The sequence below is a fragment of the Citrobacter freundii complex sp. CFNIH4 genome (assembly GCF_002934505.1).
Classification (GTDB): domain Bacteria; phylum Pseudomonadota; class Gammaproteobacteria; order Enterobacterales; family Enterobacteriaceae; genus Citrobacter; species Citrobacter freundii.
Genome location: NZ_CP026231.1, coordinates 3,895,599 through 3,951,300, shown reverse-complemented (window position 1 = coordinate 3,951,300; position 55,702 = coordinate 3,895,599). Strand labels below are relative to the sequence as shown.

60 protein-coding genes, 3 tRNA genes and 4 rRNA genes (2 of these 67 only partly in view) are annotated in these 55,702 nt (G+C 50.0%); 44 read left to right on the top strand and 23 right to left on the bottom strand.

The genetic code is table 11. The annotated features are described in order from the left end of the window. The 7 genes from rpsK to arfA form a co-directional block, all read left to right on the top strand. Positions 1-224, top strand: the 3' portion of a protein-coding gene (gene rpsK, locus C2U41_RS20270; protein ID WP_003031137.1) for a 30S ribosomal protein S11. It extends 166 nt beyond the left edge of the window; the window shows 224 of its 390 coding nt (coding positions 167-390); its start codon lies beyond the left edge, outside the window; the stop codon is at positions 222-224. 33 nt (positions 225-257) lie between these two features. Next, the gene (gene rpsD / locus C2U41_RS20265; RefSeq protein WP_003031138.1) at positions 258-878 is read left to right on the top strand and encodes a 30S ribosomal protein S4; all 621 of its coding nucleotides are present in this window, start codon (positions 258-260) and stop codon (positions 876-878) included. 25 nt (positions 879-903) lie between these two features. Beyond that, on the top strand, positions 904-1,893 hold the full coding sequence (locus C2U41_RS20260; RefSeq protein ID WP_003031139.1) for a DNA-directed RNA polymerase subunit alpha: 990 nt from the start codon (positions 904-906) through the stop codon (positions 1,891-1,893). Between the two features lie 40 nt (positions 1,894-1,933). Further along, positions 1,934-2,317, top strand: coding sequence for a 50S ribosomal protein L17 (gene rplQ, locus C2U41_RS20255; protein ID WP_001216370.1), 384 nt, complete (start codon positions 1,934-1,936; stop codon positions 2,315-2,317). 107 nt (positions 2,318-2,424) lie between these two features. Continuing rightward, complete coding sequence (locus C2U41_RS20250) at positions 2,425-2,793, top strand: DUF1992 domain-containing protein (protein WP_003842100.1); 369 nt, start codon at positions 2,425-2,427, stop codon at positions 2,791-2,793. Positions 2,794-2,803: 10 nt separating this feature from the next. Beyond that, positions 2,804-3,229, top strand: a complete 426-nt coding sequence (zntR, locus tag C2U41_RS20245; RefSeq protein ID WP_003031145.1) for a Zn(2+)-responsive transcriptional regulator — start codon at positions 2,804-2,806, stop codon at positions 3,227-3,229. A gap of 57 nt (positions 3,230-3,286) precedes the next feature. After that, positions 3,287-3,505 carry an alternative ribosome-rescue factor ArfA gene (arfA, locus tag C2U41_RS20240; RefSeq protein ID WP_003828276.1) on the top strand — a complete coding sequence of 73 codons (219 nt, stop codon included), beginning with the start codon at positions 3,287-3,289 and terminating at the stop codon, positions 3,503-3,505. Here arfA and mscL read toward each other — a convergent pair. From mscL to def, 5 genes are all read right to left on the bottom strand, one after another. Beyond that, positions 3,502-3,915, bottom strand: coding sequence for a large-conductance mechanosensitive channel protein MscL (gene mscL, locus C2U41_RS20235; RefSeq protein WP_003031152.1), 414 nt, complete (start codon positions 3,913-3,915; stop codon positions 3,502-3,504). The two genes, arfA and mscL, sit on opposite strands and share 4 nt — an antisense overlap. A 141-nt stretch (positions 3,916-4,056) precedes the next feature. Continuing rightward, complete coding sequence (gene trkA, locus C2U41_RS20230) at positions 4,057-5,433, bottom strand: Trk system potassium transporter TrkA (protein WP_032938696.1); 1,377 nt, start codon at positions 5,431-5,433, stop codon at positions 4,057-4,059. A gap of 21 nt (positions 5,434-5,454) precedes the next feature. After that, positions 5,455-6,744: a 16S rRNA (cytosine(967)-C(5))-methyltransferase RsmB gene (gene rsmB, locus C2U41_RS20225; RefSeq protein WP_032938708.1), complete on the bottom strand. Its 1,290-nt coding sequence runs from the start codon at positions 6,742-6,744 to the stop codon at positions 5,455-5,457. A 51-nt stretch (positions 6,745-6,795) separates the two neighbouring features. Further along, positions 6,796-7,743, bottom strand: coding sequence for a methionyl-tRNA formyltransferase (fmt, locus tag C2U41_RS20220; RefSeq protein WP_003845229.1), 948 nt, complete (start codon positions 7,741-7,743; stop codon positions 6,796-6,798). A gap of 14 nt (positions 7,744-7,757) precedes the next feature. Then, positions 7,758-8,267, bottom strand: coding sequence for a peptide deformylase (def, locus tag C2U41_RS20215; RefSeq protein ID WP_003031159.1), 510 nt, complete (start codon positions 8,265-8,267; stop codon positions 7,758-7,760). Positions 8,268-8,396: 129 nt separating this feature from the next. Here def and dprA point away from each other — a divergent pair, with 129 nt between their 5' ends. Genes dprA through C2U41_RS20185 form a run of 6 tightly spaced genes read left to right on the top strand, consistent with a single transcriptional unit; the run spans position 8,397 to position 12,189 of the window. After that, positions 8,397-9,521, top strand: coding sequence for a DNA-protecting protein DprA (gene dprA / locus C2U41_RS20210; RefSeq protein WP_103849189.1), 1,125 nt, complete (start codon positions 8,397-8,399; stop codon positions 9,519-9,521). Beyond that, positions 9,493-9,966, top strand: coding sequence for a DUF494 family protein Smg (gene smg, locus C2U41_RS20205; RefSeq protein ID WP_003031162.1), 474 nt, complete (start codon positions 9,493-9,495; stop codon positions 9,964-9,966). Before dprA ends, smg begins: the two co-directional genes overlap by 29 nt. A gap of 26 nt (positions 9,967-9,992) precedes the next feature. Beyond that, positions 9,993-10,535 carry a DNA topoisomerase family protein gene (locus tag C2U41_RS20200; protein WP_003842156.1) on the top strand — a complete coding sequence of 181 codons (543 nt, stop codon included), beginning with the start codon at positions 9,993-9,995 and terminating at the stop codon, positions 10,533-10,535. Positions 10,536-10,539: 4 nt separating this feature from the next. Further along, positions 10,540-11,112 (top strand): L-threonylcarbamoyladenylate synthase type 1 TsaC, encoded by a 573-nt coding sequence (gene tsaC / locus C2U41_RS20195; protein WP_003031166.1) that lies wholly within the window; start codon positions 10,540-10,542, stop codon positions 11,110-11,112. A 1-nt stretch (position 11,113) separates the two neighbouring features. Next, complete coding sequence (gene aroE, locus C2U41_RS20190; RefSeq protein ID WP_032938694.1) at positions 11,114-11,935, top strand: shikimate dehydrogenase; 822 nt, start codon at positions 11,114-11,116, stop codon at positions 11,933-11,935. Continuing rightward, positions 11,932-12,189: a DUF1488 domain-containing protein gene (locus C2U41_RS20185; protein WP_003031169.1), complete on the top strand. Its 258-nt coding sequence runs from the start codon at positions 11,932-11,934 to the stop codon at positions 12,187-12,189. The genes aroE and C2U41_RS20185 overlap by 4 nt, the downstream gene beginning before the upstream one ends. Here the strand turns inward: C2U41_RS20185 and C2U41_RS20180 are convergent. After that, complete coding sequence (locus C2U41_RS20180) at positions 12,165-12,719, bottom strand: gamma carbonic anhydrase family protein (RefSeq protein WP_003031171.1); 555 nt, start codon at positions 12,717-12,719, stop codon at positions 12,165-12,167. The two genes, C2U41_RS20185 and C2U41_RS20180, sit on opposite strands and share 25 nt — an antisense overlap. Positions 12,720-13,190: 471 nt before the next feature. Between C2U41_RS20180 and C2U41_RS20165 the strand changes: the two genes are divergently transcribed. The 7 genes from C2U41_RS20165 to rrf (C2U41_RS20135) all read left to right on the top strand — a co-directional run bounded on the left by C2U41_RS20165 (position 13,191) and on the right by rrf (C2U41_RS20135) (position 18,625). After that, positions 13,191-14,732, top strand: a 16S ribosomal RNA gene (locus C2U41_RS20165). A 72-nt stretch (positions 14,733-14,804) separates the two neighbouring features. Further along, positions 14,805-14,881: transfer RNA gene (locus C2U41_RS20160), tRNA-Ile, on the top strand. 105 nt (positions 14,882-14,986) lie between these two features. Beyond that, positions 14,987-15,062, top strand: a tRNA-Ala gene (locus C2U41_RS20155). Between the two features lie 206 nt (positions 15,063-15,268). Beyond that, a 23S ribosomal RNA gene (locus C2U41_RS20150) occupies positions 15,269-18,174 on the top strand. 91 nt (positions 18,175-18,265) lie between these two features. After that, positions 18,266-18,381 (top strand): 5S ribosomal RNA (gene rrf / locus C2U41_RS20145). 14 nt (positions 18,382-18,395) lie between these two features. After that, positions 18,396-18,471 (top strand) — tRNA-Thr (locus C2U41_RS20140). Between the two features lie 38 nt (positions 18,472-18,509). Beyond that, positions 18,510-18,625 (top strand): 5S ribosomal RNA (gene rrf, locus C2U41_RS20135). The 16S, 23S and 5S rRNA genes sit together here with 3 tRNA genes alongside, the layout of an rRNA operon. 88 nt (positions 18,626-18,713) lie before the next feature. Here rrf (C2U41_RS20135) and C2U41_RS20130 read toward each other — a convergent pair. The 7 genes from C2U41_RS20130 to C2U41_RS20100 form a co-directional block, all read right to left on the bottom strand. Beyond that, positions 18,714-19,472, bottom strand: a complete 759-nt coding sequence (locus C2U41_RS20130; RefSeq protein WP_003025300.1) for an amino acid ABC transporter ATP-binding protein — start codon at positions 19,470-19,472, stop codon at positions 18,714-18,716. 7 nt (positions 19,473-19,479) lie between these two features. Further along, on the bottom strand, positions 19,480-20,583 hold the full coding sequence (locus C2U41_RS20125; RefSeq protein ID WP_086529795.1) for an amino acid ABC transporter permease: 1,104 nt from the start codon (positions 20,581-20,583) through the stop codon (positions 19,480-19,482). Positions 20,584-20,592: 9 nt separating this feature from the next. Beyond that, on the bottom strand, positions 20,593-21,774 hold the full coding sequence (locus C2U41_RS20120) for an amino acid ABC transporter permease (protein WP_087879254.1): 1,182 nt from the start codon (positions 21,772-21,774) through the stop codon (positions 20,593-20,595). 69 nt (positions 21,775-21,843) lie between these two features. Beyond that, positions 21,844-22,869, bottom strand: a complete 1,026-nt coding sequence (locus tag C2U41_RS20115) for an amino acid ABC transporter substrate-binding protein (protein ID WP_003025295.1) — start codon at positions 22,867-22,869, stop codon at positions 21,844-21,846. Between the two features lie 460 nt (positions 22,870-23,329). Further along, positions 23,330-23,551 (bottom strand): lipoprotein, encoded by a 222-nt coding sequence (locus tag C2U41_RS20110; RefSeq protein WP_003025292.1) that lies wholly within the window; start codon positions 23,549-23,551, stop codon positions 23,330-23,332. Positions 23,552-23,821: 270 nt separating this feature from the next. Beyond that, the gene (locus C2U41_RS20105) at positions 23,822-26,935 is read right to left on the bottom strand and encodes an efflux RND transporter permease subunit (RefSeq protein ID WP_103848556.1); all 3,114 of its coding nucleotides are present in this window, start codon (positions 26,933-26,935) and stop codon (positions 23,822-23,824) included. A gap of 11 nt (positions 26,936-26,946) precedes the next feature. Further along, on the bottom strand, positions 26,947-28,107 hold the full coding sequence (locus tag C2U41_RS20100; protein ID WP_032938256.1) for an efflux RND transporter periplasmic adaptor subunit: 1,161 nt from the start codon (positions 28,105-28,107) through the stop codon (positions 26,947-26,949). A gap of 419 nt (positions 28,108-28,526) precedes the next feature. Here C2U41_RS20100 and envR point away from each other — a divergent pair, with 419 nt between their 5' ends. After that, a complete protein-coding gene (envR, locus tag C2U41_RS20095; protein ID WP_003025283.1) occupies positions 28,527-29,183 on the top strand; it encodes an acrEF/envCD operon transcriptional regulator in 657 nt (218 codons plus the stop codon). A 45-nt stretch (positions 29,184-29,228) separates the two neighbouring features. On the opposite strand, the gene C2U41_RS20090 is transcribed toward envR, so the two are convergent. Further along, a complete protein-coding gene (locus tag C2U41_RS20090; protein ID WP_003025279.1) occupies positions 29,229-29,393 on the bottom strand; it encodes a DUF2556 family protein in 165 nt (54 codons plus the stop codon). Between the two features lie 82 nt (positions 29,394-29,475). Then, entirely contained in the window at positions 29,476-30,360 is an 885-nt protein-coding gene (gene yhdJ / locus C2U41_RS20085) for an adenine-specific DNA-methyltransferase (protein WP_003839873.1), read from the bottom strand. A 273-nt stretch (positions 30,361-30,633) separates the two neighbouring features. Between yhdJ and C2U41_RS20080 the strand changes: the two genes are divergently transcribed. The 4 genes from C2U41_RS20080 to C2U41_RS20065 all read left to right on the top strand — a co-directional run bounded on the left by C2U41_RS20080 (position 30,634) and on the right by C2U41_RS20065 (position 34,325). Further along, positions 30,634-31,854 (top strand): tyrosine-type recombinase/integrase, encoded by a 1,221-nt coding sequence (locus C2U41_RS20080; protein WP_103848555.1) that lies wholly within the window; start codon positions 30,634-30,636, stop codon positions 31,852-31,854. Further along, a complete protein-coding gene (locus tag C2U41_RS20075) occupies positions 31,854-32,504 on the top strand; it encodes a hypothetical protein (protein WP_103848558.1) in 651 nt (216 codons plus the stop codon). Before C2U41_RS20080 ends, C2U41_RS20075 begins: the two co-directional genes overlap by 1 nt. 560 nt (positions 32,505-33,064) lie before the next feature. Then, positions 33,065-33,349, top strand: a complete 285-nt coding sequence (locus C2U41_RS20070) for a helix-turn-helix transcriptional regulator (RefSeq protein ID WP_103848554.1) — start codon at positions 33,065-33,067, stop codon at positions 33,347-33,349. A 139-nt stretch (positions 33,350-33,488) separates the two neighbouring features. Beyond that, complete coding sequence (locus C2U41_RS20065) at positions 33,489-34,325, top strand: antA/AntB antirepressor family protein (RefSeq protein WP_103848553.1); 837 nt, start codon at positions 33,489-33,491, stop codon at positions 34,323-34,325. 583 nt (positions 34,326-34,908) lie between these two features. Here C2U41_RS20065 and C2U41_RS20055 read toward each other — a convergent pair. After that, entirely contained in the window at positions 34,909-35,100 is a 192-nt protein-coding gene (locus tag C2U41_RS20055) for a toxin-antitoxin system HicB family antitoxin (protein ID WP_032661928.1), read from the bottom strand. A 139-nt stretch (positions 35,101-35,239) separates the two neighbouring features. On the opposite strand from C2U41_RS20055, the gene C2U41_RS20050 reads away from it, so the two are divergent. The 8 genes from C2U41_RS20050 to C2U41_RS20015 all read left to right on the top strand — a co-directional run bounded on the left by C2U41_RS20050 (position 35,240) and on the right by C2U41_RS20015 (position 41,186). Continuing rightward, entirely contained in the window at positions 35,240-35,431 is a 192-nt protein-coding gene (locus tag C2U41_RS20050) for a host cell division inhibitor Icd-like protein (protein WP_101360992.1), read from the top strand. Further along, positions 35,424-35,618 (top strand): hypothetical protein, encoded by a 195-nt coding sequence (locus C2U41_RS20045; protein WP_101360987.1) that lies wholly within the window; start codon positions 35,424-35,426, stop codon positions 35,616-35,618. The genes C2U41_RS20050 and C2U41_RS20045 overlap by 8 nt, the downstream gene beginning before the upstream one ends. Next, the gene (locus C2U41_RS20040; protein WP_019077819.1) at positions 35,615-35,821 is read left to right on the top strand and encodes a hypothetical protein; all 207 of its coding nucleotides are present in this window, start codon (positions 35,615-35,617) and stop codon (positions 35,819-35,821) included. The genes C2U41_RS20045 and C2U41_RS20040 overlap by 4 nt, the downstream gene beginning before the upstream one ends. Further along, positions 35,811-36,065: a hypothetical protein gene (locus C2U41_RS20035; RefSeq protein ID WP_019077818.1), complete on the top strand. Its 255-nt coding sequence runs from the start codon at positions 35,811-35,813 to the stop codon at positions 36,063-36,065. Before C2U41_RS20040 ends, C2U41_RS20035 begins: the two co-directional genes overlap by 11 nt. After that, complete coding sequence (locus tag C2U41_RS20030) at positions 36,062-38,749, top strand: DUF927 domain-containing protein (protein ID WP_101360988.1); 2,688 nt, start codon at positions 36,062-36,064, stop codon at positions 38,747-38,749. The genes C2U41_RS20035 and C2U41_RS20030 overlap by 4 nt, the downstream gene beginning before the upstream one ends. Before the next feature lie 293 nt (positions 38,750-39,042). Further along, the gene (locus tag C2U41_RS20025) at positions 39,043-39,336 is read left to right on the top strand and encodes a hypothetical protein (RefSeq protein ID WP_101360989.1); all 294 of its coding nucleotides are present in this window, start codon (positions 39,043-39,045) and stop codon (positions 39,334-39,336) included. Positions 39,337-39,395: 59 nt separating this feature from the next. Beyond that, positions 39,396-39,659 carry a hypothetical protein gene (locus C2U41_RS20020; protein ID WP_019077815.1) on the top strand — a complete coding sequence of 88 codons (264 nt, stop codon included), beginning with the start codon at positions 39,396-39,398 and terminating at the stop codon, positions 39,657-39,659. A gap of 123 nt (positions 39,660-39,782) precedes the next feature. Beyond that, positions 39,783-41,186 (top strand): ISNCY-like element ISKpn21 family transposase, encoded by a 1,404-nt coding sequence (locus tag C2U41_RS20015; protein WP_001567368.1) that lies wholly within the window; start codon positions 39,783-39,785, stop codon positions 41,184-41,186. A gap of 28 nt (positions 41,187-41,214) precedes the next feature. On the opposite strand, the gene C2U41_RS20010 is transcribed toward C2U41_RS20015, so the two are convergent. Beyond that, positions 41,215-41,847 (bottom strand): DUF6904 family protein, encoded by a 633-nt coding sequence (locus C2U41_RS20010; protein ID WP_001567369.1) that lies wholly within the window; start codon positions 41,845-41,847, stop codon positions 41,215-41,217. A gap of 218 nt (positions 41,848-42,065) precedes the next feature. Here C2U41_RS20010 and C2U41_RS20005 point away from each other — a divergent pair, with 218 nt between their 5' ends. Continuing rightward, positions 42,066-43,469, top strand: a complete 1,404-nt coding sequence (locus C2U41_RS20005) for an ISNCY-like element ISKpn21 family transposase (protein ID WP_001567368.1) — start codon at positions 42,066-42,068, stop codon at positions 43,467-43,469. Positions 43,470-43,497: 28 nt separating this feature from the next. Here the strand turns inward: C2U41_RS20005 and C2U41_RS20000 are convergent, their stop codons facing one another. Further along, entirely contained in the window at positions 43,498-44,130 is a 633-nt protein-coding gene (locus C2U41_RS20000) for a DUF6904 family protein (RefSeq protein WP_001567369.1), read from the bottom strand. Between the two features lie 327 nt (positions 44,131-44,457). Between C2U41_RS20000 and C2U41_RS19995 the strand changes: the two genes are divergently transcribed. The 10 genes from C2U41_RS19995 to C2U41_RS19950 all read left to right on the top strand — a co-directional run bounded on the left by C2U41_RS19995 (position 44,458) and on the right by C2U41_RS19950 (position 51,277). Further along, positions 44,458-45,624, top strand: coding sequence for a phage major capsid protein (locus C2U41_RS19995; protein WP_103848552.1), 1,167 nt, complete (start codon positions 44,458-44,460; stop codon positions 45,622-45,624). 51 nt (positions 45,625-45,675) lie between these two features. Further along, positions 45,676-46,236 (top strand): HK97 family phage prohead protease, encoded by a 561-nt coding sequence (locus C2U41_RS19990; RefSeq protein WP_000848270.1) that lies wholly within the window; start codon positions 45,676-45,678, stop codon positions 46,234-46,236. Position 46,237: 1 nt separating this feature from the next. Continuing rightward, entirely contained in the window at positions 46,238-47,473 is a 1,236-nt protein-coding gene (locus C2U41_RS19985; RefSeq protein ID WP_032660540.1) for a phage portal protein, read from the top strand. Next, entirely contained in the window at positions 47,470-47,808 is a 339-nt protein-coding gene (locus C2U41_RS19980) for a phage head closure protein (protein WP_103848551.1), read from the top strand. Before C2U41_RS19985 ends, C2U41_RS19980 begins: the two co-directional genes overlap by 4 nt. Next, positions 47,805-48,098, top strand: a complete 294-nt coding sequence (locus C2U41_RS19975) for a head-tail connector protein (RefSeq protein WP_063844875.1) — start codon at positions 47,805-47,807, stop codon at positions 48,096-48,098. Before C2U41_RS19980 ends, C2U41_RS19975 begins: the two co-directional genes overlap by 4 nt. After that, positions 48,098-48,541: an HNH endonuclease signature motif containing protein gene (locus C2U41_RS19970; RefSeq protein WP_103848550.1), complete on the top strand. Its 444-nt coding sequence runs from the start codon at positions 48,098-48,100 to the stop codon at positions 48,539-48,541. Before C2U41_RS19975 ends, C2U41_RS19970 begins: the two co-directional genes overlap by 1 nt. Next, the gene (locus tag C2U41_RS29530) at positions 48,534-48,686 is read left to right on the top strand and encodes a hypothetical protein (protein ID WP_181013969.1); all 153 of its coding nucleotides are present in this window, start codon (positions 48,534-48,536) and stop codon (positions 48,684-48,686) included. The genes C2U41_RS19970 and C2U41_RS29530 overlap by 8 nt, the downstream gene beginning before the upstream one ends. 130 nt (positions 48,687-48,816) lie before the next feature. Next, positions 48,817-49,173: a phage terminase small subunit P27 family gene (locus C2U41_RS19960; protein WP_000113647.1), complete on the top strand. Its 357-nt coding sequence runs from the start codon at positions 48,817-48,819 to the stop codon at positions 49,171-49,173. Then, positions 49,157-50,818: a terminase large subunit gene (locus C2U41_RS19955; RefSeq protein WP_103848548.1), complete on the top strand. Its 1,662-nt coding sequence runs from the start codon at positions 49,157-49,159 to the stop codon at positions 50,816-50,818. The genes C2U41_RS19960 and C2U41_RS19955 overlap by 17 nt, the downstream gene beginning before the upstream one ends. 150 nt (positions 50,819-50,968) lie before the next feature. Then, the gene (locus C2U41_RS19950; protein WP_001547818.1) at positions 50,969-51,277 is read left to right on the top strand and encodes a DUF3892 domain-containing protein; all 309 of its coding nucleotides are present in this window, start codon (positions 50,969-50,971) and stop codon (positions 51,275-51,277) included. A 157-nt stretch (positions 51,278-51,434) separates the two neighbouring features. Here C2U41_RS19950 and fis read toward each other — a convergent pair whose 3' ends face one another. From fis to panF, 5 genes are all read right to left on the bottom strand, one after another. After that, on the bottom strand, positions 51,435-51,731 hold the full coding sequence (gene fis / locus C2U41_RS19945) for a DNA-binding transcriptional regulator Fis (RefSeq protein ID WP_000462905.1): 297 nt from the start codon (positions 51,729-51,731) through the stop codon (positions 51,435-51,437). A 25-nt stretch (positions 51,732-51,756) separates the two neighbouring features. Further along, positions 51,757-52,722, bottom strand: coding sequence for a tRNA dihydrouridine synthase DusB (dusB, locus tag C2U41_RS19940; RefSeq protein WP_003025224.1), 966 nt, complete (start codon positions 52,720-52,722; stop codon positions 51,757-51,759). A 298-nt stretch (positions 52,723-53,020) separates the two neighbouring features. After that, positions 53,021-53,797, bottom strand: coding sequence for a carbonic anhydrase (locus C2U41_RS19935; RefSeq protein ID WP_003839876.1), 777 nt, complete (start codon positions 53,795-53,797; stop codon positions 53,021-53,023). A 128-nt stretch (positions 53,798-53,925) separates the two neighbouring features. After that, the gene (prmA, locus tag C2U41_RS19930) at positions 53,926-54,807 is read right to left on the bottom strand and encodes a 50S ribosomal protein L11 methyltransferase (protein ID WP_003839878.1); all 882 of its coding nucleotides are present in this window, start codon (positions 54,805-54,807) and stop codon (positions 53,926-53,928) included. Positions 54,808-54,818: 11 nt separating this feature from the next. Beyond that, positions 54,819-55,702, bottom strand: the 3' portion of a protein-coding gene (gene panF, locus C2U41_RS19925) for a sodium/pantothenate symporter (protein WP_003839880.1). Its footprint extends 568 nt past the window's final position; 884 of the gene's 1,452 nt are visible here — the last part of the coding sequence; its start codon lies beyond the right edge, outside the window; its stop codon occupies positions 54,819-54,821.

Genomic DNA, 55,702 nt, shown 5'->3' with positions numbered 1-55,702 from the left:
GCAAATCCACTCCGTTTGCAGCTCAGGTTGCAGCAGAGCGTTGCGCTGAAGCCGTAAAAGAATACGGTATCAAGAATCTGGAAGTTATGGTCAAAGGACCGGGTCCAGGTCGCGAATCTACTGTTCGTGCTCTGAACGCCGCTGGTTTCCGCATCACTAATATTACTGATGTGACTCCGATCCCTCATAACGGTTGTCGTCCGCCGAAAAAACGTCGCGTATAACGCTGTCGTTTCTAGGATTGTTGGAGAAAGAAAATGGCAAGATATTTGGGTCCTAAGCTCAAGCTGAGCCGTCGTGAGGGCACTGACTTATTCCTTAAGTCTGGCGTTCGCGCGATCGATACCAAGTGTAAAATTGAACAAGCTCCTGGCCAGCACGGTGCGCGTAAACCGCGTCTGTCTGACTATGGTGTGCAGTTGCGTGAAAAGCAAAAAGTTCGCCGTATCTACGGTGTGCTGGAGCGTCAGTTCCGTAACTACTACAAAGAAGCAGCACGTCTGAAAGGCAACACCGGTGAAAACCTGTTGGGTCTGCTGGAAGGTCGTCTGGACAACGTTGTATACCGTATGGGCTTCGGTGCCACTCGTGCAGAAGCACGTCAGCTGGTCAGCCATAAAGCAATTATGGTAAACGGTCGTGTTGTTAACATCGCTTCTTATCAGGTTAGTCCGAATGACGTTGTTAGCATTCGTGAGAAAGCGAAGAAGCAGTCTCGCGTGAAAGCCGCTCTGGAGCTGGCTGAGCAGCGTGAAAAGCCAACCTGGCTGGAAGTTGATGCTGGCAAGATGGAAGGTACGTTCAAGCGTAAGCCGGAGCGTTCTGATCTGTCTGCGGACATTAACGAACACCTGATCGTCGAGCTTTACTCCAAGTAAAGCTTAGTACCAAAGAGAGGACACAATGCAGGGTTCTGTGACAGAGTTTCTAAAACCGCGCCTGGTAGATATCGAGCAAGTGAGTTCGACGCACGCCAAGGTGACCCTTGAGCCTTTAGAGCGTGGCTTTGGCCATACTTTGGGTAACGCACTGCGCCGTATTCTGCTCTCATCGATGCCGGGTTGCGCGGTGACCGAGGTTGAGATTGATGGTGTACTACATGAGTACAGCACCAAAGAAGGCGTTCAGGAAGATATCCTGGAAATCCTGCTCAACCTGAAAGGGCTGGCGGTGAGAGTTCAGGGTAAAGATGATGTTATTCTTACCTTGAATAAATCTGGCATTGGCCCTGTGACTGCAGCCGACATTACCCATGATGGTGATGTCGAAATCGTCAAGCCACAGCACGTGATCTGCCACCTGACCGATGAGAATGCATCTATTAGCATGCGTATCAAAGTTCAGCGCGGTCGTGGTTATGTGCCGGCTTCTACCCGAATTCATTCGGAAGAAGATGAGCGCCCAATCGGCCGTCTGCTGGTCGACGCATGCTACAGCCCTGTAGAGCGTATTGCCTACAATGTTGAAGCAGCGCGTGTAGAACAGCGTACCGACCTGGACAAGCTGGTCATCGAAATGGAAACCAACGGCACAATCGATCCTGAAGAGGCGATTCGTCGTGCGGCTACCATTCTGGCTGAACAACTGGAAGCTTTCGTTGATTTACGTGATGTACGTCAGCCGGAAGTTAAAGAAGAGAAACCAGAATTCGATCCGATCCTGCTGCGCCCTGTTGACGATCTGGAATTGACTGTCCGCTCTGCTAACTGCCTCAAAGCAGAAGCTATCCACTATATCGGTGATCTGGTACAGCGTACTGAGGTTGAGCTTCTTAAGACGCCTAACCTTGGTAAAAAATCTCTTACCGAGATTAAAGACGTGCTGGCTTCCCGTGGACTGTCTCTGGGCATGCGCCTGGAAAACTGGCCACCGGCAAGCATCGCTGACGAGTAACCGGATCACAGGTTAAGGTTTTACTGAGAAGGATAAGGTCATGCGCCATCGTAAGAGTGGTCGTCAACTGAACCGCAACAGCAGCCATCGCCAGGCTATGTTCCGCAATATGGCAGGTTCACTGGTTCGTCATGAAATCATCAAGACGACTCTGCCGAAAGCGAAAGAGCTGCGTCGCGTAGTTGAGCCGCTGATTACTCTTGCCAAGACTGATAGCGTAGCTAATCGTCGTCTGGCATTCGCCCGTACTCGTGATAACGAGATCGTGGCAAAACTGTTTAACGAACTGGGCCCGCGTTTCGCGAGCCGCGCCGGTGGTTACACTCGCATTCTGAAGTGTGGTTTCCGTGCAGGCGACAACGCGCCGATGGCATACATCGAGCTGGTTGATCGTTCAGAGAAAACAGAAGCTGCTGCAGAGTAATCTGTAGTAACGTAAAAAAACCCGCTTCGGCGGGTTTTTTTATATCCGTCATATCCCCACTTATCTACAATATCTGTACTCTTTTTGTTCATCCCCTGGAGTGTTGTATGTGGTTACTGGACCAGTGGGCAGAGCGCCATATCATTGATGCACAATCTAAAGGTGAGTTTGATGATTTACCGGGAACGGGTAAACCGCTGACTCTTGACGATGACTCCCATGTCCCGACTGAACTCCGAGCTGGATACCGTTTATTAAAAAATGCAGGTTGCCTTCCTCCTGAGCTCGAGCAACGCAGAGAAGCAATACAACTGCTTGAAATACTCGCGGGGATTCGCAAAGATGATCCAAGTTATCCGGAGGTGAGCCGAAGACTGTCGCTGCTGGAACTTAAACTTCGGCAGGCTGGACTCAGCACCGAGTTTTTGCGCGGTGACTACGCAGATAAGCTGCTAAAAAAGATCAACGATGAATAGCGGAGAGAGCATGTACCGAATTGGTGAAATAGCGAAACTGGCTGACGTGACGCCAGATACTATTCGCTACTATGAAAAGCAGCAGATGATGGAGCATGAAGTGCGTACTGAAGGCGGATTTCGGCTCTATACAGAAAGCGATCTTCAGCGCCTGAAGTTTATTCGTTATGCCCGCCAGCTTGGTTTCACTCTGGAGTCGATCCGCGAATTGCTTTCGATCCGTGTTGATCCCGAACACCATACCTGTCAGGAATCAAAAGGGATCGTCCAGGAAAGACTGCAAGAAGTCGAAGCACGTATTGCCGAACTTCAGACGATGCAGCGGTCTCTGCAGCGATTGAATGATGCATGCTGCGGCAAGGCACACAGCAGCGTGTACTGCTCTATTCTTGAAGCTCTTGAGCAAGGCGCCAGTGGAACAACATCAGGCTGTTGATTTCTTGAACTGCCGGGTCTACACTCGCGGCGTAAATTACTACAAACTGGAGATATTATGAGTCGTTATCAGCACACCAAAGGGCAGATAAAGGACAACGCCATTGAGGCGCTTCTGCATGACCCACTGTTCAGACAGCGCGTTGAGAAAAATAAGAAAGGGAAAGGAAGTTATCTACGTAAAGGCAAACATGGCAATCGGGGTAACTGGGAGGCCAGTGGCAAGAAAGTAATTAACTTTTTTACCACTGGCCTTCTTGTTTCCGTGAGTGCTTAAGAGCGGTTATTCTGTTCTTTCAGCAGGTCACGAATTTCACTCAGTAATACTTCTTCTTTCGATGGAGCTGGCGGTGCTGCCGGCTCCTCCGCTTTTTTACGGTTCAGTTTGTTGATCAGTTTGATTGCCATAAAGATAGCAAACGCAACAATAATGAAATCGAAGACATTCTGAATAAATACACCGTAATGCATGACCACGGCAGGGATGTCTCCCTGTGCATCACGTAGCGTTAAAGCAAACTGTTTAAAATCAATCCCACCAATTAACAACCCCAGTGGCGGCATGATGATATCGGCAACCAGTGATGAAACAATCTTACCGAATGCCGCACCAATAATGACACCCACTGCCAAATCGACAACATTCCCGCGCATCGCGAATTCGCGAAACTCTTTAATAATGCTCATTTTATTCTCCCTATGCAGCTGACGTTTATAAGTTTAACAAATGTTTAGGCAATTTCCATTTATGTATTGCCGAAAGGAAAATTTATTAGACCATGAATTATAAAGGGAAATAAAAAGGGCGCTGTATTAGCGCCCAAATTATTACAGGAAGAAAGGACTTGGCTGGAATAGTCTCTCGACGTCGGTAATAAACTTTTTATCTGTCAGGAACATAATTACGTGATCGCCCTGCTCAATGCGCAGGTTATCGTTGGCAATCATCACATCATTACCACGCACAACGGCGCCAATAATGGTTCCAGGGGGAAGTTTAATTTCATCAATTGAACGCCCCACAACCCGAGATGTTGTTTCATCCCCGTGTGCGACGGCTTCAATGGCTTCCGCGACGCCACGGCGTAGTGAAGAAACACCGACAATGTCAGCTTTACGTACGTGACTGAGCAGCGCGGAGATGGTCGCCTGTTGCGGTGAAATAGCAATATCGATCACGCTACCTTGCACCAGATCGACGTATGCTCTGCGTTGGATTAACACCATCACTTTCTTGGCACCCATCCGTTTGGCAAGCATCGCCGACATGATATTCGCTTCATCATCGTTGGTCACTGCGATGAACAGATCAACTTGATCGATATGTTCTTCGGACAGTAACTCTTGATCCGAAGCATCACCAAAAAAGACGATCGTATTTTGCAGTTTCTCTGCAAGTTCGGATGCTCGCTGTTGATTACGTTCGATCAGTTTGACGCTGTAATCTTTTTCCAGACGACGTGCAAGACCCGCTCCGATATTACCGCCGCCTACTAACATAATGCGTTTGTACGGTTTTTCCAGACGCTGCAGTTCACTCATTACGGCGCGAATATGCTGTGATGCCGCAATAAAGAAGACTTCATCACCCGCTTCAACGATCGTAGAACCTTGTGGACGGATTGGTCGGTCATGACGGAAAATCGCCGCAACGCGGGTATCGATGTGCGGCATATGTTCACGCATTGTTGACAGCGCATTACCGATAAGCGGCCCGCCGTAATAGGCTTTTACTACTGCCAGACTGACTTTACCTTCGGCAAAATTCACCACTTGTAATGCACCCGGATATTCAATCAGTCGATAAATGCTATCGATAACCAGTTGCTCCGGCGCAATCAGGTGATCGATAGGTACCGCATCGGATTGGAATAGCTTGTCCGCATCACGAACATAATCCGGTGAACGAATACGGGCAATGCGATTAGGCGTATTAAACAGTGAATAAGCTACCTGGCAGGCAACCATATTTGTTTCATCTGAGCTGGTTACGGCAACCAGCATATCGGCATCGTCGGCCCCAGCTTCACGCAGTACGCGAGGATGTGAACCGTGCCCTTGTACGACGCGGAGATCAAACTTGTCCTGCAGGCTGCGCAGGCGCTCACCATTGGTATCGACTACCGTGATATCGTTGTTCTCTCCGACCAGGTTTTCAGCCAGCGTACCGCCAACTTGCCCTGCGCCCAGAATGATAATTTTCATCAGTCGCGACCCGTTATCTCATCACTTTTTGATTAGCTTAGCGTAAAAGAAGCCATCGCCATCTTCCGCACCCGGTAAATTCTGACGTCCGGGGTTTTCCGGCGTACCGGTTTCGCTTAATACCGCATCCGGCGTGCGTGCCAGGAAGGCGGTAATTTGCTGCTGGTTTTCTTCTGGCAGGATAGAGCACGTGGCATAAACCAGCGTGCCGCCAGATTTGAGATGTAACCAGGTTGCATTCAGGATCTCGGCCTGCAACTGCGCCAGTTCGGCAATATCCCGATCGCGACGCAGCCATTTGATGTCTGGATGGCGACGTATCACCCCGGTGGCAGAACACGGAGCATCTAGCAAAATACGGTCAAACTGTTGTTCGCCACACCATTGTTGTGGATATCGACCATCACCCTGTTTTACGGTTGCCTTCATGCCCAGACGTTTCAGATTGTCGTAAACGCGCGATAAGCGTTTTTCATCCACATCGACGGCCATGACGTTAGCTTGCGGAGCAACTTCCAGAATGTGCGTCGTTTTACCGCCCGGCGCGCAGCACAGGTCGAGGATCTGTTCACCGTTCTCCGGCAACAGATAAGTTACACATCCTTGAGCTGAAGCATCCTGGACGGTTACCCAGCCTTCATCAAAGCCTGGGAGGGCGTGTACAGGAGCCGGCGTTTCCAGACGCACTGCATCCGGATAATCCGGATGTGGGAAGCCGGTTAATCCTGCTTCGCTAAGCAGGTCCAGCCAGGCGTCGCGCGTATGGTGGTTACGATTGACACGCAGCCACATCGGTGGTCGCTGATTATTGGCTTCAAGAATAGCTTCCCACTGCTGCGGATAAGCGGCCTTAATACGTTTCACCAGCCAGGAAGGGTGTAAGAAACGTAAATCGCTTTGCGCGAACTCGGCCAGCAGTTCATCCTGACGGCGTTGAAACTGGCGCAACACGCCGTTGATCAGCCCTTTCAGTTGCGGACGCTTAATGACAACCGCGCCTTCTACTGTCTCAGCCAGCGCGGCGTGTGCTGGAATACGAGTATGCAGAAGTTGGTAGAAGCCCACCATGATCAGGTAGTGAACGGTGCGCTGTTTGCCCGTCATTGGACGTTCCATGAGTTGCTGGATCATCCATTCCAGTTGAGAGAGTGTACGCAATACACCGAAGCAAAGTTCCTGCAACAGCGCTTTGTCTTTATCTGCAACTTTTTGCTGCATGGCGGGCAGCACGTTGCTTAATGACTGTCCTTTTTCGACAACCTGTTCGACGGCTTGGGCCGCCATACTGCGTAAATTAAGATGTTTTTTCATAAGCGCAAAAATAAAAATGCCCGGAAACACCGGGCTTAAAGAGATGAACCGTCAGACCAGACGGTTACCGGGTACAAACCATTCCCGGCGTGAATTAAGCAGATCCTGCGCGCTCATGGCTTTTTTACCGGCAGGCTGCAAAGAGACGAGATTCAGGATGCCGTCGCCCGTTGCGACCTGAATACCCTGCTTTGTTGCCTCCAGAATGGTGCCTGGCGCAGCCTGGGTGTTTTCCGCAATAACCGAAGCTTGCCAGACTTTCACTGGTTGACCGTCGATTTCAAGCCAGCTCATTGGCCATGGGTTAAAGGCGCGGATGCAGCGTTCCAATTGAACAGCTGAAAGCGACCAGTCGATACGGGCCTCTTCTTTGCTGAGTTTTTCTGCATGCGTAACCAGTGATTCATCTTGTACCACCGGGTTTATTGTGCCGGCAGCCAGCTGTTTTAGCGTTTCAATCAGCCCCTGCGGCCCCAAATCTGCCAGCTTATCGTATAACGAACCGCTGGTATCTTCTGCCGTAATCGGGCAAGACAGCTTAAGCAGCATATCTCCGGTGTCGAGGCCAACATCCATCTGCATGATGGTTACACCTGTTTCGGTGTCACCTGCCCACAGTGAGCGCTGGATCGGTGCTGCACCACGCCAGCGTGGAAGCAGGGAGCCGTGAACGTTGATACAACCCAGACGCGGCATTTCCAGTACGGCTTTTGGCAGAATCAGGCCATATGCCACCACCACCATCACGTCTGCGCGTAAATCAGCAACCAGCTGCTGGTTTTCCTGAGGGCGAAGAGAGACAGGTTGGAAAACCGGAATCCCTTTTTCTTCCGCCAGCACTTTGACCGGGCTGGGCATCAGCTTTTTACCGCGTCCCGCCGGGCGGTCCGGTTGGGTAAACACGCCAACGACGTTGTGTCCAGAAGACAACAGCGCGTCGAGATGACGCGCTGCAAAGTCAGGTGTACCCGCAAAAATAATACGTAGTGAGTCTGACACGTTGATTCTTGTCCTTAAGCTCGGGCGTTCAGGCGGTCGAGTTTTTCAACTTTCTGACGAATGCGTTGTTGCTTCAACGGAGACAGATAATCGATAAACAGTTTACCGACCAGGTGATCCATTTCATGTTGAATGCAGATAGCCAGTAGGCCATCGGCTTCCAGTTCAAAAGATTTACCGTTGCGATCGAGCGCACGAATTTTTACTTTCTCTGCGCGTGGTACTAACGCACGCTGTTCAGGAATCGACAGACAGCCTTCTTCAATGCCGGTTTCGCCGTCTTTTTCCAGCAGCTCTGGGTTAATGAGAACCAACTGCTCGTCGCGGTTTTCAGAGACATCAATAACGATGATGCGCTGATGAATATCAACCTGTGTTGCTGCCAGACCGATACCTTCTTCGGCATACATCGTTTCGAACATATCATCAACGATGCGCTGAATTTCTGCATTCACTTCTTCGACCGGTTTTGCGACTTTGCGAAGGCGCTCGTCCGGAATATGTAACACTTGCAAAACTGACATAGTTATCCAGAGTTGTGTTCAGGAGTTGAAAAGATTATTACCTCTATTCTAGACAAAACCCCCTCTGATTGACAGCATCAGTGACCAATCGCAAAGATTGCCAGGACTGCTTGTGGCAGGGGGACAAGGATGACCCAAATCGAAATTTGGCTACGTTTAGCGCAAGTGAATGAACTGTATGGTGATGAGATGGTGCGCATTGCCCACTGGCTCAATACTCAACCGTCGATTAGCAACGCGGTACTCCTGCAGGCAGGATTCTCTCCACGGCAGGCAAGGCGCTTTTTAACCTTTTCGGATCTGACGCTGGAAAAAACGTTGCGCTGGCTTGAACAGCCTAACCACCATTTTGTGGTTGCCGACAGCGAGCATTACCCGCCACAGCTCCGTGCGATTGAGGATTATCCTGGGGTGCTTTTTGTCGCAGGAAATCCCGCATGTCTTCGCTCGTTCCAGGTGGCCGTTGTCGGCAGCAGACAGCACTCCTGGTATGGCGAACGCTGGGGGCGATTGTTTTGTGAAAAGCTTGCAGCATGTGGTGTGACGATCACCAGCGGTCTGGCCCGGGGAATTGATGGCGTGGCACACAGTGCTGCGATAAACCGACAAGGCACAAGTATTGCGGTGCTGGGAAATGGACTTGAGACCATTCACCCACGACAGCATATCCGTCTTGCTCAGCGACTGATTGAGGCAGGTGTTGCACTGGTGTCTGAGTTCCCATTAGATACGCTCCCTTTGCCACGCAATTTTCCCCGACGAAATCGCATTATCAGTGGTCTAAGTAAAGGTGTACTGGTCGTCGAAGCTGCACAGCGTAGCGGGTCACTGGTTACTGCTCGCTGTGCACTGGAACAAGGGCGGGAGGTGTTTGCTTTACCAGGGCCGATTGGGAGCCCGGGAAGTGAAGGACCGCATTGGCTAATTCAGCAGGGAGCCATGCTTGTGACGACACCAGAGGAAATTCTTGAAAATTTGCAATATGGGCTGCAATGGTTGCCAGATGAACCTGAAAAATCAATTTATTCGCCAGATCACGAAGAGGTGGCATTGCCATTTCCGGAGCTCCTGGCTAACGTAGGAGATGAGGTAACACCTGTTGACGTCGTCGCTGAACGTGCCGGCCAACCTGTGCCAGAGGTAGTGGCTCAACTGCTCGAACTGGAGTTAGCAGGGTGGATCGCAGCTGTACCCGGCGGCTATGTCCGATTGAGGAGGGCATGCCATGTTCGACGTACTAATGTATTTGTTTGAGACATATATCCATAACGAAGCTGAGCTGCGTGTGGATCAGGACAAACTGGAACGGGATCTTACCGACGCTGGTTTTGATCGTGAAGACATTTACAACGCGTTACTTTGGCTGGAAAAGCTTGCTGACTATCAGGATGGCCTTGCTGAACCTATGCAACTGGCATCTGACCCTCTTTCTATACGTATTTATACTGCGGAAGAGTGCGATCGACTGGATGCAAGCTGTAGAGGATTCCTGCTATTCCTGGAGCAGATTCAGGTGCTAAACCTCGAAACGCGAGAAATGGTCATTGAGCGTGTACTCGCGCTGGATACGGCAGAGTTCGATCTGGAAGACCTGAAGTGGGTAATCCTGATGGTGCTATTCAACATTCCAGGTTGTGAAAATGCCTATCAGCAAATGGAAGAATTACTCTTTGAAGTGAATGAAGGTATGCTGCATTAATCAATCTTCATTCAGTATGAGTTGTTATGGCTAAATCAGCACTGTTCACGGTGCGTAAAAATGAGCCCTGCCCACAATGCGGGGCTGAATTGGTTATTCGTTCCGGGAAACACGGTCCGTTTCTCGGTTGTTCACACTATCCAGAATGCGATTACATCCGTCCACTGAAATCTTCCGCGGACGGACATATTGTCAAAGTTCTGGAGGGTAAGCTTTGTCCTGCATGTGGCGCTGAGCTGGTGCTGAGACAGGGACGATTCGGTATGTTCATTGGATGCAGTGACTATCCTGCGTGCGATCACACCGAGCTCATCGACAAGCCTGATGAAACAGCAATAGTCTGTCCTCAATGCCAGACTGGTCATCTTGTCCAGCGGCGTTCCCGTTATGGCAAAACCTTCTACTCCTGCGATCGCTATCCGGAGTGCCAGTTTGTCATTAACTTCAAACCGTTATCCGGAGAATGTCCTGAGTGTCATTATCCGCTTCTCATCGAAAAGAAAACCGCACAGGGTGTGAAGCATTTCTGTGCCAGTAAACAATGTGGAAAGCCGATTTCGGCGGAATAAAAAAGTGAATAATAACCTGCCCACAGACGCTATCGCTGCGGCGATAGCGGTTCTGAAACAAGAAAAAGTCATCGCCTATCCAACTGAAGCTGTTTTCGGTGTCGGTTGCGATCCCGACAGCGAAACGGCTGTTACCCGTCTGTTAGAGTTAAAACAACGCCCAGTCGATAAAGGTTTAATTTTGATTGCGGCAAGCTTTGACCAGCTAAAACCCTATATCGACGATAGCATGCTCACCGAGGCCCAACGTGAGGCTGTGTTCGCCCGCTGGCCTGGGCCTGTTACTTTCGTTTTCCCGGCGCCCGCGACTACGCCTCGTTGGTTGACCGGTCGTTTTGACTCGTTGGCCGTGCGTGTTACCGATCATCCGCTGGTGGTTGCATTGTGCCAGGCTTATGGCAAACCATTAGTCTCTACCAGTGCTAATCTGAGTGGCTTACCGCCTTGCAGAACTGTTGAGGAAGTCCGTGCGCAGTTTGGTACAGACTTTCCTGTGGTTGAGGGGGAGACCGGAGGCCGTTTGAATCCTTCGGAGATCCGTGATGCTCTGACGGGTGAACAGTTTCGACAGGGGTAATATGAAAGAAGCCTATGCTGTTTTTGGTAATCCGATAGCGCACAGTAAATCGCCCTTTATTCATCAGCAATTTGCAGAGCAGTTGAAGATTGATCATTCTTATGGGCGTGTACTGGCGCCCATCAATGATTTTGTGAATACGCTGAACGCTTTTTTTGCTGAGGGCGGGAAGGGGGCAAATGTCACTGTGCCTTTTAAAGAAGAGGCGTTTGCACGTGCTGATGAACTAACGGAGCGGGCATCGCTTGCTGGAGCGGTCAACACCCTTAAACGGCTGGAGGATGGGCGTTTACTGGGAGACAACACGGATGGTATCGGCTTATTAAGCGATCTTGAGCGTTTATCTTTCATTCATCCCGGATCGCGAGTTCTGCTGATTGGTGCGGGTGGTGCATCCCGTGGAGTTTTATTACCTCTTCTTTCTATGGATTGTGCGGTGACTATTGTTAACCGTACCGCTTCGCGCGCTGAAGAACTGGCACAAATCTTCTCCCACACCGGCAGCGTGCAGGCGGTGGGAATGGACGATCTTGATAATTGCAGTTTTGATTTGATCATCAATGCCACATCCAGCGGAATGAGCGGTGAGATACCAGCTATTCCAGCATCTCTTATCCACCCTTCGGTCTATTGTTATGACATGTTTTATCAGAAAGGGAACACACCGTTTCTTTCCTGGTGTGTTTCGCATGGGGCGAAACATTATGCCGATGGCCTGGGGATGCTGGTGGGGCAGGCTGCGCATGCAGTTTTACTTTGGCATGGCGTTTTGCCACAGGTGGAGCCTGTCATAAAAAGCATGCAACAGGAATTGTCGGCATGAATCAGGCGATCCAGTTTCCCGATCGGGAAGAATGGCGCACGGATGTTAACGCCGTTGTGTTTCCAGCGATGGTTCATGGTATGCAGTTAACATGTGCCATATCTGGAGAGATTATGGCGTCCCGCTTTGGCGGCGACACGCCTGAGCAGTGGTTGGAAATATTTCAACAGCATCGCTGGGATCTGGAAGAAGAAGCTGAAGCATTGATCCAGGCCCAGCAGGAAGATGCTCAAGGTTGGGTGTGGTTACTCTGACTTAAATACTCGTCTTTCCACTTAACATAGTTGTTAGCTGAATATTGTAAGCCTGCTTTCTCTTCATCGCTTAATGGACGGATTTGCTTAACCGGGCTCCCCAGGTACAGATATCCGCTTTCCAGGCGTTTGTTTTGTGGAACCAGGCTACCAGCCCCAATCATAACGTCGTCTTCTACGACTACGCCATCCAGCAGAATCGATCCCATGCCGACTAATACACGGTTGCCAATGATACAGCCGTGTAGCATGACTTTATGACCAACCGTAACGTCCTCACCCACGATCAGTGGGTTACCCTGCGGATTAGACGTGGATTTATGCGTGACATGGAGAACGCTGCCGTCCTGGATGTTTGTACGGGCACCAATTTGTACATAGTTAACGTCGCCACGAATGGCAACCAGTGGCCAGATTCCGACATCATCAGCTAAACGAGCATCACCAATGACGACACTACTGGTGTCGATCATCACGCGATTTCCGATCTGTGGGAAAAGATCCTTATAAGGACGCAGTACATCAGACATGTTTACCTCAACGAAAATAGAGCAGTAATGAAGACTTTGGTTGGATTATTGAGACTGTGCAAGTGGTTTAGCTATCAAAAATCAGTCAAATTGCGCAGGAATGTAGCGAAAGGAGTGAAAAACAAGCATTCAGAAAAAAAGATCCAAAAAATACTTGTGCTAAAAAATGGGATCCCTATAATGCGCCTCCATCGACACGGCGGATGTGAATCACTTCACGCAAACAGCTGGTTCGGTTGAAGAGAAAAACCTGAAAATGAGGGTTGACTCTGAAAGAGGAAAGCGTAATATACGCCACCTCGCGACAGAGCGCTAAAGCGCGTCGCAACTGCTCTTTAACAATTTATCAGACAATCTGTGTGGGCACTCGAAGATACGGATTCTTAACGTCGCAAGACGAAAAATGAATACCAAGTCTCTGAGTGAACATACGTAATTCATTACGAAGTTTAATTCACGAGCATCAAACTTAAATTGAAGAGTTTGATCATGGCTCAGATTGAACGCTGGCGGCAGGCCTAACACATGCAAGTCGAACGGTAGCACAGAGGAGCTTGCTCCTTGGGTGACGAGTGGCGGACGGGTGAGTAATGTCTGGGAAACTGCCCGATGGAGGGGGATAACTACTGGAAACGGTAGCTAATACCGCATAACGTCGCAAGACCAAAGAGGGGGACCTTCGGGCCTCTTGCCATCGGATGTGCCCAGATGGGATTAGCTAGTAGGTGGGGTAACGGCTCACCTAGGCGACGATCCCTAGCTGGTCTGAGAGGATGACCAGCCACACTGGAACTGAGACACGGTCCAGACTCCTACGGGAGGCAGCAGTGGGGAATATTGCACAATGGGCGCAAGCCTGATGCAGCCATGCCGCGTGTATGAAGAAGGCCTTCGGGTTGTAAAGTACTTTCAGCGAGGAGGAAGGTGTTGTGGTTAATAACCGCAGCAATTGACGTTACTCGCAGAAGAAGCACCGGCTAACTCCGTGCCAGCAGCCGCGGTAATACGGAGGGTGCAAGCGTTAATCGGAATTACTGGGCGTAAAGCGCACGCAGGCGGTCTGTCAAGTCGGATGTGAAATCCCCGGGCTCAACCTGGGAACTGCATCCGAAACTGGCAGGCTAGAGTCTTGTAGAGGGGGGTAGAATTCCAGGTGTAGCGGTGAAATGCGTAGAGATCTGGAGGAATACCGGTGGCGAAGGCGGCCCCCTGGACAAAGACTGACGCTCAGGTGCGAAAGCGTGGGGAGCAAACAGGATTAGATACCCTGGTAGTCCACGCCGTAAACGATGTCGACTTGGAGGTTGTGCCCTTGAGGCGTGGCTTCCGGAGCTAACGCGTTAAGTCGACCGCCTGGGGAGTACGGCCGCAAGGTTAAAACTCAAATGAATTGACGGGGGCCCGCACAAGCGGTGGAGCATGTGGTTTAATTCGATGCAACGCGAAGAACCTTACCTACTCTTGACATCCAGAGAACTTAGCAGAGATGCTTTGGTGCCTTCGGGAACTCTGAGACAGGTGCTGCATGGCTGTCGTCAGCTCGTGTTGTGAAATGTTGGGTTAAGTCCCGCAACGAGCGCAACCCTTATCCTTTGTTGCCAGCGGTTCGGCCGGGAACTCAAAGGAGACTGCCAGTGATAAACTGGAGGAAGGTGGGGATGACGTCAAGTCATCATGGCCCTTACGAGTAGGGCTACACACGTGCTACAATGGCATATACAAAGAGAAGCGACCTCGCGAGAGCAAGCGGACCTCATAAAGTATGTCGTAGTCCGGATTGGAGTCTGCAACTCGACTCCATGAAGTCGGAATCGCTAGTAATCGTGGATCAGAATGCCACGGTGAATACGTTCCCGGGCCTTGTACACACCGCCCGTCACACCATGGGAGTGGGTTGCAAAAGAAGTAGGTAGCTTAACCTTCGGGAGGGCGCTTACCACTTTGTGATTCATGACTGGGGTGAAGTCGTAACAAGGTAACCGTAGGGGAACCTGCGGTTGGATCACCTCCTTACCTTAAAGAAACGTTCTTTGTAGTGCTCACACAGATTGTCTGATGAAAAATTAGCAGTAAGGAAATCTCTGCAGGCTTGTAGCTCAGGTGGTTAGAGCGCACCCCTGATAAGGGTGAGGTCGGTGGTTCAAGTCCACTCAGGCCTACCAAATTCTTTCTGATACCGCGTTGTGAAACGACTCGCATACTTCAGTATGCTTCGCCGCTTCACGCCTTGTCTCAGCAGGAATTAAGGTGAATGAGATAACTACGATGGGGCTATAGCTCAGCTGGGAGAGCGCCTGCCTTGCACGCAGGAGGTCTGCGGTTCGATCCCGCATAGCTCCACCATCTTTACTGCAAAAACACAAGAAAACTTCAGAGTGTACCTGAAAAGGTTCACTGCGAAGTTTTGCTCTTTAAAAATCTGGATCAAGCTGAAAATTGAAACGACACACTGTTTCATTTCTCCGTAATAAGAAATGAAAAGCGGTGTGTTCGAGTCTCTCAAATTTTCGCAACACGATGGTGTTTTACGAAACATCTTCGGGTTGTGAGGTTAAGCGACTAAGCGTACACGGTGGATGCCCTGGCAGTCAGAGGCGATGAAGGACGTGCTAATCTGCGATAAGCGTCGGTAAGGTGATATGAACCGTTATAACCGGCGATTTCCGAATGGGGAAACCCAGTGTGATTCGTCACACTATCATTACGTGAATACATAGCGTAATGAAGCGAACCGGGGGAACTGAAACATCTAAGTACCCCGAGGAAAAGAAATCAACCGAGATTCCCCCAGTAGCGGCGAGCGAACGGGGAGCAGCCCAGAGTCTGAATCAGCTTGTGTGTTAGTGGAACGGTCTGGAAAGTCCGACGGTACAGGGTGATAGTCCCGTACACCAAAATGCACAGGTTGTGAACTCGAAGAGTAGGGCGGGACACGTGGTATCCTGTCTGAATATGGGGGGACCATCCTCCAAGGCTAAATACTCCTGACTGACCGATAGTGAACCAGTACCGTGAGGGAAAGGCGAAAAGAACCCCGGCGAGGGGAGTGAAAAAGAACCTGAAACCGTGTACGTACAAGCAGTGGGAGCCTCTTTATGGGGTGACTGCGTACCTTTTGTATAATGGGTCAGCGACTTATATTCTGTAGCAAGGTTAACCGTATAGGGGAGCCGAAGGGAAACCGAGTCTTAACTGGGCGTTAAGTTGCAGGGTATAGACCCGAAACCCGGTGATCTAGCCATGGGCAGGTTGAAGGTTGGGTAACACTAACTGGAGGACCGAACCGACTAATGTTGAAAAATTAGCGGATGACTTGTGGCTGGGGGTGAAAGGCCAATCAAACCGGGAGATAGCTGGTTCTCCCCGAAAGCTATTTAGGTAGCGCCTCGTGAATTCATCTTCGGGGGTAGAGCACTGTTTCGGCTAGGGGGTCATCCCGACTTACCAACCCGATGCAAACTGCGAATACCGAAGAATGTTATCACGGGAGACACACGGCGGGTGCTAACGTCCGTCGTGAAGAGGGAAACAACCCAGACCGCCAGCTAAGGTCCCAAAGTCATGGTTAAGTGGGAAACGATGTGGGAAGGCACAGACAGCCAGGATGTTGGCTTAGAAGCAGCCATCATTTAAAGAAAGCGTAATAGCTCACTGGTCGAGTCGGCCTGCGCGGAAGATGTAACGGGGCTAAACCATGCACCGAAGCTGCGGCAGCGACACTATGTGTTGTTGGGTAGGGGAGCGTTCTGTAAGCCGTTGAAGGTGTGCTGTGAGGCATGCTGGAGGTATCAGAAGTGCGAATGCTGACATAAGTAACGATAATGCGGGTGAAAAACCCGCACGCCGGAAGACCAAGGGTTCCTGTCCAACGTTAATCGGGGCAGGGTGAGTCGACCCCTAAGGCGAGGCCGAAAGGCGTAGTCGATGGGAAACAGGTTAATATTCCTGTACTTGGTGTTACTGCGAAGGGGGGACGGAGAAGGCTATGTTAGCCGGGCGACGGTTGTCCCGGTTTAAGCATGTAGGCGGAGGTTCCAGGTAAATCCGGTACCTTTTAACGCTGAGGTGTGATGACGAGGCACTACGGTGCTGAAGTAACAAATGCCCTGCTTCCAGGAAAAGCCTCTAAGCATCAGGTAACACGAAATCGTACCCCAAACCGACACAGGTGGTCAGGTAGAGAATACCAAGGCGCTTGAGAGAACTCGGGTGAAGGAACTAGGCAAAATGGTGCCGTAACTTCGGGAGAAGGCACGCTGATATGTAGGTGAAGTGATTTACTCATGGAGCTGAAATCAGTCGAAGATACCAGCTGGCTGCAACTGTTTATTAAAAACACAGCACTGTGCAAACACGAAAGTGGACGTATACGGTGTGACGCCTGCCCGGTGCCGGAAGGTTAATTGATGGGGTTATCCGTAAGGAGAAGCTCTTGATCGAAGCCCCGGTAAACGGCGGCCGTAACTATAACGGTCCTAAGGTAGCGAAATTCCTTGTCGGGTAAGTTCCGACCTGCACGAATGGCGTAATGATGGCCAGGCTGTCTCCACCCGAGACTCAGTGAAATTGAACTCGCTGTGAAGATGCAGTGTACCCGCGGCAAGACGGAAAGACCCCGTGAACCTTTACTATAGCTTGACACTGAACACTGGTCCTTGATGTGTAGGATAGGTGGGAGGCTTTGAAGTGTGGACGCCAGTCTGCATGGAGCCATCCTTGAAATACCACCCTTTAATGGCTGGTGTTCTAACGTGGACCCGTAATCCGGGTTGCGGACAGTGTCTGGTGGGTAGTTTGACTGGGGCGGTCTCCTCCTAAAGAGTAACGGAGGAGCACGAAGGTTAGCTAATCCTGGTCGGACATCAGGAGGTTAGTGCAAAGGCATAAGCTAGCTTGACTGCGAGAGTGACGGCTCGAGCAGGTGCGAAAGCAGGTCTTAGTGATCCGGTGGTTCTGAATGGAAGGGCCATCGCTCAACGGATAAAAGGTACTCCGGGGATAACAGGCTGATACCGCCCAAGAGTTCATATCGACGGCGGTGTTTGGCACCTCGATGTCGGCTCATCACATCCTGGGGCTGAAGTAGGTCCCAAGGGTATGGCTGTTCGCCATTTAAAGTGGTACGCGAGCTGGGTTTAGAACGTCGTGAGACAGTTCGGTCCCTATCTGCCGTGGGCGCTGGAGAATTGAGGGGGGCTGCTCCTAGTACGAGAGGACCGGAGTGGACGCATCACTGGTGTTCGGGTTGTCATGCCAATGGCATTGCCCGGTAGCTAAATGCGGAAGAGATAAGTGCTGAAAGCATCTAAGCACGAAACTTGCCCCGAGATGAGTTCTCCCTGAGACTATAAGTCTCCTGAAGGAACGTTGAAGACGACGACGTTGATAGGTCGGGTGTGTAAGTGTAGCGATACATTGAGCTAACCGATACTAATGAACCGTGAGGCTTAACCTTACAACGCCGAAGATGTTTTGGCGAAGAGACGACATTCAGCTTGATTACAGATTATATCGACATGCAAAAGCGTGTTGATAAACAGAATTTGCCTGGCGGCTGTAGCGCGGTGGTCCCACCTGACCCCATGCCGAACTCAGAAGTGAAACGCCGTAGCGCCGATGGTAGTGTGGGGTCTCCCCATGCGAGAGTAGGGAACTGCCAGGCATCAAATTTAGTGTGCTGATATGGCTCAGTTGGTAGAGCGCACCCTTGGTAAGGGTGAGGTCCCCAGTTCGACTCTGGGTATCAGCACCAGTTTTTCGGTTAAAGTTCGGCACTTAGAAAAGAATTTGTCTGGCGGCTGTAGCGCGGTGGTCCCACCTGACCCCATGCCGAACTCAGAAGTGAAACGCCGTAGCGCCGATGGTAGTGTGGGGTCTCCCCATGCGAGAGTAGGGAACTGCCAGACATCAAATAAAAGCAAAAGGCCATCCGAAAGGATGGCCTTTTTGCGTTTATACGCGGAAATAAGCCGGAACTGTATCCGGCATATGGCTTTAATGAATAACCTGCGATAAAAACGCACGAGTGCGTTCAGATTTGGGGTGAGCAAAAAACTCATCCGGTGGTGCCTGTTCCACAATCTCGCCAAGATCCATAAAGATCACCCGGTCAGCTACTGTGCGGGCAAAGCCCATTTCATGGGTTACACATAGCATGGTCATGCCCGATTGTGCCAGACCTATCATGGTATCCAGCACTTCTTTTACCATTTCAGGATCCAACGCTGATGTGGGTTCATCAAATAACATGATTTTGGGTTTCATACACAGCGAGCGTGCAATGGCCACGCGCTGTTGTTGTCCACCAGAGATTTGCCCGGGATATTTATGCGCATGTTCGGCAATGCGGACCCGCTCGAGGTAGTGCATTGCCAGTACTTCAGCCTCTTTTTTCGGCATCTTTTGCACCCAGATAGGCGCCAGTGTGCAGTTTTGTAGGACAGTTAAATGAGGAAAGAGATTAAAGTGCTGAAAGACCATGCCAACTTCTTGTCGGACGCGTTCAATATTGCGGATGTCTTCATTGAGTTCAATCCCATCCACCACAATGCGTCCTTGCTGATGCTCTTCCAGATGGTTAATACAGCGGATAGTTGTCGATTTACCCGAACCGGAAGGCCCGCATAATACGATGCGCTCTCCCTGTTTTACCTTCAGGTTGATGTTTTTCAGGACGTGAAACTGTCCGTACCATTTGTTGACGTTTTCCAGCGTAATCATCGCGTCGGTAGACGGCATTAATAATTGGCTCATAAATTCCTCAGTGCGGTGTACGCCCGGTGTTAAAACGTTTTTCCAGATGTTGGCTGTAACGCGACATACTGAAACAGAAGATCCAGTAAATCAGTGCAGCGAAAACATATCCTTCTGTCGACATACCCAGCCACGCAGGGTCCACAGTTGCTTGCTGCACGCTACTGAAGAGATCAAACAGACCGATGATAATGACCAGACTGGTATCCTTGAACAGGGCGATAATCGTGTTAACCAGGCCAGGGATAACCAGCTTGAGGGCTTGCGGAAGAATGACCAGCCCCTGAGTTTTCCAGTATCCTAACGCCAGTGATTCAGCGGCTTCATACTGACCTTTTGGTAGGGCTTGTAACCCTCCGCGAACCACTTCTGCGACATAGGCCGACTGGAAAAGAATAACGCCGACCAGGGCCCGGATAAGCTTGTCGATACTGGTTCCTTCGGACATAAACAGAGGAAGCATGACCGAGGACATAAACAGAACGGTAATCAACGGCACACCGCGCCAGAACTCAATGAAAATGACGGATAAAACCCGCACGACTGGCATATGGGAACGACGTCCCAGCGCCAGTAAAATGCCCCATGGAAGCGCGCCTGCAATCCCCACGGATGCGATAATTAGCGTCAGTGCTAATCCACCCCACTGCCGGGTTTCTACGCGCTCCAGCCCGAAAAAACCCCCGTACATCAGCCACCAAACCACCACTGGATAAACGACGGCCCAGACGGCGATATAGCGGCCACGATGCGGGATTGTTTTCAAGAACATGGGAACGATAGACAGCAAACCAATTATCAGGGCCAGATTTACACGCCAGCGCTGATCGTGGGGATAAAGTCCATACATGAATTGCCCAAAGCGTTCATGAATGAACACCCAGCAGGCTCCGGCTTTGGTGCAGTCTGCTCGGGTTGAACCGACCCAGTTGGCCTGAAAGAATACCCAGTTCAACAGTGGCGGAAGAAATGACCAAATCAGCCATATGCATAGTAGGGTGAGCAGGCTATTTGACCAACTGGAGAACAGGTTTTTACGCACCCAGAGTAGGCTGCGGCTTGCCGGATTACTGCGCTGGCGTGAGGGGTGAGACAGCAGGGCTTTTGTCATCATGGCTCCTTAGCGCTCAATCAGTGCAATACGGCGGTTATAAATATTCATCAGCAAAGAAATACTCAGACTAATGATCAGGTATACCGACATGGTGATGGCGATCGTTTCAATGGCTTGCCCTGTTTGATTGAGTACCGTGCCGGCAAACAGTGAAACCATGTCCGGATAGCCAATGGCGGCCGCAAGAGAAGAATTCTTGACGATATTCAGGTACTGGCTGGTCAGTGGGGGAATGATGACGCGTAGCGCCTGTGGGATGATTACCTGGCGTAGCGTCACCGGATTTGGCAGGCCCAGCGAGCGTGCGGCTTCATGTTGGCCATAAGGAACGGCCTGAATTCCCGCCCGAATAATTTCTGCAATAAATGCCGAGGTGTACACCGAAAGCGCCAGAGTCAGTGCCGCCAGTTCGGGAATAAGCACCATACCGCCACGGAAGTTAAAACCACGAAGCGCGGGAATATCCCAGTGAAGCGCAGCGCCAAACATCCACTGTGAAATCACCGGTAAAAGTACGACCAACGCCAGAGCCGTGGGCCAGGTCCGACGTAGCTGGCCGGTTTTGGTCTGATGCATTCTGTTGAAGCGAAATAATCCGATGGTGACGACGATAGCGATAACGACAGCGGTGCAAAAGGCAAAAAAACCTTCTCCCATTTGTGGGGCCGGTATATAGAGCCCCCGGTTACTCAGGAACATCAAATCCAGTGCGTTAACAGCCTGGCGTGGGCCGGGCAGGTTACGTAATACAGCAAAATACCAGAAGAAGATCTGCAGCAGCGGCGGTATATTGCGGAACGTTTCGATGTAGATCGTCGAGAGTTTTCGCAATAACCAGTTATCTGACAGGCGTGCCAGTCCGAGAAAGAAACCGAGAATTGATGCGAAAACAATACACAATGCAGAAACTAATAGCGTATTGAGCAGGCCGACCACAAAGACACGACCATATGTATCGCCTTGCTCGTAATCAATCAGATGCTGGACAATACCAAATCCGGCACTGCGATCGAGAAAAGAAAACCCCGAGGTAATACCGCTATTGTTCAGGTTATTTATCGTGTTATGAATGAGATAGACCGCAATGCTGATAACCGCAATGACGGCGAGTATTTGAAATAACCAGGCGCGGACCGCAGGGTTAGAAAAGGATAACGATCCTTTTACGGTTGAGCGGCGATGGAACATAAGAAAACCTCAGTAACTATGACTCTGGGCTGAGCGCCGCAGTTGCGGCGCCCGTTACATCACTACGCATTAGCGCACCGGTGGCGCATATTGGATGCCACCGTTATTCCAGAGGTTGTTCTGTCCACGTTTGATCTTCAGCGGACTTTCCGATCCAACGTTACGTTCAAAGATCTCCGAATAGTTACCAACCTGCTTGATAATGTTGTAGGCCCATTTGTTATCAAGTTTCAGATCCTTGCCATAATCCCCTTCTTTACCCAACAGGTGAGCCATATCCGGAGTTGCTGGATTAGCTGCTTTTTCATCGACGTTTTTCGAGTTAACACCCATTTCTTCCGCATTCAACATGGCGAACAGCGTCCAGCGAACAATGGAGAACCACTCATCGTCCCCACGACGTACGACAGGTCCCAGCGGTTCTTTAGAAATAACTTCTGGCAGGACGATCCACTCCGCAGGATTGCTCAGCTTGATGCGTAGGGCATACAACTGAGACTGGTCGGAAGCCAGCGTATCGCAACGTCCAGATTCCAGAGCTTTGGCTGATTCATCCGAGCGGTCAAAGGTGACGGGGGTGTACTTCATATTGTTGGCTTTAAAGTAGTCGGCCACGTTCAGTTCGGTATCGGTTCCCGCCTGAATACAGACCGTTGCGCCATCCAGCTCTTTAGCGCTCTTCAGACCTGCTTTATTGTGGGTAAGAAAACCAATGCCGTCATAATACGTTACGCCAGTGAAGGACATACCCATACCGGCATCACGAGAGGAGGTCCACGTGGTATTACGAGAGAGCATGTCGACTTCACCAGACTGTAATGCAGTAAAGCGTTCCTTGGCGGTGAGCGGGGTATATTTTACTTTGCTATCATCGCCAAATACGGCGGAGGCAACGCCACGACATACATCAACATCAATACCCGAGAACTTGCCGCTTGCATCGGCGTAAGAAAAGCCAGGCAAGCCGTCGCTGATCCCACATTGCACAAACCCTTTTTTCTTTACGGCATCAAGTGTTGCGCCGGCATGCGCCTGATTTGCAACAGCAAGCAGCACGCCGGCCGCAGCCAGGCTGGCGATTATCATCTTTTTCATAGAGCATCCTGTGTGGAGGAATTATTGTTATGGAAACGTTCTGAAAACGTCTTTTACCTGTCTGTGGCTTTGGCCATACTCTTTTAAGCAAAGGTAGTGCCAGTTTTTTGCGCCTGATTATTCGACGCAATATGCAGAGTGTAGACAGGAAAAAATAAATGCAGCGCCCTGAAGTGGTGCAAAATTGAAACGTAAGCCACATTTCAGCGCAAAAAATTTAAAAATCAGACAGGACGCGTGATAACGATTTCTGGCGTTAATATTAATGGCGTGAGAATAATGAAAAGAAACTGTGGTGTAACGAAAAACAGAAAAAATGCTAATTTTAAATCGTGGATGTGTGAGGGAAATCTATAATAATTTTATTATATGTCAGTCGCTATTAAGCAACGTTTTGTCTTATATGTAGATTTTATGCTTAGTGCTCAAAGCGCGGTAATAACCGCGCTTTTGAGATGATTTATTTGGTCAGGGCGACAATCCCAAGTGTCAGTCCGGCAACGGCTGCAGCACCACCGGCGATGGCTCCGGCTGTTTCCCAGTTATCCTGGGTAGTGCCTTTCATACAGGTATTGGTATGAACCAGGCGCCCCTGATCGTCGTATACAGGTACGCAAGGAGAATCGTGTGCACAGCCAGCCAGGAATGCGGTAAGCAATGCAACGGATATTAATCTTTTCATGGTGTTACCTCAAAATAAGCGTTTCGCTAATTAAGCAAAGACAAACGCTAAGCCATCTGCGAACTCGGTGATTATTTTACCACTTCTTAAAAAAGGACTGACATGAGGAATAATCTCAATTCATGTGGATTGTAAAAATAATGGATAAAAAGAAAGGTCGTAGGCGAGTTTAGAGGGATAGTTTAAATGAAATAAATGGCTATCTTACTAATAAATAAAGAGGAGCATCGTAGGTAAAAAAGGCGTCCGTAGACGCCTTTATTTTACAAATTAATCGTTGTGCCGACTAAAACGCCGTCTCACGACAACAAAGAAGACGGGGACGAAGAAGATAGCCAACAATGTTGCGGTCAGCATTCCTCCCATAACACCTGTACCGACCGCATTCTGTGCACCACTACCTGCTCCGTGACTGATAACCAGAGGCATAACCCCCAGAATAAAGGCCAGGGACGTCATCAGGATAGGACGAAGACGCATACGTGATGCCTCCAGCGTCGCTTCAATCAACCCCTTGCCTTCTTTATCCATCAGGTCTTTGGCAAACTCGACGATCAGGATGGCGTTCTTAGCCGAGAGGCCGATAGTGGTTAGTAAGCCAACCTGGAAATACACATCGTTATTCATCCCGCGCAGTGATGCTGCTAACAATGCGCCTACAACACCGAGCGGTACAACCAGCATCACCGAGAAAGGAATAGACCAGCTTTCATACAATGCGGCAAGGCAAAGGAATACTACGATTAACGAGATGGCATACAGCGCAGGCGCCTGGTTACCCGACAGCCTTTCCTGATAAGACATACCCGTCCAGTCATGACCAATACCATTCGGCAGTTTTTCCGCCAGACTTTCCATCAGCGCCATTGCTTCACCAGTGCTTCGCCCTGGTGCCGCTTCGCCCAGTATTTCCATGGATGGCATACCGTTGTAACGTTCCAGTCGCGGTGAACCATAAATCCAATGTGATGCACTGAACGCAGAGAACGGAACCATTTCGCCATTGGAGCTGCGGATATACAGATTATTGATGTCCGCTGGCAGCATGCGGTATTTTGCATCCCCCTGAACGTACACTTTTTTCACACGACCGCGGTCAATAAAGTCATTGACGTAATAGCCGCCCAGTGATGCGGAGATAGTTTCGTTGATATCCGACAGCGATACCCCCAGTGCCTGTGCTTTCTCCTGATCAACATCCAGCTTAAACTGCGGAGTATCTTCCAGTCCGTTAGGACGAACGCGAACCAACAGATCGGGGTGTTTAGCCACCATTCCCAGTAGTTGGTTACGCGCTTGCGTCAACGCCGTATGCCCCAGACCGCCCTGATCGATCAGCTCAAAATCGAAGCCGGTTGCGGTACCCAGTTCAACAATAGCGGGCATATTGAAGGGGAAGACTAACCCATCGCGGATCTGGCTGAACGCGCGTGTGGCGCGTGCAATGACCGCTTCAACACTATTTTCCTCGCCGCTACGTTCATCCCAGGGCTTGAGGCTAACGAATGCCAGACCTGAGTTTTGCCCCTGACCGCTGAAGCTAAAACCGTTAACCGTGAAGACGCTTTCGACATTAGCTTTCTCATTGGTCAGGTAGTACTGAGTAACCTGATCCAGTACTTTCTGGGTGCGCTCTTGCGTAGCTCCTGCCGGAAGTTGAATCATTGTCATAAACACACCCTGATCCTCCTCTGGCAGGAAGGAGGTCGGCAGGCGCATAAACAGAACCGCCATTCCGATCACGATGATCAGATAGACGACAAGGTAACGCCCTGTTTTACGCACAATACCGCTGACGCTATTGGTATAGTGATTGACGCTGTGATCGAATTTGGCATTAAACCAGCCAAAGAAACCGCTTTTTTTCTCGTGATGCTCAGCCGATACCGGCTTCAACAATGTTGCACAAAGCGCAGGAGTCAGGATCAGCGCTACCAGTACAGAAAGCGCCATGGCGGAAACGATGGTAATGGAGAACTGCCGATAGATAGCCCCAGTTGAACCGCCAAAGAAGGCCATCGGGATAAATACCGCAGACAGCACCATGGCAATACCAACCAGTGCCCCCTGTATTTGTGACATGGACTTTTCCGTCGCCTCTTTAGGCGGCAGATTATCTTCCATCATCACGCGTTCCACGTTTTCCACCACCACTATCGCATCATCGACCAATAGACCGATGGCGAGCACCATGCTGAACATCGTCAGGGTGTTTATCGAGTAGCCAAACGCGGCAAGTACGGCGAATGTGCCCAACAATACGACGGGGACAGCGATGGTTGGAATGAGCGTTGCCCGGATGTTTTGCAGGAACAAATACATGACCAGGAACACCAGCACGATCGCTTCAAACAGCGTTTTTACCACTTCATGAATGGAGATGGTCACAAACGGCGTCGTGTCGTATGGGTAGACCACCTTCATTCCCTGCGGGAAGAATGGTTGCAGTTCAACCAGCTTGGCTTTGATAGCGTTCGCGGTATCCAGCGCGTTTGCCCCGGTTGCCAGCTTGATCCCAAGGCCGGATGCAGGCTTACCGTTAATACGCGCCACGACGTTGTAGTTTTCCCCACCCAACTCGATACGCGCGACGTCTTTCAGGTGAACAACCGAACCATCGCTGTTCACGCGTAAAGTCACTTTCCCGAACTCTTCAGGGTCTTTCAGTCGCGTTTGCGCAATGATAGAGGCGTTCAACTGCTGGTTAGGTAATGCAGGCGTCCCCCCTAACTGACCTGCGGCAATCTGATCGTTCTGTACCTTCAACTGATTGATCACATCAACCGGCGTGAGCTGATATTTGTTCAATAAGTTTGCATCCAGCCAGATGCGCATGGCGTACTGTGCACCAAACAGCTGCACGTCACCCACGCCATTCAGACGGCTGATTGAGTCTTTAACGTTCGAAGCGACGTAGTCGGAAATGTCATCCTGTGTGGTTTGGGGGTTGTCAGAAACAAAACCCGCGACCATCAAAAAGCTGCTACTCGATTTCTCGACGCTGATCCCTTGCTGCTGAACTTCTTGCGGCAGTAACGGAGTGGCGAGCTGCAGTTTATTTTGCACCTGTACTTGCGCGATATCGGGATCGGTACCAGACTGGAAAGTCAGCGTAATAGTCACACTCCCGGCCGAGTCGCTGGTGGAGGACATATACATCAGGTTATCGATACCATTCATATTCTGTTCGATAACCTGCGTGACTGTATCCTGAACCGTCTGCGCATCTGCACCAGGATAGGTGGCAGAAATGGCGACCGCAGGAGGTGCAATGGTCGGGTACTGTGCCACGGGCAGTTGTATGATTGCCAGAGCACCCGCCATCATCAGAATGATAGCCAGTACCCAGGCAAAGATAGGACGCCTGATAAAAAAGTTAGCCATGTCCGGTTACCTTATTGGGCTTTCGCGGCAGGAGTTTCGGTATCGGCGGTTGCTTTAACCTGAACGCCTGGACGTGCTTTCTGTAAGCCGCTCACGATAACTTTGTCCCCCGGTTGCAGGCCTTCGCTGATAAGCCATTTGTCGCCAATGGCTTGTGCGGCAACGACTGCGCGAGACTCAACCTGACTCTTGTCATTGACGACCATTACGGTGGCATCGCCGCGAGGCGTACGCGTTACCCCCTGCTGCGGAACGAGAATGGCATTTGGCTGAACACCTTCATCAATGCGTGCGCGCACAAACATGCCCGGCAACAGCGTATGCTGTGGGTTAGGGAACACGGCTCTGAGGGTGATTGATCCGGTGCTTTCATCAACCGTCACATCAGAAAACTGCAAAGAGCCTTTTAGCGGGTATGACTGACCATTTTCCATCACCAGTTCGACCGTACTGCTGGTGCTGTCTTTATGCAGACTCCCTTGTTCAACAGACTGTTTGAGGCGCATAAAGTCGTTACTGGACTGTGTTACGTCGACGTAAATGGGATCGAGTTGTTGAACGGTAGCAAGCTCTGTAGCCTGGCCATTCGTGACTAATGCGCCTTCGGTGACGTTAGATTTACCGATGCGTCCGCTAATCGGCGATGTCACTTTTGTGTAGGCCAGATTGATACGCGCGCCTTCGACCGCCGCTTTTGCCGCGATCACGGAGGCATCGGCCTGGCGAGCATCAGCAATTGCCTGATCGTACTCTTGCTGACTGATGTACTTGGTGCCAACCAATGGCACATAGCGTTTTACCGTTAAATGCGCGATTGCAGCCGCCGCTTCACTCTTCGCCAGTTCACCTTTGGCGCTGTCATAGTCGGCCTGGTAAGTCGCGGGATCGATCTGATAAAGCGACTGTCCGGCTTCAATATCGCTTCCCTCAGTGAAATTCCGTTTAAGCACTATCCCGCTGACCTGGGGACGGACTTCTGCAATTCGGAATGCCGTTGTGCGCCCGGGTAATTCGGTCGTTACAGCTAAAGGAGCCTTTTCGACGACATGAACAGTCACCTGCGGTTCTGCGGGATGAGCTTGTGTTTCTCCCTGATCGTTACAACCGGCGAGTAATGCAGCGGAGACGATGATGAATGAGGGCAGGAGTGAAAACCTGGCATTTTTCGTCATTTCAATTCCTTAAAAAACCGAACGCTCGTTATTAACCGGGTAATGCAGGGGCGATAACGCGCACAAGAGAAAATAATAGTTGGCTATCCTACAAATTATTAGCTAGCGATGTAAGCAATACTTATTTATGGGTGCGATTCACGGCACGTAAAAGCAAAAAGAGATTAATCGGCTGTTGTTTCATTGAGGTGTTAATAGCAATAATATGATGCGTATAAACACAAGTTGAAATAAGCATTTGATTTATGAATATATTGATTGTTGGTATTTGTTTTGTTTATTCGTGTGCAAAGTCAGTAATAATATTTTTTAGGGCTCGTTTAAATAAATGCTAAGTGATACATTTGTTCCGTACCGCAAATATTAGATAAGAAAGTTAATCATTCTCTACCTTACCCTTACCTCAGACAGCTGAAACCATGGCTAGAAAAACGAAAGCTGATGCCCTCAAAACGCGGCAGCACCTGATAGAAACAGCGATTGTACAGTTTGCCGCACGTGGCGTAAGCAATACGACGCTAAACGACATTGCAGACGCCGCCAGCGTGACGCGGGGGGCGCTGTATTGGCATTTTGAAAACAAGACGCAATTGTTTAATGAACTATGGTTACAACAACCGCCATTGCGCGATCTTATTCAGGACCAGCTTATTGGCCGTTGGGGAGATAATCCTTTACAGCGACTGCGTGAAAAGTTAGTTGTGGGGTTGCAATATATTGCGCAGAATCCTCGCCAGCAGGCATTAATGCAAATTTTATATCATAAATGTGAATTCCATAACGATATGATATCGGAACAGGCTATTCGTGAAAAAATTGGTATCAATCATCTGGGTATGCGCATTGCCTTGCAAAAATGTATGGACGACGGACTTATCGCAACCAGCCTTGATTTAGACGTTATAATAATTATTCTTCATGGGAGTTTTAGTGGCATTGTTAAAAACTGGCTCATTAATCCAATGAGTTATGATCTTTATAAACAAGCGCCAGTATTAGTTGATAATGTATTAAAAATGTTAAGCCCAGATGGTAGCGTAAGGCAATTAGCGCAGAGTGAGAGTCAGGTGGGGTAGTTTTAGCCGCCAGGCCTGACGGCTGTTGAAGTGGGGTTGGTGGCGCTATTCGAGGTCGACGCAGTTGACCAGCTTAAGGGGATTCACTGAGTTCATATTCCGACACTTATCGTGCTCTGTTGTCATCAGCTCTATCCATTGGATGAGCAGAGCATCAAAAAGAAAAACGAATACTGCAAAAACAACCAGCCACCAATACTTACGAATCATTACTAAACCCTGTGTATTCATGCCCAAGCGTGCAGGGAATATACACGAAATCTGTAACCTGAAAAGCAGACTTACAATGCCTTTACTTTGTTGAAAGATCGCCGCTCTTTGCCGTCAATCGACTCTTTTTAGACAGGTTTTTTGTCTTACGTTTTTTCACCTTGGCAAGCTCAATTTCTGAAAAATGAGAACCGATACTCAGTCTTCTGAGCCCCATTTTTACGTATTCAACATTGATCTCAATCCCGACAAACTTGCGACCCAATTCCACGGCGGTGGCACCGGTGGTGAAGCTGCCGGCAAACGGATCCAGTACCCTGTCATCTGGGTTCGAGGATGCCAGAATTATACGCTCCAGGAGGGCTTTGGGTTTCTGGGTGGGGTGGTTTTCGTATTCGTCCATCAGATAGCGAACGCGTGGGAACTCCCAGACATTTCCCGGCACTTTTTTCTGATTGTATGGCTGCGGTGGATTTTTTCTGTAGTCTATTAGCGCGCGTTGAGCCCCGGTTTTGGCTTCAACCAGAATATCGTCACGATTAAATGTGTAGTTTTTCTGATCTTTTACCATCATCAGGATCGGTTCATACATCGAACCAAAGTAATTTTTGGCCTGTACCCCTGAGCTATCGTATGACCACACGATACGGCTCTTGATAGTAAAGAGCTGGCGGCATTTGAGGTCAATATACGGCATGTTCTCCGTACTGTTCATGATGTACATGGTGCCGTGCGGTTTGAGAATGCGATGGCACTCGTCAATGCACTCAAACAGCCACGCCAGAAAAGCCTCTTCATCCCAGGACTCCACCATCCCGTCAAAATCTTTACCGATGTTATAAGGTGGATCGGCAAAAATGAGATCGACGCTTTCAGAAGACAGCTTTTTCAGTTCGGTCAGTGCATCACCCAGGATTATCTTTTTAGATTCATCGCCAAAATAGACAGGTTCACATCTTGCGTTCATCGCCAAAGCCTCCCGTGTGAAGTTAATAAAAAAGGCGCTTCCCCATGCCGAGTAGCGCCTTTTAAAACAAACATTTAACTGATTAGTATCAGTTCATGCCGTACTGTCATATTAACTGTTTTCATGCTTTTAAGTGATTTGAGTATTTATATAATAATCAATAAGTTATTTAAATATGTGCCTGTATATTGTTCCAGTGTTTTTCTTTGTTTATGCTATTATGCAAGCAATTCTGTATAAACATTTGTATAAACACTTTGGGCTGGGTGGTGTATGGCTGGCGAACTTAACAAACTGAGCGACAGGAAGTTAAAGGGATTACATGGCATCCCGGCCAGTAAGATTGAGTTTTATGCTGATGGGGCCGGGCTGAGCGCCAAGGTAACGAAAGCTGGTGGTATTAGCTGGGTGTTTACTTACCGACTCGACGGGCAGAAGCTGCATCGTCTGACCCTAGGACGCTATCCGGATATGAGCCTCAAAGAGGCCCGTTCTTCGCGTGATAAATGCCGCCATTGGCTCGCCTCAGGTAAAGATCCAAAGCATCAGTTGGCGCTGACTACTCAGGAAACGCTTAAACCGGTCACTGTTAAGGAAGCTATCGAATATTGGATAAGCGAATATGCAGAAGAGAACCGCGCGAATGTTGAACGGCACAAAGCGGAACTGCGTAAACATATTTATCCTTATATTGGGAAAATGGCGCTCGCTGACTGCGAAACTCGTTACTGGCTTGACTGCTTTGACAGGATGAAAAAGAAAACGCCAGTCGCCGCAGGTTATGTGTTCCAGATGTGCAAGCAAGCCCTGAAATTCTGCCGGGTTCGTCGCTATGCTGTGAGTACCGCGCTTGAAGATTTAACAATTCCAGATGTCGGTAAAAAACAGGCAAAAAAAGACCGGGTATTAAACGATAAAGAGGCTGGCGATTTATGGACTGCCATTACCTCTGGCACTTGCTTCATGCCTTACTACACCAGGCTACTGACAATCTTAATGGTGTTTGGGTGCCGAACGCAGGAGGCCAGACTATCAGAGTGGAGTGAATGGGATATGGATGCCTGGGTCTGGACAGTTCCCAAAGAGCACAGCAAGGGCGGCGAGAAGATTGTAAGACCTGTGCCGGATGCCATGCGCAAATTCATTGAAATACTGCATGACGAAACGAAACTATCCGGCCTTTTGCTTGGGTCGGTTAAAGGCAGTGAAGCGGTAAGCCAGTGGGGCCGTAGCGTTTATAAAAAGCTGGGACATTCTGAACCATGGACACTGCACGATCTAAGACGAACATTAGCAACGCATATGAATAATATGGGTATCGCTCCGCACGTTGTTGAACAGTTGCTGGGCCATTCAATGCCGGGAGTTATGGCGATTTATAACCGCAGTCTGTACTTGCCTGAGAAATTGGATGCGTTGAATAAATGGTACGACAGACTTGATATTTTATCTGGCGGGTTCACTAATATTGTTTTGTTGAATAGGGCTGAATGATGACTAGTTTTCTTAAGTTGGGTATTTTCGAGCGTGAAGCCAAAGCCCCGGAGCTAAATATTAAACAACTTGCACTACTAATGTGTGGGGTAGATCCGACAGTTAAAACTGCTGATATCCCTGAGGCGAAAGTTGAAGCTTATAATATATACTATCGACAGCTGAGTCGATGGTTATCAGCATCTAAATTATTTCGAGGGGGAAACTCAACAGCCTATCCCGCAGACTATATGTTTGCTCTAGCATATCCTCTTATTGATGAAGATATTACACCACAACCCATAAAGGACAGATGCCTTGAGGCAGTGGCTATAATTGCTAATCAAAACAAAGGGAAAGAGCATCTTTATGCTATGGGAGGGGATGAGCTTTTACAGGTCGGAATTGCATTGAAAAGCAGCAAACGCGGCTTGCATCGTAAGGAAGATGAAAAGGAATATAATGATAAATTGATGGGGATGCTGGTCAAGCTTATAGCACATAAGATAGGCCATTCATTTGGCACCTCCAAAAAACCCAGCATCTCAGCCATTTTAAATGAACTATATAAATTAGCTGATGAGGAAGGTATATCTAAAACTGGATTATCTAAATCAGCAATATATGAGAAAATTCGCAAGGCATTAAATTCGATTTATTATACGGAATGAATATTATTTTCCAATGTCAGTAGGTATTATTTATATTTCATGTAAAATTACTAATTAATTATATTTGCTGAAGCTTTTGGCGATTCAATGATCGCCAAGGCGGTTCAATTGTTAGATTTGATGTTTGTTACAGTTACATTCAAAAGCATTCAGCGACACGTAATGACACGTAATGACACCTAACAGCACCTAACAGCACCTAACAATACCTCGCTCCATCCACGGTCCCTACAAGATCATTACTTGCTAACTTTTTCCATCTTTGTTCATGGTTATTCATTATGGTTCATCATGGTTCATCTTTGTTATGAACAATCCAAGGTGAATCAAATCGTTGAAGAACGGTGATCTTCGTTGAGTTATTGAAATTCATACTTTTTTCTCTCTATCTAACCGTTGAAATCATTGTGGAAATTGCTTTAAACAGGGAAGTGTTATCTTGGTGGAATTTGTATGTTTCAATGGAATTGCATGTTCTTTTAAAGGATTCCAGAATCAATGGAAATGCTGGTCATTTATCCACTAATCTCTTCGCATAACATTGAAACAGTGGAGGCAGCATGCAAAATATCACCTTTACCCAGCCAAATCCTGAACAGCGTCGCACCCTTCTTGAAGAGTACGGTTTCAAGTTCGATCGCCGTATTCGTGAAGATGAATGTAGCGAAATCACCAGCCTCTCCCGTTCCAGTCGCTGGAAAATGGAGCAGGAAGGGCGCTTCCCTCCCCGTTGTCATTTTGGGCGTAACAGCTGCGCCTGGCTTCTTTCTGATGTCCTCTGGTGGGTCCGCAACCCTCCGGCAGTTGCAAACGTGAACAACCCATACAGCCGCAAATCGGCCTAACAGAAACCCAACGCAATTACCCGCAACTTCGTCTGATCAACGAAAATAAATTAATTTGCGGGGACTTGCGCTCGAATTATTGCAGCATACCTAACGCTGTCGCGGCGGCTCTGAATATCTACTTTTTGGAGCGATAGAAATGAATCAGAAAAAAATTACTGCCTTAACTGGCAGCGGCCAAACTCAACCAGAAACCAGCCCAAATGATATTGGTGATAAAGATTTTGCAAACCTCGTTCCTGTAATTGTCGGACAGATCGGGGGACGGGATAACAACGTGGTGAGCGCGAAAGCGTTACATGCTGCGCTTGATATTGGACGTGATTTCTCAACATGGTTCGCAGAACGGGTCGAGGAATATGGATTTGTTCGCGGTGTCGATTATTTCACCGATGATGATATGGCCGTTGCATGGTTAATGAATGACCAATATTCCCCCGTTTCGGGGAAAAATAAAGGTCGCGGGCGTCCGCAGAAAGATTACTTCCCAAACATTGCCACAGCTAAAGAGCTGGCGATGGTTGAACGAAATGAACAGGGCCGGGCTGTTCGTCGTTACTTCATCCGCTGCGAAGAGGAATTAATTCGATCGGCCCCAGAAATTGCGGCAAGACTGCGCCAACAATTGCGCGCACGTATTACCGCCGCGAATTTGTACAAGCCGATGTGTGCAGCTCTTGAATCAGCTCGTGCAGAGCAAGGCAAAGAGACGCAAGGCCATCACTACAGCACCGAAAGTAACATGATTGCCAAAATGGTACTGGGTGGCCTGACAGCCAGGCAATGGGCGCAAGTTAACGGCGTTCAGGGCGAGCCACGCGACAGCATGAATGCAGATCAGCTTGAACACCTTGCTTATCTGGAAAGCACCAATATTACGCTTATTGAAATGGGTATGGATTATTACAGGCGCAAATCCGAACTGATTCGTCTGTCGCAGCGCTGGCTGGCTAAGCGTGTTGGAGGTGCTGAGTGATTTTGCATACCTCAATAATGGTTGCGCAGAATTTGAGCCGACGAAATTCGCACGCGCAAATTAACCGCGAACGTTTAACGTACGGACATCGCAACCCATTGAATCATCTTAATTATCGCGAAACGCGAGAATTGGCGAGCAACGAACACGAACAGTATTCGGGTTCGCCTGAACATCAACACTGCTTAGGTTCGGCAATCATCTTTAAAGGATGTATCAAGGAAAATCAACAACGTGCAGTTGAGGTTCCAACGAATAACGTAGAGAGCTGCAATGGCAGCGCATTTTTGCTCTACGAGGGAAATCAACAACGTACAGTTTTGTACCGTAATCCAGATTTGGATTACGAGAGGGTAGTAACTCAAAGTTACGAGGTTAACCAGCTGTCTCTGAGCGAGTCGGATAACAAACCCTCTTTAAGAGGGGAGGCTCTGATTTCGGCAGTGCCTCACAGCGCTAACGAAATTAGCCCTGTTCAGGAAAAGAGAAAGGGTGGGATTTCAAATCCTACCCTTTGGCTGGTGGTCTACCGACAAACTACCGAGAACCCGGCAGTTCACAGCATTACGGAGAGTAACCCTGCTCAGCCCTTTGGCTCGATGCCCTGTCGGCGCAATTCCGCGCGGGCCAGTTCTTTCAACCAATTACCGAGACTAACGCCCTCACGTTCTGCGGCATCATTAAGCTGCTGCCGTAATTCTGGAGTGATTCGGATCTGGAAAGTAGGCGACAGCCCTTCTCCTTTTGGTGTTTTATCTCGTTTGATAGTTGACATGTACGTACGTAACCTTATAGCATGGATTTTGTTATGTACGTACGTTATCACGACGAACATGCAAAAGACAACGCCCCGGACTGCGGGAACAGTGCCAGGGCGTCTGACCTCCACCGATAAGTTACGTATCGAGGAAGCTATGAAAGATCATATCACACACCCGCAAGGGCGGAAGTCCTACATCTGGCGTTTTCTTGCACTGAGCGCCATCGGTCGCAACGTCATTCACATCACCGCTACCACTGAGCGCGAAGCCCGTGAGCAATCACCGGATGGATGCGTGATGGTATTCGCTGGTCGTCTGCCAGTTCGGGAGGGGCACCATGCGTGAGCCAATCTGTCTGGAGCAGGCCGAATATAAATCAGCGCTGGCCGCTTCACTCTTCGAAACCATTTTGGAAAAAGCCAGTGCTGAGTGTTCTGAAACCCTGCTGAATCATATCTCTCTGGCATGTGACCTTAATCAGGAAATCCACCGGGCATTAATCGCCGAGCTAGGTATGGGAGATGCGAAATGAGACAGGTGCCTTTTGAAGTACTGATGCACGCCGAAGACGCACTGGCATACAGCAATCAGGCTCTGGCTATGCTGGAAATCTGGATGGACTCCCTCGGCGAAGGTGATGAACACGAATCCAACTGTGTGGCTGCCATTTTCAGCCTGGTGCATGAGTCAAAAGATCGTCTACAGAAAGCGCGGGAGGCTTCCAGTGCAAAATGACTTTGTAAGCGATGCGCGGCACGGGAAGCGCGGGGAGTTCAAATTGCCGCTGTTTTGTGAACTGACTGCAGAAGGGCAGAGTCACATCACCTTTGCCCTGAAGTTTGCCCCCGAGTCTGTGGCTGTGTTCCATCCCGATTCGGGAGAAATATCTCACTGGCTCAGCCGCGGAAACGAGATTATCGACATTTACGGTTGCTATGCCGTCTTTCCTCGCAATGGCATTAGGGAGGAACAGCAATGAGCCGCGCAATTGAGATTATCCGTGAAGTTAAGCGCCAAGCTGCCGGAAGCTGGGAAAGCCTACTTCCTCAGTGCGGGGTGACGGTTCCGCCGAAAGGCCGTCACGGCCCATGCGCCATCTGTGGTGGATCTGACCGATTTCACTACATTGACGACCACGGCGGCGGCGAGTGGCATTGTCGCCAGTGTGACGAGCCAAATCACGGCGACGGTCTGGATCTCATTGCCAGATCTCAGGGCATTACCATAACCGCTGCGGCGCAGAAAGTATCCTCTGTGCTGGGTGTTGATGCCCGGACACCGGAACCGAAGCCAGCCAGAGAGAAGCCTCAGACGGATATCGCCGGGAAAGTTGCGGCGTTGGCTGCTAAAGCCTCTCCGGGGCAGTCTGCTTACCTTGCATCAAAGGGGCTTCAATGCCCCTTCCCGATGCTGTCCGATGGGTCGCTGCTGCTGGTGCTGAAAAACGGTGCTGACGCGACGACAGGCGCACAGGTGATTAAGCCAGATGGCAGTAAGCGGCTGGTGGCCGGAACGGTGAAGAAAGGCTCTTTTTGCGTGGTTAATACAGGTGAAACGCCGGAGACGGTGATTATCGCCGAAGGACTGGCAACGGCGCTTTCAGTTCAGCAGTTCCGCCCTGATGCGACAATTATCGCAGCAATTGACGCCGGGAACCTGCTGCCAGTTGCGCAGGTGATGCGACAGCGTTACCCGGGTGCGCAGATCATCATCGCCGCAGATAACGATATTAAGCCCGGCGAACCAAACACGGGAAAATCAGCCGCAGAAAATGCCGCTAAAGCTGTCTCTGGCTGGGTGGCTTTACCTCAGACCGAGGGAAAGGCCGACTGGAATGATTTTCACCAGCAACACGGGCCGGAAGCAGCGGCAGCAGCATTTGATGATTCACTTTATCAGCCAGGGGGAAATATGCCTGTTCAGCTTAAAGCCATCGAGGGCGGGAAACAGACTGCCAGTGACGGCGGCGAAGACCTCAAACCGTACTTCGATAAACGCAAAGGCGGATTGTATTACATCGAAAAAAAGCAAAATCAGGACACTGGCGCGGTTGATGAACGGGAAACGTGGGTATCTGATGAAATGGAAACCGTTGGCATTGGTAGCGATGGCAAAGACGGTTACATCGTGATCCGCATGAAACAAGAGGGCACCGGCACTCTGCTTTACGAAGCTATGCCCCGCCGTGAGTTGGGTTCACCACAGGGTTGGGGTCGTCTGCGCTCAAGAGGGGTAAATATCACTGCGAGAAGGGCTCATTTGGATTTGCTGACTAACCATCTGCAATTACATGGCGACCGCGAACAGTGGACGATTACGCATACTGCTGGCTGGCATGAGGGGGCTTACGTTATGCCAGACGGGCATATTATCGGCAAACCTGAGCGGCCTGTGGCTTTCTGTGGCGGCACGTCTGCTGTAACCGGCTATGTTGTTCGCGGAACGGCGGCAGAATGGCGCAGTAATGTGGCCTCACTGATGCGTGGCAACAAATCAATGGTGCTTGGGGCGCTGGTGGCTTTTGCCGCACCGCTGAATTCTCTGGCAGGTGGTAGCTGTTTCGGTATTCATCTGTTCGCTCAGTCATCGGCGGGTAAGACAACCACTGTCGAGGCTGCATCCAGCATCTACGGCGTGCCCGATGAGCTTAAACTGACATGGGATGCGACAAAGTACGGGCTTACCATTGAGGCGGCTTCACGCAACGATGGATTTATGCCGATTGATGAGATCGGGCAGGGTAATAACGCCAAAGACGTGGCAGGCAGCGCCTATAGCCTGTTTAACGGCACCGGGCGCATTCAGGGTCACAAAGACGGAGGGAACCGCGCCGTGCTCCGCTGGGCGATTGTGGCGCTGTCTACGGGCGAAGAAGATTTTGAAACCTACCTGCTGAGAAACGGACTGACGCCCAAGGCCGGGCAACTGGTGCGCCTGGTGAGTGTGCCATTCTCAGACACGACAGAGTTTCATGATCTGGACGATGGCGATCAGCATTCCCGCGCCATCAAGCGGGCTTCATCGAAATACTGTGGCGCAGTGGGCCGGGAGTGGATTGCAATGCTGGCCGCAGACCGTGAATCAGCCTGCCAGAAGGTCAGCGAACGGGAAAACGCCTGGCTGTCAAACCTGCCAGAGGATTTATCCCCACAGGCAAAGCGCGTGGCAATTCGCTTTGCCCTGCTCGATGCAGCAGCAGAACTTTCCATGCCCCTTACCGGATGGAGCCTGGAAGAAACCAGAGCGCATATCAAAAGCAGCTTTGATGAGTGGCTTGATAACTACGGCACCGGGAACAGGGAGAAATATCAGGTTGTCAGCCGTGCCAGAGACTTTATCCAGCGCTATGCGCTCAACCGTTTCCAACCTTACACGTTCGGTAAGCGCAATGGCGACATGGATAACCTGAGCGCTTCCCGCATCACCAATCTGGCGGGGTATCTTGTCAGTGGCAGACGTGAAGACGGATGTAATGAGTATCACATCATCCCTTCGGTATTTGAGAGTGAAATCCTGTGCGGGATTCAGAAGAAACTCGGTGCTGAAGCACTAGAAGAGGTAGGAATGCTGGTAAGGCGGGAGCCCGGAAGAATCGACGGAAAGACCATTTCTGTTAATGGCAGCCAGCAGCGCTTTATCGTTCTTATTGATGGCGAAGACTGATTTTTCCGTGATGAGTTAAAATCGCTGGGTTAAGCGGGATAACGGGATAAGTAATAAAAAACATATATAAATCATTATATTAATATATACATTCTTATCCCAACTTAACCCAAGTTATCCCAGGCAATTGTTAATGAATTGTACAACTTATCCCAAAAAAAACGGGCCTGGGATAAGTTTGGTTAGCATTTGGGTTATGCAGTTGATTGATTTAATTGAAAAATATACAACTTATCCCGTTATCCCAAAGATTTTTCGTTTTTTGCATATATACAATCAGAAGGATGAAAGTAATGAGTGAGAAGTTGACCGATAAATTCAATGCCAGTCTGGGTGGATATGTACCCGCATCGCCTGGCTGGTATTTGCGTGAACAGAATAGTGCAGGTGAGAATGTTTATCATCCGGTGATGGCTTGGCGGGAGTGCGCCGGAACGGGGTTGTTGTCTGATGGAGTATTGGTTCCTGTGCTTCCTTGCGGAATGACGGGGAAGGCATCATCCGAGATTGGCGGGGATGTGATGTATGTATTTCACGAGTGGTTAACCCCTAATGGCAATGGCACTTTTCGTGACAGGAATTTTTAAATTCAGCATGCGACGGCCAGCAACATGAAGATGATTTCTAACTGATAGGAGCAAAGAAAATGTTTACTTATAAGGATGTTCTGGAACATCGCAAGGTGCATGGCATTGAAAATGCCGTACAGGATATGGGAGTAAAGGAGTACGCTGCTGCGCTTGATAAAGATGCGGTGGTGATGATTGATTCTCACGGCTTCATTGTGGATTCGTTCACGGGAATGGCTCTGGCTGCTGATGGCGAACAGCTGGATCTCCTCATAGCGCATCTGGAGAAAATGCGTAAGGATATGCCGGAAAAGAACATGCGGGATTTGCTGAATAAATAAATTTTGTAAATTATTCGTACTCATGTTGTAATGGCTCAATAGTAATGTCCGCCTGTGGCTCAATTCAGATGTCCGCGCTATGGTAAGCTTCACTGGTCCGTTTAAACTACCGGGAGGCATATCATGAGCGCAGAAAGCTCAGGAGTGTTTACTTTGAAAGAGATCAACCGGATCAAGATTATACAGGACGTCATTGAACGTCGCATCACAACGCGCCGTGCGGCCGAGCACCTCGGTATCAGCGACAGGCAATGCCGCAGACTTCTTGCCCGTTACCGTGAAGGCGGACCGCTTGGTATGGCCAGCAGACGATGTGGCATGCGTGGTAACCGCCAGTTGCCACCCGGGCTCGCAGATCAGGCTCTGGAACTGATCAAGACGCGTTATGCTGATTTCGGTCCGACTCTGGCGCGTGAAAAGCTCGAAGAACTCCACGGACTGTTTCTTGGCAAAGAAACTGTCCGGCGCATCATGGTGCGGGCTGGCTTATGGGTTCCCCGTAAACAACGTGCCGCAAGGATCCCTCAACCACGGTACCGGCGTCCGTGTACTGGTGAGCTGATACAAATAGATGGCTGTGATCACGACTGGTTTGAAGGCCGTGGCCCGGCCTGCACCGCGCTGGTCTATGTTGATGATGCAACCAGCAAACTGATGGAACTGTTGTTTGTTAAATCGGAGTCCACGTTTTCTTACTTCGAAGCCACGCGGCGCTATATCGATAAGCATGGTAAACCGCTGGCACTGTACAGCGATAAAGCCGGTGTTTTTCGTGTTAACAATAAACACGCCACAGGCGGAGACGGGCATACTCAGTTTGGGCGAGCCATGCATGAACTGAACATCCAGACTATCTGTGCAGAAACCAGTCCCGCCAAAGGGCGTGTAGAACGAGCTCACCTCACTTTACAGGATCGTCTGGTCAAAGAGCTGCGGTTACAGGGCATTTGTTCAATGGAGGCTGCAAATGACTTCGCTGAGGCCTATATGGCTGACTATAACCGCCGTTTTGGCAAAGTACCGCGACATGATTTTGACGTACACCGTGCTGTAGAACATGATGAGGACCTGGGGCTTATTTTCACTGTTCGTGAAAAACGTAAAGTCTCAAAATCGTTGACGATACAATATGATAAAATGTTGTACCTGATTGAAGACAGCGAACTGAGTCGCCGTGCAATAGGTAAATATATCGATGTGTATCACTATCCTGATGGCAGAAAAGAGCTGCGCCTGAACGGTACGCTACTTCCCTACTCTACCTACGACCGACTGTCAGAAATCGACCAGGGCGCGATTGTCGATAACAAGCGTCTTGGCCGAACCCTGGAGTTTATCAGTCTGGTGCAGAGCAAGCGGGATAACACGCGCTCTCAGTCAATTCCCGCTGGAGATGGCCCTTCCCGACGACGGCCAAAGCAGGAAGGGAAGAAATCCCAGCGCTCACTGGATAATGATGACATGCTCGAAGCACTCAAACAGCTTCAGTCACGTTCAGAGGACATTTTTGGTAAAAGAGCCCGCTGATGGTACTCACTGGCCGGACAGTGGTTGCTCACCAGTTGATATTGTCCGGCCAGACCCATGATGTATTATTCATTTCGTTCAGCATCTTTATGTCCTGCTTTTCACGGGCATACTTACCCCATAATGAATGAAAAGAACGAACAATACTGATTAACTGCTTTTTTCTTTGCTCCGGAGATAGGCTGATAAAATAGCAGCACCTGCTGTCAATATTATCCTCAATGAAATTAAAATCAGAGTCTGATGCATATTTTACTGTTAGCATAATATCATTCGACGTTGTTCTCTCAGACTCTGTTAATGCTGATTCTATCAGGTATTCAAAGGCATACATGACAGACAGCTGGTTTTTGTCTGTCTGAATATAACCCATTGAGTTTCTGAGTATTGAGGACTGTACCAGGACCAGAGGCCATAAAAGCTCAACACCATAAAGCTTATATGTATCATGTTGATCATACTGATGTTGCTCAACACGACGATTACCTTCCCGTGCTTTACGAATATCATAGGCAAGGGATAACATAAATCCGTCTTTAACTTTAATCAGTGGGCTTTCATCCACGATGTAATGAATGAGTTCATGTAATTCATTCAGGGCTTCTGAATCTCCCCACAGTATAAAACCTGCATTGTTCGGCGTTAACTCGTATCGAAGCATGGGCTCAATCATCCTGTTGTTTCAGTCGGAGGAAAGTCTATCAGTAAAGAGAATGAGAGATCAAAGTGGTCATTTTAATTGAGCTGGATAACGGACATTTCAATTGAGCCTTGACAAATATTGTAATGGCTCAATAGTAATGTCCGCCTGTGGCTCAATTCAGATGTCCGCGCTATGGTAAGCTTCACTGGTCCGTTTAAACTACCGGGAGGCATATCATGAGCGCAGAAAGCTCAGGAGTGTTTACTTTGAAAGAGATCAACCGGATCAAGATTATACAGGACGTCATTGAACGTCGCATCACAACGCGCCGTGCGGCCGAGCACCTCGGTATCAGCGACAGGCAATGCCGCAGACTTCTTGCCCGTTACCGTGAAGGCGGACCGCTTGGTATGGCCAGCAGACGATGTGGCATGCGTGGTAACCGCCAGTTGCCACCCGGGCTCGCAGATCAGGCTCTGGAACTGATCAAGACGCGTTATGCTGATTTCGGTCCGACTCTGGCGCGTGAAAAGCTCGAAGAACTCCACGGACTGTTTCTTGGCAAAGAAACTGTCCGGCGCATCATGGTGCGGGCTGGCTTATGGGTTCCCCGTAAACAACGTGCCGCAAGGATCCCTCAACCACGGTACCGGCGTCCGTGTACTGGTGAGCTGATACAAATAGATGGCTGTGATCACGACTGGTTTGAAGGCCGTGGCCCGGCCTGCACCGCGCTGGTCTATGTTGATGATGCAACCAGCAAACTGATGGAACTGTTGTTTGTTAAATCGGAGTCCACGTTTTCTTACTTCGAAGCCACGCGGCGCTATATCGATAAGCATGGTAAACCGCTGGCACTGTACAGCGATAAAGCCGGTGTTTTTCGTGTTAACAATAAACACGCCACAGGCGGAGACGGGCATACTCAGTTTGGGCGAGCCATGCATGAACTGAACATCCAGACTATCTGTGCAGAAACCAGTCCCGCCAAAGGGCGTGTAGAACGAGCTCACCTCACTTTACAGGATCGTCTGGTCAAAGAGCTGCGGTTACAGGGCATTTGTTCAATGGAGGCTGCAAATGACTTCGCTGAGGCCTATATGGCTGACTATAACCGCCGTTTTGGCAAAGTACCGCGACATGATTTTGACGTACACCGTGCTGTAGAACATGATGAGGACCTGGGGCTTATTTTCACTGTTCGTGAAAAACGTAAAGTCTCAAAATCGTTGACGATACAATATGATAAAATGTTGTACCTGATTGAAGACAGCGAACTGAGTCGCCGTGCAATAGGTAAATATATCGATGTGTATCACTATCCTGATGGCAGAAAAGAGCTGCGCCTGAACGGTACGCTACTTCCCTACTCTACCTACGACCGACTGTCAGAAATCGACCAGGGCGCGATTGTCGATAACAAGCGTCTTGGCCGAACCCTGGAGTTTATCAGTCTGGTGCAGAGCAAGCGGGATAACACGCGCTCTCAGTCAATTCCCGCTGGAGATGGCCCTTCCCGACGACGGCCAAAGCAGGAAGGGAAGAAATCCCAGCGCTCACTGGATAATGATGACATGCTCGAAGCACTCAAACAGCTTCAGTCACGTTCAGAGGACATTTTTGGTAAAAGAGCCCGCTGATGGTACTCACTGGCCGGACAGTGGTTGCTCACCAGTTGATATTGTCCGGCCAGACCCATGATGTATTATTCATTTCGTTCAGCATCTTTATGTCCTGCTTTTCACGGGCATACTTACCCCATAATGAATGAAAAGAACGAACAATACTGATTAACTGCTTTTTTCTTTGCTCCGGAGATAGGCTGATAAAATAGCAGCACCTGCTGTCAATATTATCCTCAATGAAATTAAAATCAGAGTCTGATGCATATTTTACTGTTAGCATAATATCATTCGACGTTGTTCTCTCAGACTCTGTTAATGCTGATTCTATCAGGTATTCAAAGGCATACATGACAGACAGCTGGTTTTTGTCTGTCTGAATATAACCCATTGAGTTTCTGAGTATTGAGGACTGTACCAGGACCAGAGGCCATAAAAGCTCAACACCATAAAGCTTATATGTATCATGTTGATCATACTGATGTTGCTCAACACGACGATTACCTTCCCGTGCTTTACGAATATCATAGGCAAGGGATAACATAAATCCGTCTTTAACTTTAATCAGTGGGCTTTCATCCACGATGTAATGAATGAGTTCATGTAATTCATTCAGGGCTTCTGAATCTCCCCACAGTATAAAACCTGCATTGTTCGGCGTTAACTCGTATCGAAGCATGGGCTCAATCATCCTGTTGTTTCAGTCGGAGGAAAGTCTATCAGTAAAGAGAATGAGAGATCAAAGTGGTCATTTTAATTGAGCTGGATAACGGACATTTCAATTGAGCCTTGACACATGTTTACCCGTGATTCCCCCTGTCTCTGACGGGGGTTTTCTTTATATTTTTCATATATATCTTGAAGAGTGGCACTCAGACGTGAGCCGCCACTGGCCGTTTAATTAAGCTGCGAGAAGTAGCCTGCGAGATGCAGAAAAAGGTTAAACGGCCTCACCCCTCTCCGCGCTGGTTTCACGTCTTAACGTTAATTGTTACGGAAACCACTCATGAAAAAACTACTCGAATTACGCCAGCAGAAAGCCGCACTCAAAACCCAGATGCGTTCCATGCTGGATAAAGCCGACACCGAAAAGCGCAGCCTGAACGATGAAGAAGGCAAGCAGTTTGACGAACTCCGAGCTCAGGCTGATGCGCTTGAAGTTGAAATCACCCGTCTTGAAGCCGTCGCCGACGATCAGCGCAATCTGCCTGGTACTTCCGTTGAAGGTGAGCCAGTAAGCAACGACGAGCTGCGCCACTACATCATGACAGGTGATACCCGTTCTCTCTCCACGCTGGTGCAGGCTGACGGCGGCTATACCGTTATCCCTGAGCTGGACAAAGAGATTATGCGCCAGTTGCAGGATGATAGCGTGATGCGCTCCATCGCAACGGTGAAGACCACCAAAACCAACGAATACCAGAAGCTGGTATCTGTGGGCGGCACTACTGTTAATCGTGGTACCGAAGGTGAGGCACGTACCGAAACCAGTACGCCGAAGATGGAGCGCGTTGATATCAAACTCAACCCGATCTACGCCTACCCGAAAACCACTCAGGAGATCCTCGACTTCTCCGAGGTGGATATTCTGGGCTGGCTGTCTTCTGAAATTGCCGACACCTTCACCGCGACCGAAGAAAGCGACTTTGTGAACGGCGACGGTGATAAAAAATCCAAAGGTTTCCTGTCTTACCCTCGCGCGGACACTGCCGACAAAACCCGTCCGTTCGGTACGCTGGAGAAGATGGAAGCCGCTGACGTTTCCTCTGATGGCCTGATCGACCTGCTGTATAAGCTGAAAGCCAAATACCGCAAAAACGCCGTATGGGTGATGAACTCCAACACTGCGGCCAAACTGCAAAAGCTGAAAAATGGCAACGGGGATTACATCTGGCGCGATCGTCTGGTTGCCGGTTCTCCCGATACGCTGCTGGGCCGTCCTGTTCAGTATCTGGAAACCATGCCGGATGCGGAGGCAGGTAAAGCGTTCCTCGCTGTGGGCGACTTCAAGCGCGGCTACTTCATCGTTGATCACACCACTGGCGTGCGTACCCGTCCTGACAACATCACCGAACCGGGTTTCTACAAGGTGCATACCGATAAATACCTGGGCGGCGGTGTGGTGGACTCCAACGCCATCAAGGTGCTTGAGCTTTCCGGCTCCGGTTCCTGATTTGACGTTTAAGGGGCTACGGCCCCTTTTTGCCCTCTGTGGAGTCCAGTAATGAAAACAATCGATTTTGAAATCCGTACCTCCGAAGTGAGCGCCAGCAACAAAAAGCTGGTGGGCTATGCCGTGCGCTGGAACAGTCTCTCAGAAATTATCTGGGACGAGTTCCGCGAGCAGTTTGCGCCGGGAGCGTTTAAAGACAGCCTGGCATCCGGTAGCGATGTGCGTGCGCTGTACGAGCATAACTATACCCAGCTGCTGGGCCGCACTAAATCCGGCACGCTGGTGCTGTCCGAAGACGATACCGGGCTGCGCTTCGAGCTGACCCCGCCGAATACCCAGCTTGGCAACGATGTGCTGGAGCTGGTGGAACGCGGGGATATCTCCGGCATGAGCTTTGGTTTCCGGGCGCTGAAAGAAGCGTGGGATATCGGCCAGTCCCCATACCTGCGCACTGTTACCGCTGCCGAACTGCGGGAGATTACCGTTACCTCTATGCCCGCTTACCCTGAGTCTGGCGTGGAAATCGCTCACCGTTCGCTTTTCTCCCAACATCCTGAACTGCGTCGCGCTGGCGATAACCGTCGCCGCTGGGCTGAATTAGCGGGGCTCTGATATGTGGAATATCTGGCCGTTTGGCCGCAAGTCTGAACCCTCCGAACAGCGCAGTATGACCATTGATGAGTTTCTGGCGATGGCAGGGATTCCAAATACCGGATCAGGCGAATATGTGTCTGCGGGTACTGCGGAATCTCTGCCGGCGGTCATGAACGCCGTATCAGTTATCAGTGAGGCGGTGGCAACAATGCCCTGCTACCTCTACCGCGTGCGCAACGATAACGGGCGTGAGGCGCGGGAATGGCTGAGCAATCATCCGGTGGATTTTCTGCTGAACGAGCAGCCGAACGACTGCCAGACGCCTTATCAGTTTAAACGCACGATGATGCGGCATTGTCTGCTGAATGGTAACGCCTATGCGGTGATTCAGTGGGGCCGCGACGGCCAGCCGCAATCCCTGCACCCGTATGCGCCGGGGGCGGTTGTTCCTGAGCGTATCGGCCAGCATAAGTACAAATACACCGTTACTGAGCCGTTTACCGGAGCTGTGCGTACTTACCTGCAGGAAGAGATTCTGCACCTGCGTTACTCCACCGATGATGGTTTTCTGGGGCGTTCTCCGATCTCCATCTGCCGTGAGGCGCTGGGTTTAGGTCTGGCACAACAGCGCCACGGTGCCAGCGTTATGAAAGATGGGATGATGGCGTCGGGAGTGGTTACTACTTCTGAATGGCTCGACAGCGTGAAGGGCAAACAGGCTATGGATGCTCTGGATCGTTATAAAGGAGCTAAAAATGCAGGGAAAGTGCCGATCCTCGAAGGTGGGATGGATTACAAAGAACTGGGCATGAACAACAAGGATGCCGAATGGCTGGCCTCCCGTCGCTTCACCATTGAAGACATTGCCCGCATGTTCAACGTGTCGCCTATCTTCCTGCAGGAATACAGCAACAGCACCTACAGCAATTTCAGCGAAGCGAGCCGCGCCTTTCTCACCATGACCATGCGCCCGTGGCTGGCGAACTTCGAGCAACAAATCAAATCTGCGCTGCTGGTGGCCTCTCCGGTTCCGGGGACCCGCTATCAGGTGGAGTTTGACTCTGCTGACCTTCTCCGTGCCACTCCAACCGAACGTTACGCCACTTATGAGCGAGGCATTAAGAACGGGATCATGAACCCGAACGAAGCCCGTGAGCGTGAGGGGATGCCGCCGCGTGAAGGTGGTGACGAATTCAGCCAGGCATGGAAGCAGGAAGTGAAGATCAGCAAAGACGGCAAGGAAGGTGACGCATGAGAGCCGGGGGACTGAGAAACCGGGTAACTATCCGGGTATTCACTACTCACAGAGATCCATCTGGTCAGGTTATTCAGACCAGGGAAGACGGGGAAACTATCTGGGCTGAGGTTAAGGGGATCAGCGGTCGTGAACTGGTAGCGGCTGGTGCCGAGGTTGCCGAAGCGACGATCCGCGTTTGGGTGCGTTTCCGCCGTGATATTACCGCAGCCAACCGTCTGAAAGTGCTTACTGGCCCGTTTGCTGGCAGCACTCTCAATATTATCGGGCCTCCTATTCCTGATTCGGAAGGTACCCGGCTGGAAATTCTCTGCAAGACAGGAACGGAAAAATGACAGCAGAAATCACTCTGGAAGAAGCAAAGCTGCATTGCCGTATTGACGATGATTATGAAGACACGCTGATACAGGCGTACATCGAAGCTGCGCTGGAGGTCTGCCAGAAGCATATCGGTAAGCGGTTTGATAACGGTCTGGAGTTCACCCCGGCTATCAAGATTGGCTGTCTGATGTACGTTTCTCAGTTGTACGAGTACCGCACGATGATTGGTGACACCGACGCCAAAGAGATACCGATGGCTGTCTCTGCGTTGTGGTCTGTCTACCGAGATGTGGGGGTGTACTGATGCCGTGGCAACCACTACGCCGGTGCACAGAGCCGGGATGCAATAAACGGGTGAAGTCTGGCAAGTGTGACGAGCATAAGCGGGAAGCGTGGCGGGCAGAGGATGCCAGACGCGGCCACCGCCGCGCGCGTGGTTACTCAGCCTCATGGGAGAAGTACCGCGCTCAGTACCTTAAGCGCTATCCGCTGTGCGTTGAGTGTCAGAAACTGGGCCTCTACGTGCCTGCAAAGATTGTCGATCACATCATCCCTATCAACGGCGGTGATGATGTTCTGTTCTGGCCTGAGTGGAATCACCAGCCGTTATGCCAGGCGCATCATAACCAGAAGACCACACAGCAAGACCCAACCACCAAAGCGAAGCGCAAAGCAGGGCTGTACCGTGAGCAGGAGGAGCGTGCAGCACAGCGCAATGACTGGATGTATGAGGCCCGCGATGAATGAGAAAGACGTGGTGAACCTGTACCGATCTCTTATGCGCTGCCGTGATGGCTTCATGAAGGGCAGAGCCAGAAGCACTGAGCGCCAGCCTGTACAGCGTGCAAGTGAGCGTGACCGGGAGCTTCGGGAATGCTTCCGCAACCGCTGACAGGCCGCGTGAGCGGGGTGGGGGAGGTTTTAAAGACAAACCCCCTGCTGCAAGGCACCGCCCGCCCCCTCAAATTTTTACGCACGGTGATTTTTTTGAAAATAAAACGCGATGGAAACGAGAAATTTTTATGGCAAGACCACCAAAACCGCCAGCTTACCTTGATGAGTTAGCCGCGCAGCAGTGGAAAGCGAAAGCGAAGCAACTGGCCGAGCGTGGCGATCTGACACCCGCCGACTGGAACAACCTTGAGCTTTTTTGCGTCAACTATTCGATGTACCGCAAAGCAGTGGAAGACCTTGCCAGCCGTGGGTTTAGCATTGTTAACAGCCAGGGTGGAGAGAGCCGAAATCCGGCACTGAGTGCAAAGGCCGATGCTGAAAAAATCATGATTAAAATGTCGTCGCTGCTGGGCTTTGATCCGGTAAGCCGTCGCCGTAACCCGGTGGAAACGGAAGAGGAGGACGAGCTTGACCGTCTGGAATGAGTACGCAAATGCGATAAAAACGGGCGAAATTCCGGCCTGTAAGCGCGTAAAACAGGCCGTGGAAAGGTACTTTTCAGACCTGAATGATCCCCGTTATGAGTTCGATACGGCGACCGTAGAGCGGTTTATCGCGTTCTCCCGGCTCTGTCCACACGTCAAAGGCCCGCTGCGGGGCCAGCCTATCGAGCTGGAGCCTTGGCAGCAGTTCGCCTTTGCTAACCTCCTGGGCTTTAAGGTCAGGGAGTCAGGCCGCCGCAAGTACAGCAGCGCCTTTATTGAGGTGCCGCGCAAGAATGCCAAATCCACCGTAGCCGCCATGCTGGCTAACTGGTTTCTGGTGATGGAGAAGGGCCAGCAGGATATCTACACGGCGGCGGTTAGCCGGGATCAGGCCCGAATCGTATTCGACGATGCCCGCCAGATGTGCTTGCTGTCAAAACCGCTGAAAAAGCGCGTCAATATTCAGGCGCATAAGGTCATTTTCCCGAAGAGCAACAGCCTGTTAAAGCCGCTGGCGGCGAAAGCGGCCACCATTGAAGGGACTAACCCCAGCCTGGCGATTGTCGATGAATATCACCTTCACCCGGATAACGGCGTTTATTCCGCGCTTGAGCTGGGTATGGGCGCACGTCCTGAGGCGATTTTGTTCGCCATCACGACCGCCGGGAGTAACGTTGTCTCTGCCTGTAAACAGCATTATGACTACTGCTGCCAGATTCTAGCCGGGGAAGAGAGCAACGATTCGCTGTTTGTCCTGATCTACGAGCTGGACGACGAAAGCGAGGTTGATCATCCGGAAATGTGGATCAAGGCTAACCCCAACCTGCATGTGTCCGTTGATGCGGCGAAACTGGCGTCCACCATCCAGAAAGCGCGGGGCATACCGTCGCAATGGGTGGAAATGCTGACCAAGCGTTTCAATATCTGGTGCCAGGGCTCCACGCCGTGGATGGGTGCCGGCGCATGGGATGCCTGTGCGCTCGACTATACCGAAGACGATCTGGCCGGAATGGAGTGCTACGCCGGGTTTGACCTGTCCTCTACCAGCGACATTACCAGCGTGAGCTACGCTTTCCCGTTCGACAGGGAGATCCGCTTGCTGACCCGTCATTATCTGCCAGAAGCGCAACTGCTTAACGTCGCCAACAAAAACCGCGCCATCTACCGCCAGTGGGTGAAAGCGGGCTGGATACGCACTACACCCGGCGACTGTATCGACTATGACCGCATCCGTGACGATATTCTGCGCGACGCTGAAACCTTCAATATCAGGCTGGTGGGCTTCGATACGTGGAACGCCACACACTTGCGCACCCAGTTACAGGGGGCTGGCCTCGATGTGGAGCCGTTCCCGCAAACCTATCTGAAATTCAGTCCGGTAGCGAAATCTTTTGAGGTTTTTGTTAACCGCAAGGTGGTGCGCCATCGTGGCGATCCGGTTCTGGCTTGGGCGATTGGTAACGTGGTGATGGAGTCCGACGCCAACGCCAATATCAAACCCAACAAAAAGAAATCCTCCAACAAGATAGACCCGGCGGTTTCTGCACTCATGGCGTTCGGCACATTCCAGGCAGAACACGAAGATTTTGCTTTCGATATGAGCGACAGTCACAAAGAGCGACTGGCTTTATTTAATGGGATTTGAGCATAAAGCGTAAAGGCAGAATTATCTTGAGGTTATCAGGAATATAAAATTGCTCTAGATCACTACATTGCTGTCATGGAATAGGAAGAGTCTGTTTTGTTGCTTATAAATGTATTGCAGGGCTTTTCCTGTTCAAACTTCTGGTGAAATATGACTGATAAATGGGCTGATTACCTTATTTCTAAAGTCCGATATAACGATAAACACACTCACATTACCCATGTGTATGTGCATGTCGATAATGGCGATACTGTTGGAGAAGGGACATCAGAAACACGGCAGTGGGTAGTGAATAAAATCGATAGCGGCTATACCTTTTACACCATTTTCAAAGGTGATGACGGTAAGTGGAAGAAAGGTCAAAAAGTGGTTAAGGACCGTGTCAACGGTACTGATTACATTACTACTAGACCTAATGGTACATCCAAGGATAACTTAGAAAACCTTCCTGAGTACTAAACACTTTGGTTACTAAAGGCATAAAGCATCAGAATTGTTCTGGTGCTTTTTTGTTTGTTCAGCCAAAGCTGTATAAACATCTGTATAAACAATAATAAAAAAGGCGCATCCCCATGCCGAGTAGCGCCTTTTTATTCAATAACATAGCTGAAATGTATCAGTTCATGCCGTATTTTTTCAGTTTTTTACGCAGCGTACCACGGTTGATGCCCATCATCAGGGCAGCACGGGTCTGGTTACCGCGGGTGTATTGCATCACCATGTCCAACAGGGGCTGTTCTACTTCAGCCAGTACCAGCTCATAGAGATCGTTAACATCCTGACCATTCAATTGAGCAAAATAGTTCTTCAGTGCCTGTTTAACCGAGTCACGCAGGGGCTTTTGAGTTACCTGGTCCTGAGAGTTAACGGTAGAAACGGTCAGTACGTCAGAATTTACGCGTTGTTCGAACATAGTTCTGTCAGCTCTTTATTTCTGTTTACGCAAAATTTTCGAAGTATGCCTCCAACGCCGCCAGCTGTTCGCTGGAATCTTCAATGGCGTTGAATGTGCGCCGAAACTGGTCATCCGGAGCGTGTTCCTGGAGATACCAGGATACGTGTTTACGCGCAATTCGGTACCCTTTTGCCTGACCATAAAAGTCGTGCAGTTCCCGAACGTGCGCACAAAGCAAGCGCTTCACCTCTGCCAGAGGCAGCGGGGGCAGCAGCTCCCCAGTGTCCAGATAATGCTGGATTTCCCGAAAGATCCAGGGTCTTCCCTGAGCTGCACGTCCTATCATCAGGGCATCCGCCCCCGTATAGTCGAGTACAGCTCTGGCTTTATGCGGGTCAGTAATGTCGCCATTCGCGATAATCGGAATGGAAACTTTCTGCTTAACTGCCCGAATACTGTCGTACTCAGCATCTCCATTGAACAAACAGGCGCGGGTGCGTCCATGAATGGTCAGAGCCTGAATGCCACAATCTTCAGCCAGTTGGGCAATCTCTACGCAGTTACGGTGTTCCGGAGCCCAGCCGGTGCGAATCTTGAGTGTGACAGGAACGTCCACTGCATTGACGACCTCGGTTAGTATCGACTTCACTAAATCCGGGTACTGCAAGAGGGCTGAACCTGCGAGCTTACGATTCACTTTTTTAGCCGGACACCCCATATTGATATCAATAATCTGGGCGCCGCTTTCCACGTTAATACGTGCGGCATCGGCCATCTCAACAGGGTCGCTACCGGCAATTTGCACCGTGCGAATTCCTGGCTCATCAACGTGCACCATCCGTAAACGAGACTTGTCACTTTCCCAAACCTGAGGGTTAGAAGACATCATCTCGGATACCGTCAACCCGGCTCCCATCTCATAGCACAGCGTCCTGAATGGTCTGTCAGTGATGCCAGCCATAGGTGCTGCGATCAGGCGATTTCTGAGCTGGTATTGTCCGATGCGCATGAGTTAAGAAATGACCATACTGTGACTGCAAGGCGGCGTATATTACGCATTTTTCGCACGAGATGAAAGGCCAAACTTTGACCAATCCACTGAGGTGGATCAATGAATTGCCGTAAATGTGAACGCATGAAAATATTTAATCATATAAATCATTGCATTATAAAAATGTGTCGATTTTATATACACATATAATTTTGCGTAACTTCTCATTTTTTCTTCAGCTGCAGAAGGTACTGACAAGATATTCTGCTGAATTAATCAGCAAATTACCTCGCCATTGTGTGATCGCTACCTCATTTTAGTACAGGATCTCGGTATCCCCAGAATAGCTGTCCGTAATCTTGCGTTCATTCAACGGCTGCAGCGGGCGATTGTTTGCAGGCCCAACAATGTAGTGAAATTTATCCAACTGTTCGGCTGAAAGAGCAACAGGCGTTTTCAGGACAGCCCAGGTGACGCCTTCGGTGCAGGGTGGCGTTGTTAACGAACCACGGTAGCGCCAGTAGGTTTTATTGTCGGGTAAAAGCTGATTGATATTAACTGGTGAGAAGATGGGCATACTGCTGTCTTCCATGGCTGGAAAGGACTCCCACAAATTTTGAATCGCCTGGTTCGGTTCGCCGACGTCAAACATAACCGCCACGATAGCGATGTCTCCGGATTGATTTTTGTGGAGCAGCTGCAGCTCCAGCGGATAGGTTTTACCGTTGAGGGCATGTTCACTCGGGGCGTGGAATTCAAATTGTTTTAAATAATGAAGCGTTTCATCAATTTCAATGGAATTAGATGTATAGCTACTCATCGTTGCCTGCAACGTATGGTTAATGCTCCGAAATCTAGTTGGGCCATCGACGTACTGCATGTTGAGCGCGGGAAGACCGAGTTTACTGGTTGTGGTGGTCTGGATGTCTATGGGGGATTGGTTTATGCCTGTCTGGCACGTTGCATACGCTTTGCTGATTTCTCCCCACCGTGCGGGGCCGTTTTCTTCGGTATATCCCCATGGTACGGCCAGCGTGGTCAGTGGCATCAGGCATGCTGCCAGCAAAGTTGTTGTAAAACAGTTGAAACGCATACGTTTACTCAATGAAAATCAATATAAAAAATAACAAAATCAATTGATTATTATATCGCTGAGGAGAGTGTCGGTATGCTGGTCTATTGTCTGAAAATGGCGTGGTCAGATAACCACGCCGGAAGGGATTATTTTTTCTGGCCGGTAATGCGACACCACTCTTCTTTCTCAATAACCGGATCGAGCGTAAAGAGATCGGCATAGGCTTCACAGACGCTTTCCGCCTGGCTGGCAAGAATACCAGAAAGCCCCAGCAAACCGCCTTCTACGGGCAGTACGCTGATTAACGGAGCCAGTTCACGTAATGGGCCAGCAAGGATGTTGGCGACCACCACGTCGGCTTTCATCGCCTCTGGCTGGTCTTTCGGCAGATAAAGCTCCAGACGCTCAGAAACACCATTACGCTGGGCGTTATCACGGCTGGCCTGAATCGCTTGCGGATCGATATCCACGCCAATGGCTTTCGCCGCACCCAGTTTCAGTGCCGCAATGGCAAGAATGCCGGAGCCGCAGCCAAAGTCGATAACCGTTTTACCGTTAAGATCAAGACCGTCCAGCCATTGCAGGCACAGAGAGGTGGTGGGGTGCGTGCCTGTACCAAACGCCAGACCCGGGTCCAGCATCACGTTGACAGCATTCTCATCCGGGACGTCGCGCCAGCTCGGGCAAATCCACAGACGTTCGCCAAAGCGCATTGGGTGGAAGTTATCCATCCATTCGCGTTCCCAGTCTTTGTCTTCGAGCTGTTCGATTTTATGCACGAAGCCTTCACCCAGCAGCGGATGCTGTTCCAGGATGGCAACAACTTCTTTCATGTCGGTTTCTGCATCGAACAAGCCGATAACGTCGGTATCACCCCACAGGCGAGTCTCGCCCGGCAGAGGTTCAAATACCGGCGTATCATGCGTATCCTGGAAAGTAATGGAAACGGAGCCCGCTTCCATCAGCGCATCGCTCAACTCTTCAGCGTTGGCACCGGTCGTGTTCAGTTTCAGTTGGATCCATGGCATGGCAAAACTCTTTATTTATCAGTAGTCAATATGGCGACTTGCGGGACGGCGGAACCGAAACGGTTGCCGATCAGGAAAGCCAGCAAGCTTATCAGTAACGAGGGCACGATCGGATGGAAGCCCAGGAACTGAACGTTAAAGGTGGCGAGTAAAGCATAAAGCACGCCGCCGACAATCATCGCGCTCAATGCGCCTGACGCGTTTGCCCGCTCCCAGTAGAGGCCCAGCACCAGCGGCCACAGGAAGACGGCTTCCAGCCCGCCAAACGCCAGCAGATTCAGCCAGATAATCATCTCTGGTGGTTTCCAGGCGGCCAGCAACAGTAACGCGCCCAGCAATAGGGTAATCACTGCTGACATGCGCTTCAGCCGGGTTTCATTTTTAAGCTGTTCCGGACGAAGGTTCAGGTACAGATCCTTAATGATCGTAGCGGAACTTTGCAGCAATTGGGCATTGATCGTCGACATGATCGCGGCCATGGGAGCCGCAAGGAAGATCCCGGCAGCGATCGGCGGCAAGACTTTGACCATCAGCGTAGGGATAACCAGGTCTGGTACCGTCAGGTCAGGGATTACCGCCCGTCCCAGAGCACCCGCCAGATGCATACCAAACATCAGGATCGCCACCACTATGGTGCCGATGATAATGCCGCGGTGTACCGCTTTACTGTCTTTATAAGAGATGCAGCGTACCGCCGTATGCGGCAGGCCAATTACGCCAAAACACACCAATACCCAAAATGAGGTCATAAACGTGGGTGACAAAATGTCATCAGCGCCCTGCGGCGAGACCAGTTTAGGATCGATAGTCTGCAGGGTTACCACCGCATTGCTAAGGCCACCGGCAGCATGGACGACGCCGACCAGCAAAACGATAGTTCCAATCAGCATCACCA

Coding starts and splice junctions, on each gene's coding strand:
- C2U41_RS20000 (WP_001567369.1), bottom strand. CDS start 44,130: ATGCTTCGATACGAGTTAACGCCGAACAATGCAGGTTTTATACTGTGG.
- C2U41_RS20125 (WP_086529795.1), bottom strand. CDS start 20,583: ATGACAAAAGCCCTGCTGTCTCACCCCTCACGCCAGCGCAGTAATCCG.
- C2U41_RS19935 (WP_003839876.1), bottom strand. CDS start 53,797: ATGCGTTTCAACTGTTTTACAACAACTTTGCTGGCAGCATGCCTGATG.
- smg (WP_003031162.1), top strand. CDS start 9,493: ATGTTCGACGTACTAATGTATTTGTTTGAGACATATATCCATAACGAA.
- trkA (WP_032938696.1), bottom strand. CDS start 5,433: ATGAAAATTATCATTCTGGGCGCAGGGCAAGTTGGCGGTACGCTGGCT.
- C2U41_RS20130 (WP_003025300.1), bottom strand. CDS start 19,472: ATGAGCCAATTATTAATGCCGTCTACCGACGCGATGATTACGCTGGAA.
- C2U41_RS20115 (WP_003025295.1), bottom strand. CDS start 22,869: ATGAAAAAGATGATAATCGCCAGCCTGGCTGCGGCCGGCGTGCTGCTT.
- C2U41_RS20050 (WP_101360992.1), top strand. CDS start 35,240: ATGAAAGATCATATCACACACCCGCAAGGGCGGAAGTCCTACATCTGG.
- C2U41_RS19985 (WP_032660540.1), top strand. CDS start 46,238: ATGTGGAATATCTGGCCGTTTGGCCGCAAGTCTGAACCCTCCGAACAG.
- C2U41_RS20250 (WP_003842100.1), top strand. CDS start 2,425: ATGTGGTTACTGGACCAGTGGGCAGAGCGCCATATCATTGATGCACAA.
- C2U41_RS19990 (WP_000848270.1), top strand. CDS start 45,676: ATGAAAACAATCGATTTTGAAATCCGTACCTCCGAAGTGAGCGCCAGC.
- C2U41_RS20030 (WP_101360988.1), top strand. CDS start 36,062: ATGAGCCGCGCAATTGAGATTATCCGTGAAGTTAAGCGCCAAGCTGCC.
- C2U41_RS20200 (WP_003842156.1), top strand. CDS start 9,993: ATGGCTAAATCAGCACTGTTCACGGTGCGTAAAAATGAGCCCTGCCCA.
- C2U41_RS20185 (WP_003031169.1), top strand. CDS start 11,932: ATGAATCAGGCGATCCAGTTTCCCGATCGGGAAGAATGGCGCACGGAT.
- C2U41_RS20015 (WP_001567368.1), top strand. CDS start 39,783: ATGAGCGCAGAAAGCTCAGGAGTGTTTACTTTGAAAGAGATCAACCGG.
- C2U41_RS20040 (WP_019077819.1), top strand. CDS start 35,615: ATGAGACAGGTGCCTTTTGAAGTACTGATGCACGCCGAAGACGCACTG.
- yhdJ (WP_003839873.1), bottom strand. CDS start 30,360: ATGAACGCAAGATGTGAACCTGTCTATTTTGGCGATGAATCTAAAAAG.
- def (WP_003031159.1), bottom strand. CDS start 8,267: ATGTCAGTTTTGCAAGTGTTACATATTCCGGACGAGCGCCTTCGCAAA.
- C2U41_RS20065 (WP_103848553.1), top strand. CDS start 33,489: ATGAATCAGAAAAAAATTACTGCCTTAACTGGCAGCGGCCAAACTCAA.
- rsmB (WP_032938708.1), bottom strand. CDS start 6,744: ATGAAAAAACATCTTAATTTACGCAGTATGGCGGCCCAAGCCGTCGAA.
- zntR (WP_003031145.1), top strand. CDS start 2,804: ATGTACCGAATTGGTGAAATAGCGAAACTGGCTGACGTGACGCCAGAT.
- C2U41_RS20010 (WP_001567369.1), bottom strand. CDS start 41,847: ATGCTTCGATACGAGTTAACGCCGAACAATGCAGGTTTTATACTGTGG.
- C2U41_RS19950 (WP_001547818.1), top strand. CDS start 50,969: ATGACTGATAAATGGGCTGATTACCTTATTTCTAAAGTCCGATATAAC.
- C2U41_RS29530 (WP_181013969.1), top strand. CDS start 48,534: ATGAATGAGAAAGACGTGGTGAACCTGTACCGATCTCTTATGCGCTGC.
- C2U41_RS19980 (WP_103848551.1), top strand. CDS start 47,470: ATGAGAGCCGGGGGACTGAGAAACCGGGTAACTATCCGGGTATTCACT.
- dprA (WP_103849189.1), top strand. CDS start 8,397: ATGACCCAAATCGAAATTTGGCTACGTTTAGCGCAAGTGAATGAACTG.
- C2U41_RS20100 (WP_032938256.1), bottom strand. CDS start 28,107: ATGACGAAAAATGCCAGGTTTTCACTCCTGCCCTCATTCATCATCGTC.
- C2U41_RS19970 (WP_103848550.1), top strand. CDS start 48,098: ATGCCGTGGCAACCACTACGCCGGTGCACAGAGCCGGGATGCAATAAA.
- C2U41_RS20090 (WP_003025279.1), bottom strand. CDS start 29,393: ATGATTCGTAAGTATTGGTGGCTGGTTGTTTTTGCAGTATTCGTTTTT.
- rpsD (WP_003031138.1), top strand. CDS start 258: ATGGCAAGATATTTGGGTCCTAAGCTCAAGCTGAGCCGTCGTGAGGGC.
- aroE (WP_032938694.1), top strand. CDS start 11,114: ATGAAAGAAGCCTATGCTGTTTTTGGTAATCCGATAGCGCACAGTAAA.
- C2U41_RS20260 (WP_003031139.1), top strand. CDS start 904: ATGCAGGGTTCTGTGACAGAGTTTCTAAAACCGCGCCTGGTAGATATC.
- C2U41_RS20075 (WP_103848558.1), top strand. CDS start 31,854: ATGACTAGTTTTCTTAAGTTGGGTATTTTCGAGCGTGAAGCCAAAGCC.
- C2U41_RS19975 (WP_063844875.1), top strand. CDS start 47,805: ATGACAGCAGAAATCACTCTGGAAGAAGCAAAGCTGCATTGCCGTATT.
- C2U41_RS20080 (WP_103848555.1), top strand. CDS start 30,634: ATGGCTGGCGAACTTAACAAACTGAGCGACAGGAAGTTAAAGGGATTA.
- C2U41_RS20005 (WP_001567368.1), top strand. CDS start 42,066: ATGAGCGCAGAAAGCTCAGGAGTGTTTACTTTGAAAGAGATCAACCGG.
- C2U41_RS20110 (WP_003025292.1), bottom strand. CDS start 23,551: ATGAAAAGATTAATATCCGTTGCATTGCTTACCGCATTCCTGGCTGGC.
- C2U41_RS20025 (WP_101360989.1), top strand. CDS start 39,043: ATGAGTGAGAAGTTGACCGATAAATTCAATGCCAGTCTGGGTGGATAT.
- C2U41_RS20120 (WP_087879254.1), bottom strand. CDS start 21,774: ATGTTCCATCGCCGCTCAACCGTAAAAGGATCGTTATCCTTTTCTAAC.
- C2U41_RS20020 (WP_019077815.1), top strand. CDS start 39,396: ATGTTTACTTATAAGGATGTTCTGGAACATCGCAAGGTGCATGGCATT.
- prmA (WP_003839878.1), bottom strand. CDS start 54,807: ATGCCATGGATCCAACTGAAACTGAACACGACCGGTGCCAACGCTGAA.
- C2U41_RS20105 (WP_103848556.1), bottom strand. CDS start 26,935: ATGGCTAACTTTTTTATCAGGCGTCCTATCTTTGCCTGGGTACTGGCT.
- mscL (WP_003031152.1), bottom strand. CDS start 3,915: ATGAGCATTATTAAAGAGTTTCGCGAATTCGCGATGCGCGGGAATGTT.
- C2U41_RS19995 (WP_103848552.1), top strand. CDS start 44,458: ATGAAAAAACTACTCGAATTACGCCAGCAGAAAGCCGCACTCAAAACC.
- envR (WP_003025283.1), top strand. CDS start 28,527: ATGGCTAGAAAAACGAAAGCTGATGCCCTCAAAACGCGGCAGCACCTG.
- dusB (WP_003025224.1), bottom strand. CDS start 52,722: ATGCGCATCGGACAATACCAGCTCAGAAATCGCCTGATCGCAGCACCT.
- C2U41_RS20070 (WP_103848554.1), top strand. CDS start 33,065: ATGCAAAATATCACCTTTACCCAGCCAAATCCTGAACAGCGTCGCACC.
- fis (WP_000462905.1), bottom strand. CDS start 51,731: ATGTTCGAACAACGCGTAAATTCTGACGTACTGACCGTTTCTACCGTT.
- C2U41_RS19960 (WP_000113647.1), top strand. CDS start 48,817: ATGGCAAGACCACCAAAACCGCCAGCTTACCTTGATGAGTTAGCCGCG.
- C2U41_RS20055 (WP_032661928.1), bottom strand. CDS start 35,100: ATGTCAACTATCAAACGAGATAAAACACCAAAAGGAGAAGGGCTGTCG.
- C2U41_RS20045 (WP_101360987.1), top strand. CDS start 35,424: ATGCGTGAGCCAATCTGTCTGGAGCAGGCCGAATATAAATCAGCGCTG.
- rplQ (WP_001216370.1), top strand. CDS start 1,934: ATGCGCCATCGTAAGAGTGGTCGTCAACTGAACCGCAACAGCAGCCAT.
- C2U41_RS20180 (WP_003031171.1), bottom strand. CDS start 12,719: ATGTCTGATGTACTGCGTCCTTATAAGGATCTTTTCCCACAGATCGGA.
- arfA (WP_003828276.1), top strand. CDS start 3,287: ATGAGTCGTTATCAGCACACCAAAGGGCAGATAAAGGACAACGCCATT.